Source organism: Kitasatospora sp. CB02891, assembly GCF_002803145.1.
Taxonomy (GTDB): Bacteria; Actinomycetota; Actinomycetes; order Streptomycetales; family Streptomycetaceae; genus Kitasatospora; species Kitasatospora griseola.
Genome location: NZ_NNBO01000009.1, coordinates 226,107 through 282,126, shown reverse-complemented (window position 1 = coordinate 282,126; position 56,020 = coordinate 226,107). Strand labels below are relative to the sequence as shown.

Genomic DNA, 56,020 nt, shown 5'->3' with positions numbered 1-56,020 from the left:
CAACCCGATCACCATGCTGAGCAACCTGGCGGCCTGGTCGAAGGTCCGCCGGCTGCCCGCGCCGCTGCCGGGCGCGCCGGCCACCCCGATGCCGGTGGGCCGTCCGCTGTGGAAGCGGGTGGAGATCCTCGGCCTGCTGCTGCCGGTGCTGCTGATCTCCGCCCTGGTCTGGAACGGCGGCCACTCCTGGAGCGACACGAGCACCGGCCCCACCCCGACCCGGGTGTACCTCAGCCCCTACCCGACCCCCACGTCCAGCGCCGTCGACCCGGCGAACGTGAAGGTCGGCGACTGCCTGCACCAGGTCGGCGGCTCCACCCGCACGTTCATCGTCGTGGTCGACTGCGGCGCCGCGAACGCGGACTCCAAGGTGGTCGGCCGCTCCACCGCGACCACCGACGACGTCTGCGACGCCTACCCCGACAGCGACAGCCGGCTCGTCCGGGAGAGCGGATCCCACCCGGTCACGCTCTGCCTGGTGAAGCTCACCCACGCCAGCACCGGAACCACCTGAACCACCTGAGCCGCCCGCACCGCCCGCTCCCCCTTTCCACTCCCGGGAGCGGGCGGTGCGCTGTTCGCTAACGCTCCTGACGGCGGCTCAGCTTCACCCGGGCCGGACCACGGACCTCCAGGGTGATGCCCTGGCCGAGCGGGACGTCCTGGTCGACGGCGGTGATCTCGAACTCGCGCAGCAGCACGGCCAGTGCGAGCACCGACTCCAGCATCGAGAAGTGCTGGCCGATGCAGGCGCGCGGGCCGCCGCCGAACGGGAACCAGGCGTAGCGGTGCCGGGCGGCCTCCCGCTCGGGGGTGAACCGGTCGGGGTCGAAGCGCTCCGGGTCCTCCCAGTGGTCGGGGTGGCGGTGCGTCACGTACGGAGCGACCAGCACGTCCGCGCCGCCCGGGATCTCGACGCCGCCGACCACGGTGGACTCGACGGCCCGTCGACCGATCGAGGGGGCGGCCGGGAAGAGCCGCATCGCCTCCTTGAGCACCTGGGTCAGGTACGGGAGTTTCGGGTAGTCGGCGGCGGTGGGGCGGCGGCCGTCGGCGAGCAGCTCGACGACCTCCTGGTGGGCCCGGCGCTGCTGCTCGGGGTGCTTGCCGAGCAGGTGCAGGGCGAAGGTCAGCGAGGTGGCGGTGGTCTCGTGGCCGGCCAGCAGGAAGATCAGCACCTGCTCGCGCAGCTCGGTGGCGTCGAGCTGGTTGCCGTCCTCGTCGCGGGCCCTGGCGAGCAGGCCGAGCAGGTCCTCCCCGTCCCGTTCCTCGGTGACGCCCTCGGCGGCGCGCCGCTCGATGATCCCGTCGCACACGGCGTACAGGGTGCGCTCAGCCTCCAGCGCCTTGCGGTGGCCGGGCAGCGGCCACTCCCGCGGCAGCCGGACCGGCGAGAAGCCGCGGGAGCGGACGAACGCACCGAGGACCGGGAAGGCGTCGTGGACGGTCTCCACGGCCTGTTCGACGTCCTGGCCGAACAGGATCCGGGCGACGGTGCGCAGCGCGAACCGGGACATCTCCTCGGCGGCGTCCACCGTCCCGTCGGGGGCGGTGGCCCAGCGCTCCACCAGCGACTCGGCCTCGACCCCGATGGCGTCCGCGTACTGGTCGACCCGGCGGCGGGTGAACAGCGGCTGGACCAGGCGGCGCTGGCGCAGGTAGTCCTCGTCCTGGGCGGTGAGCAGGCCGTTGCCGAAGCTCTCCCTGATCTCGCTGTAGAAGACGTTGTCCTTGCGGAAGTTGGCCGATTCGGTGGCCAGTACCTGCTGGACGCCCTCGGGCGAGGCGACCAGGTAGATCTCGGCGCGCAGCCCGGGCGGGCCGGCCGTGATCCGCAGCACGTCGCCGTGGTCGCGCCGGGCGGCGAGGTAGGTGGCGAGCGAACTGCGTCGGAGATCGAGCAGCGAGCCGATCAGCGGCAGTCCGGCGGGGCCGGGCACGCGGGTGGTCGCGGTCATGGAGTTCCCCCTCCATCGGCGGGCGAACCTCCGGACAGTGGAGGCTCGCTGACAATGCGTCAGTATGTCCTGGCCGATCGGGGTGTGGCGAGGATCTTCGCCCCGGCCTAAAGCGGCGCTTGAGTTGAGGCACATGCGGCGCTTAAGTTCGCCTTAAGGTCGCTGATGCGAGGGGGCTGCCCTGTTGGGCCCCGCAGCTGCGGCACTATGATCGGCTGATCGGCCCCCGACAATGTGCCGCGACCGTTCACCACGACCAGGGGAACCCATCCATGCGCAGCGCCAGAAGCCTCCTCGCCGCCACCGCCGTGCTCGCCCTCGCGGCGGCGCTGACCGCGTGCACCGCCAACAACCCGCCGTCGAACAACGGCGCCCCCAAAGTCGACGGCACGGTGACGGTGTTCGCGGCGGCCTCGCTCAAGGAGTCCTTCACCGAGCTCGGCAAGCGCTTCGAGGCCGCCTACCCGGGCGCCAAGGTGAGCTTCAACTTCGGCGGCTCCTCGGCGCTCGCCCAGAGCATCGTCTCCGGCGCGCCCGTGGACGTGTTCGCCGCGGCCAGCCCCGCCACCATGAAGACCGTCACGGACGCCAAGCTGACCGGCGAGGACCCGAGGGTGTTCGTCCGCAACACGCTGGAGATCGCCGTCGCCAAGGGCAACCCGAAGCACATCGGCGGCCTGAAGGACCTCGGCGGGGTGAAGACCGCGCTGTGCGCCAAGGAGGTGCCGTGCGGCGCCGCCGCCGTCACCGCGCTGAAGGCCGCCGGCGTCGAGGTCACCCCGGCCACCTACGAGCAGGACGTCAAGGGCGCGCTGACCAAGGTCGAACTCGGCGAGGTGGACGCCTCGCTGGTGTACCGGACCGACGTGAAGGCGGACGCCGCGAAGATCGACGGCGTGGAGTTCCCCGAGTCCGCGCAGGCCGTCAACGACTACCCGGTCGTCTCCCTCGGCAAGGCGCCCAACGCCAACGGCGCCGCCGCGTTCCTCGGCTACCTGAACTCCATGGACGCCCGCCGGGTGCTCACCGAGGCCGGCTTCCAGGTGCCGTGAGCACGTCCCGAACCACTCCCGCACCACACCCCCGGGGCCGGCGGCGGCCCCGGGGGGCCACCCGCGTCCCCGGCGCGCTGCTGCTGCCCGCCCTGCTCGGCCTCGCCTTCCTCGTGCTGCCGCTGCTCGGCCTGCTGATCCGCGCCCCGTGGAGCGCGCTGCCCGCGCTGCTCACCGGCCCCGAGGTCTGGCAGGCGCTGCGGCTGTCGCTGATCTCCGCGACCGCGGCCACTGGCGTCTCGCTGCTGCTCGGCGTCCCGCTGGCCTGGCTGCTGGCCCGCACCGACTTCCCCGGCCGCCGGCTGCTGCGCGCCCTGGTCACCCTGCCGCTGGTGCTGCCGCCGGTGGTCGGCGGCGTCGCCCTGCTGCTGGTGCTCGGCCGGGCCGGAATCGTCGGGCGCTGGCTGGACGCGGCGACCGGCATCACCCTCCCGTTCACCACCGCGGGCGTCGTCGTCGCCGAGACCTTCGTCGCCATGCCGTTCCTGGTGATCAGCGTGGAGGGCGCGCTGCGCGCCGCCGATCCGCGCTACGAGGAGGCCGCCGCGACCCTCGGGGCGTCCCGGCTGACCGCGTTCCGCCGGGTCACCCTGCCGCTGGTCGCCCCGGGCATCGGGGCCGGCGCGGTGCTCGCCTGGGCGCGCGCGCTGGGCGAGTTCGGCGCGACCATCACCTTCGCCGGCAACTTCCCCGGCCGCACCCAGACCATGCCGCTGGCCGTGTACCTCGCCATGGAGTCGGACCCGCAGGCGGCCATCGCGCTCAGCCTGATCCTGCTCACGGTCTCCATCGCCGTCCTCGCCGGACTGCGCGACCGCTGGATGTCCGCCCCGTGACCACTCTGGATGCCGAACTGCGCGTCGGCCGCGGCGCGTTCACCCTCGACGTGGCGCTCTCCGCGCAGCCCGGCGAGGTCGTCGCACTGCTCGGCCCGAACGGCGCCGGCAAGTCCACCGCGCTGCGCGCCCTCGCCGGGCTGCTCCCGCTGACGGACGGTCACATCACGCTGTACGGCGAGCGGTTGGACTCTCCCGCCGCCGACGTCTTCCGTCCCGCCGAGCAGCGTCCGATCGGCGTGGTCTTCCAGGACTACCTGCTCTTCCCGCACCTGTCGGCGCTCGACAACGTCGCTTTCGGCCTGCGCTGCAAGGGACTTCGCCGCGCCGCCGCCCGCGCCGAGGCGCTGCCCTGGCTGGAGCGGATGGGCCTCGCCGAGCACGCCGGGCGGCGCCCCGCGAAGCTCTCCGGCGGCCAGGCCCAGCGCGTCGCCCTGGCCCGTGCCCTCGCCGTCCGCCCCCGCCTGCTCCTGCTCGACGAGCCGCTGGCCGCGCTCGACGCCCGCACCCGGCTCGACGTCCGCGCCGAACTCCGGCGTCACCTGGCCGAGTTCGAGGCCGTCGCGGTCCTCGTCACGCACGACCCGCTGGACGCGATGGTGCTCGCCGACCGCCTGGTCGTCATCGAGGCCGGCCGGGTCGTCCAGACCGGCCGCCCCGCCGAGGTGGCCCGCCGCCCGCGCACCGACTACATCGCCCGCCTGGTCGGCCTCAACCTGTACCAGGGCGTCGCGGACGGCCGCCGCGTCACCCTTCCCGAGGGACAGGTCCTCGCCACCGACGAGGAGTTGACCGGCCCCGCGTTCGTCGCCTTCCCGCCCGACGCCGTCACCCTGCACCGCCACCGCCCCGAGACCAGCGCCCGCAACCTGTTCCCCTGCACCGTCGCCGGCCTCGACCTCCACGGCGACCGCTTCCGCGTCGACCTCGCCGGCCCGCTCCCCCTCGCCGCCGACCTCACCCCCACCGCCGCGGCCGACCTCGACCTCACCCCCGGCACTCGGGTCTGGGCCGCCGTCAAGGCCACCCAGACCCACGCCTACCCGGCCTGACCTCCCGAGCCGCCCTGCCCGCCCTGCTCGGACGGTGCAACGGAGGCCGGACCGCCGACGCGTTCGACGGCCGACCGGCCCTCCGGCACCGGCTACCATCGGGGCCGAACCTGCCCGTCCCGCACCGGAGTCCAGCTGATGAGCGCACCACGGATCGGCGTCGTGATCGTCACCATGGGCAACCGCCCGCGTGAACTCGCCGCCCTGCTGGACTCGGTGGACCGGCAGGACCTGCCCGCACAGCGGGTGGTGCTGGTCGGCAGTGCCTGCCCGCTCACCGACGTCGACCGGCCGGGGCTGCAGAAGCTGCCGCTCGCCGACAACCCGGGCTGCCCGGGAGCGCGCAACGTCGGGCTGCAGGCGCTGCTGGACGCCGGGGACGTCGACGTGGTGGTGGAGCTGGACGACGACGGGCTGCTGATCGCCGACGACGTGTTCCGGCGGGTCGCCGAACGGTACGCCGCCGAGCCGCAGTTGGGGATCGTCGCGTTCCGGATCGCGGACGAGCACGGCGAGACCCAGCGCCGCCACGTCCCGCGCCTGCGGGCGTCCGACCCGATGCGGGCCGGCCTGGTCACCGCGTTCCTCGGCGGCGGGCACGCCCTCTCGGTGCCGATGCTGCGCCGAACCGGCCTGTGGGCGGGCGAGTTCCGCTTCGGCCACGAGGAGACCGACCTCGCCTGGCGCGCCCTGGACGACGGCTGGACCATCCAGTACGACCCGCAGGTGGTCCTCCAGCACCCGAAGACCTCCCCGGCGCGGCACGCCGTCTACTTCCGCTACACCGCCCGCAACCGCGTCTGGCTGGCCAAGCGCCGCCTCCCCGCGCCGCTGGTCCCGCTCTACCTCGCCACGTGGCTGCTGCTCACCCTCGTCCGCACCCGCTCCCTCCCCGGCCTCGCCTCCTGGTTCGCCGGCTTCGCCGAGGGCCTGCGCACCTCCTGCCCGCCCCGTCACCCGATGCGCTGGCACACCGTCTGGCGCCTCACCCGCCTCGGCCGCCCGCCCCTGATCTGACGTCCTCCCTCCTGTTCGGCGGCCGGGCGGGCGGGGGTGCGTAGAGTGGTCGGCGTGCATCGTGGTGTGCTGCCTCCTCCCGCCGTCTGAGCGGGCAGGCCGGCCGATCGTCGAACGAGTGCCCGGAGACCGCCGTTGACGGCGGGCGTCCCGGGACGGTGTGGGCTGCCCGCTTCCGTGGCCATTGACCATGACGGCATTTCGGGAGTTCACCCGTGTTCTCGCTTCACTCCGCCCTGCCCGCGCGGCGGGGCCTGCTGTACGTCGCACTCGCCGCGACCGCCTGGGGCACCGCCGGGGCGGCGGCCGCGCTGCTGTTCCGGCAGAGCGGCCTGGGACCGCTCGCGTTGACGTTCTGGCGCTCGCTCGGCGGCGCCGCGGTGCTGCTGGCCGTGCGGGTCGGCCGTGGCGGCGGACGGTCCCGGCCCGGGCCGGTCCGGATCCTGTTCAACGGCCTGGGACTGACGCTGTTCCAGGCCGCGTACTTCCTCGCGGTCCGGCACACGGGCCTGGCCGTGGCCACGGTCGTGACGCTGGGTTCGGCGCCGGTGATGGTGGCGCTCGGCGGACGGCTGCTGATGGGCGAACGGCTGGGCCGGGCCGGGGTGTCGGCGATCGCGGGGGCGCTGCTGGGCCTGGCGGTGCTGGTGCTCGGCGGCGGGGCGGACGCCGGGGTGGAGCCGCGCGGCCTGGCCTGGGCGCTGGCCTCGGCGGCCGGGTACGCGGCCATCACCGTGGCCACCCGCCACTGGGCCCGCACCGGCGCCGCGGACGACCCGGCGGTCACCACGCTCTGGTCGTTCGCGATCTGCGCGGCCTGCCTGGCCCCGTTCGGGTACGCCGAGGGCCTGCTGCCGACGGCGCACGCGCTGCCGTCCACGCTGCTGCTGCTCGGGTACTTGGCGACGGTGCCGACCGCCCTCGCCTACGCGCTGTACTTCGCGGGCGCGGCGGTGATCCGCGCCGCCACCGCATCCGTGGTGGCGCTGATCGAGCCGCTGAGCGCGACGGTGATCGCCGCCGCGGTGCTGGACGAGCCGCTCACGCCGTCCGCACTGCTCGGCACGGCGGTGCTGCTGCTGTCGGTGGTGGCGCTGGCCCGCGCGGAGCTGCGGGCCGCCTGAGCCAACGCCCGTCAGGTCGGGCGGGCCGGATCCGGTCACCCGGCCTTCGGGCCGCCCGGCGCCTGCGCCCCGGCCTGCTGGTAGAGCGTCACCAGCAGGCCGTGCACCGGCTCGCCCTCCGGGTCCTCCTCCGTCTCCTCCACCAGTGCGGCCAACGTCTCCGCGAGCCGCGCCGCTCTGGCGGGGCTGAGCCGGATGTGACGCAGCGTCAGGACGTGTTCGACGGGCGAGCGCTCCAACTCCTGGGCGACGGCGCCGAGCAGCGCGGCCGTGCCCTCGGCGCGCGGTTCGGCGACGAAGAGCCGCTCGGCCGTCCGCCGGTAGTACTTCTCGGTGCCGCCGCGCACCCGTCGCGTCCCCGCCTCCTGGACCAGCCCCGCCTCGCACAGCACCCTGAGGTGGTGGGAGACGCTGCCCTTGTTCACCCCGAGCTGCGCGGCGAGCCGGCTGATCGTCGACGGCCGGGCGCTCAGGGCGAAGAGCAGGCGCTGGCGCACGGGATGGGCCAGCGCGGTGTGCTGCGCGGAGGTGCTGATCTGCTGGACGTCGCCGCTGGGTTGATTGTTCATCAGATCAAGCGTTAAGCATGTTTGACGCTTTGGCAAGCCACTGCTCTACTCCCTGTCATGACCTCCACCACCGCGCGGCCCACGCTGGACACCGACGCCGTCGTCGAGTCGCTCGCCGACCTGGTCGCCGAGCACTACGTCTTCCCCGACACGGCCGGGCAGTTGGCGGCGCTGCTCCTGAGCCGCCTCGCCGAGGGGTGCTACCGGACCGAATCCGCCCAGGAGTTGGCCGAAACGGTCACGACGGATCTGCGGTCGGTCAACGGCGACCTGCACCTTTCCCTCAAGTACCACGCGGTGCCCGCGCCGCCGGAGCGGGGCGCGGCGGCCCTGGCCGCGATGCGCCGGGAGTTCGACGCGACCCTGGGCGGGATTCCGCGGGTCGAACTCCTCGACCACGGCATCGCGGTCCTGGAGATCGCACCGAACATGTTCCCGCTGGACTGGGCGGCGCAGCCGCTGGCGGCGGCGCTCTCCCTGGTGGCACCGGCCCGGGCCCTCGTCCTGGACCTGCGCCGCAACGTCGGCGGCGATCCGGACACGGTCGCCTTCGTCTGCGGCTACCTGCTCGACGGCCGCACCCACCTCAACACCATGCTGTCGCGGCAGGGAGAGGTGGCCGAGCAGTCCTGGACGCCCCCGTTCGTCCCCGGCGCCCGCTTCGGCGGCAGCAAGCCGCTCTACGTACTGACCAGCGGGAACACCTTCTCCGCGGGCGAGGAACTCGCCTACGACCTGCAGCAGCTCGGCCGCGCCGAGATCGTCGGCGAGACCACCCGGGGCGGCGCGCACCCGCGCGAGGGTTGGACGGTGCACCCGAACCTGGAGCTCTCCGTGCCCGTCGCCCGCGCGGTCAACCCGGTCTCGGGCGCCAACTGGGAGGGCACCGGCGTCCGGCCCGACGTGCCGTGCCACGCCGACGCGGCGCTCGACCGCGCGCTGGCCCGGGCCGCGGCACGCCTGGCCTGAACCCTTCCGGCCGCACCTGACCCCGCCCCGCCGGCTGCGCCGCCCTCGTAGGCTGATGCGGCGTCAATCGGAGTGCGGGGCCGGGTGGTCGGCGACGGCGGTGCAGCCGGTGGAAGTCACCGGGCCGGCGGAAGACCGGCGCGACGCCGATTCACAGCTCCGCCTCCGGGGGGAGCCGGTGGACGCCCGGGAGGTGGGGATCCAGCTCGCCGGGCTCGAACCGGCACATGCCGACGGCGTGCCAGAACTCCCCGGCGACATCGCCTTCGCACTTGTACGCGCCGGACGGCAGCAGCGCCGCCCAGCCGTCGGGCGAGCCGAGCAGCGTCGCCAGGGCGGCGGGCCGACCGTCGGGGCGGATCCGCCAGAGCCGTACGGTGCCGTCCTCGCCGCCGCTGGCGAGCAGCGAGCCGTCCGGGCTGAAGGTGACTGCGAGGATCCGGCCGGTGTGGCCGCGCAGGCCGGCCAGCTCCTCGCCGGTGCGCGGGTCCCACAGCCGGACCACCCGGTCGTCCCCCGCGGTGGCGAGCAGCGGCCGGGAGGGGTGGGCGGCCGCGGTCCAGAGCCGCCCGATGTGGCCGGCCAGTCGGTGCCGGACCACGCCGTCGCCCCAGATCAGGGCGGTGCCGTCCCAGGAGGCGCTGGCCAGCCAGGAGCCGTCGGGCGCCAGTGAGACGGCGTACACGCGGTCGGTGTGGCCGTCGAGTTCGGCCTCGACCCGGCCGGTGCCGAGGTCGGCGATCCTGACCCGGTGGTCGTCGCAGCCGGTGAACAGGCGTCGGCCGTCCGGGCTGAACGCGATCGAGCGGACCCGTCCCCGGTGCTCACGCAGGGTGGTGAGGTGGGCCCCGGTGCGGCGGTACCAGACCCGGACGGTGTCGTCGTCGTTGGCGGTGGCGACCAGGACGCCGTCGGGACTGAACGCCTCGGCCCAGACGTGTTCGGTCTCCATGTCCATCTCGCGCAGGTACTCGCCGCTCCGGGCGTTCCAGAGGCAGAGGTCGCCGTCGTTGGTGGCGGTGGCGAGGACCGTCTCCTCCGGGCTGAACTCGGCGGAGACCAGTCGGCTGCTGCGGCCGGAGAGCTCGCGCAGCCGGCGGCCGGTGGCGGGCTCCCAGAGCCGGACCACGCCGTCGTTGCCCCCGGCGGCGAGCAGGGCGCCGTCACCGCTGAAGCTGAGCGAGCCGATCCGGCGGCCGTGGCCGCGCAGGAGCTGGCGGCTGCGGCCGGAGGCCGGGTCCCAGAGCCGGACCAGCCCGTCGTTGCCGCCGGTGACCAGCAGCGCGTCGGTCTCCGCGCTCCCCCGGCCCGCGCCGGGACGGAACCGGCACGCCCAGACCGAGCCCCGGTGCTCGGGCGGCTGGCGGCGCAGCGGCGCCACCTTGTAGCCGCCGCTGCGGGTCGCCGGGGCGCGGCCCGGCCGGCCGGCGCCGTCGGCCCGGATGGCCCGGGAGACCTGCCAGATCCGCACCCCGCCGTCGCTGTCGCTGGCGGCCAGCCGGGTGCCGGCCTCGTCGAACGTGACCTGGTAGATCTTGCCGGCCGAGTCCTCCAGCCGTTCGGCGGGCGTGCCGTCGAGCGGGTTCCAGAGCCGGACCTGGCCTTCGGTGTCGCCGCTGGCCAGCAGGTCGCCGTCGGGGTGGAACGCGAGGGTGTAGATCCGTCCGGCATGGCCGGACAGGGTGTGCAGCAGGCGTCGCCCGGCGGCGTCCCAGATCCGTACGCTGCCGCCGACGCCGTCGTCGTGGCCGCCGTCGGCGGTGGCGACCAGGGCGCCGTCCGGGCTGAACGCGGATCGGTAGACGGTGCCCCGGTGGCCGGGGAGCACAGCGCGCCGACGGCCGGTGGCGGTGGACCACAGCCGGGCTCCGCCGCCGGAGTCCCCGGTGACCAGCAGGGTGCCGTCGGGGCTGAACACCGCCGTGTAGACGGGCGCGGCGTGGCCGCGCAGGCGGTGCAGCGGGCGGCCGGTGGCGGTGTCCCAGAGGGTGACGACGCCGTCCGGGTCGCCGGTGGCGACCAGTCGGCCGTCCGGTCCGAGCGAGACCGGCCAGACGCCGCCGGGGTGGACGTCGAGGCGGTGCCGGCACTCCCCGGAGACCTGGTCCCAGAGCCGGACGGTGCCGTCGGCGCTGCCGGTGGCCAGCACGTCGCCGGCGAACTTGACCGCGTAGACCCGCCCGCTGTGGTCCTTGAGGGTGCGCAGGGCGACTCCGGTGACGGCGTCGCAGACCAGCACGCTGCCGTCCTCGCTGCCGACCGCGAGCAGTCGGCCGTCGGGGCTGAAGGCGACGGGCTCGGGCAGCCGGGTGGAGCGCACGTCGAAGCCGTACGGGACGCCCACCTCCGAAGGGCTGAACCCGGCCTCGACGGGCAGTCCCGGGGCGATCGCGGCGGCCCGCAGCTCCGGCGCGGCCATCACCTCCGGATCGGTGACGGCCGAGATCAGGGCGGCCCGCTGCCAGCGGCTGCCCTGCAGGCGGGCGCCGCGCAGATCGGTGCCGAGCAGCCGGGCGCCGCGCAGGTCGGCCGAGCGCAGGTCGGCGCCGGACAGGTCGGCGGAGTCGAGCCGGGCCCCGGCCAGGGTCGCCCCGCGCAGGTCGGCGCCGGACAGGTCGGCGCCGAGCAGGCGGGCGTCGGTCAGGTCCGCGCCGGACAGGTCGACGCCGGACAGGTCGCGGTGCGAGAGGTCCTCGCCGGCCAGGGGCGCGCCGCGCAGGACGGTGTGCGCGGGGACCCGCAGGCGGTCCAGCACCTTGATGGCGTTGAGCCGGGCCGCCTCGCCGCTGTCCTGGGCGCCGTCCAGGACGGAGCGGGCCCAGTTCTGGCAGGCCTGGCGGTCGGCGAGGTCGCAGAGGAACTCGACGGCGAGTCGGCTGAGCGGGCCGCGGGCGAGCAGTTCCGGATCGCCGCTCGCCAGGGCGGCCGCGGCGGCCCGGGCCACCAGCCACTCCACCACCGAGCCGTGGATGAAGTGGAACATGCCCTCGTCGGAGCGGACCAACAGGCTGCCGGAGCCGACGGCGTGCGCGACCTGCGGGGTGGGCATCGGGCTGTCGGCCAGGCCGCTGAGCACCCCGGCGATGTCGACGATCTCGTCCAGCGAGATGGCGGTGCGGCCGCTCTCCCACAGCCGCACCGCGAGCAGGGTGACGGCCTGCCAGAGCTGTTCCAGGCGCAGGCCGGGGGCGGCGCCCGGCCCACCGTCGCCGCGCCGTTCCTCGAACCGCAGCCAGGAGGTGAAGAGTTCCTGGTAGAGGCCGGCGGCGCTGAGCGCCCGGCCGGCGCCCGCGACGGTGCGCAGCCGGTCGTGGTCGAGGTCCGCGACGAAGCTGAGCAGCCGGGGGTTGCGGCAGAGCGCGAGCAGGTCGGGGATGGCCTCCAGCAGCCGCATCCGGCGGGCGGCGGCATCCGGGTCGCCGTACCGGTTGGCGAGGTAGCTGCGGATCTGGTGCGGGGTGAAGTCCTGGACGGCGACCAGCCTGCGCTGCGGAAGCAGGCCGACCCGTTCGCCGAGCGCGGTCAGCACCTGTTCGTGCGAGCGGAAGTGCTGGGTCCGGCTGGTGACGACGATCTTGGCGTTGTCGACGGCGGCGTCCAGCAGCACCTGGAGGTGGTCGGCGGCGCGCTCGTAGCTGACCCGGTTGACCAGTTCGTCGAAGCCGTCGAAGAGCAGCACGACGCGGCCCTGCCGGAGCATGTAGCGGAACGTCCGCAGGTCGAGGGAGTCGATGCCGTGCTCCGTCAGGTGGGCGGCCACCAGGCCGTCCAGCGAGTGCGCCTTGTCGAGTGCGCTCAGGTCGATGAACAGCGGTGTCAGGTACGGGAGTTCGGTGGGGATGCGGCGGGCCGTCTCGCGCAGGGCGAAGGTCTTGCCGCGGCCGAAGTCGCCGAGCAGCAGGACGAACCGGCCGTGGTCGGAGTCGAGCAGCCGGAGCAGCTCGTCGACCAGGCCGTCGCGTTCCTCGGCGCCGGGCCGTTCGGCGTCGCGGTAGCGCTGCGGCAGGTAGAGGCCGGGCTGGTACTGGCTGTCGGCGGCGAGCCGCTCGCTCTGGGCCGAAACGTAGTCGCGCAGGTCCAGCAGGCCCTGGAACTCCAGGAAGCTGCGCAGCCGCACCCCGCGGCGGCGGGCCCGCTCGCGCAGGGCCAGGGACGGCGGCGGGCCGTCGTGGACGAGTTCGGCGTCCGGGGCGGCGCCGTCGGCGTGCACCTCGTCGATGAAGCGGTCGACGTCCTCCGGCGTCGGGGTCCGCACGCTGACGGCCACCCGCTGCTGGCGGACCAGGCCGGACTCGGCCCAGGTCACGAAGAGCTGCGGCGGGGGGCCCGCCACCTCGCGGATCTGGGCGCCCCGGTGGCGGGTGCGGCACACCTCGGCGACCCGGGCCAGCAGGGTGTCCAGCGGCGAGGCCAGCCTGCGGACCTCGCGCTCCGCCCCGGCGGCAGGGCGGGCCTCGGCCACCTGCGGCGGTTCGACGGTCGGGGCCCGGTCGGCCGGTACGGGCGCCGGGAACACCCGCCCGGCCCGGCGCCAGGGGACGGCCGCCCGCAGGGGCTCGGCGCCCGGGTCGGACCAGCGGGTCAGCCCCTCGCGGGTGAGCCGGAGCAGTTGGTGGCCGCCCGCGGCCGGGGCGGCGAGCACGGTCACCTCGCCGGCCGAGGTCGCCAGCGTCCCGACGCCGCTGCGCGCGGCGGCCGGGCCGTTCAGCAGCAGGTTGAGCCGGGGCGCGGTCAGCCGGGTGAACCGGTCCGCGTCGCGGAGCGGTTCGTCGGCCGGTCCGCCGCGCGTGGGGTGGGCGGCGGCCACCGGGTGGCGCATCGCGCCGATCCGCAGCCAGCCGTCGTTCTCGTACGGGCGCAGCGCCTGGGCGAACCAGGCCGCCTGTTCGGGGCCCAGCCAGCCGTACCGGTCGTCGGGCCGGTGGGACCAGGCCATCGAGGAGTTCAGGCCGGCGACGACGACGCCCAGTTCGGGGACGGGGAAGAGGGTCCACGGCTGGGCGCTGTCGAAGACCACGTCCAGGCCCTGGTAGAACTCCTGGAACAGCCGTGAGTAGTGCCGCCACTTGGGCCAGTACGGCGGGGCCGGCCGCAGTTCGTCGGCCTCGCAGGTGGCGAAGTAGGCGCGCGAGGCGGCCTGGCTGACGTCCTGTCCGCCGGGGACGATCGCCACCCGGTGCGGCTCCAGGCCCAGCAGGGTGCGCATCCCGCTGAGGAAGGAGAGCGCCTGCTCGCACTCGCGGGGGCTGCCCGAGGCGGTGAGGTCGCCGGTGACCACGACCAGTTCGGGCGCGGGGGCGCCGAAGTCGGCGAGCTCCACCAGGTCGCCCCAGACCGCGGCCTGGAGGTCGGCGGGGTCGTTGCCCCGGCCGAACCCGGGGCCGGCCAGGTGCAGCACCGTCACCGCCTCGCCCCCGCCGGCCCGGCCGGCCGCCAGCGGGTACTCGGGCTGGACGGACGGCCTGCGCCGGGCCGTCCGGCCGGCGGCGCCGGCCGCCCCGGGTGCGGCGGCCGGCGTCCGGGCGGCCGGCGAGAGCGTGCCGGGTGCGTCGGCGGGGCCGAGCGCGCCGCCCGGGTAGCCGGGGCGCAGCTCGGGCCGGGAGCGGCCGTCCATGGCCGCCGCGACCCGGGTGAGCAGGAGCTGCCGGGCGTCGGCCGGTTCGTTGACGCCGACCAGGTCGATGTAGGTGAGGGTGGCGAGCAGGCCGTCCACCGGGATGTCCTCGATCCGGACGGTGACCAGGCGGCGTTCCGGGGCGTCCGGGTCCGCGCGCAGGGCGGCCTGCCACTCCATCCGGCCGTAGCGCGAGCGCTCGTAGTGGCGTGAGAGCAGGGCGATGACCGCCGCGGACTCGGTGATGCCGCGGTCCATGAAGTCGACGAAGTTGGTGCCGGGGACGAAGTCCCACGCCTGGAGGAACGCCCGGTAGCCGGCCTCCTCCAGCGTCCACGCGATCCAGGACGCCCAGCGTTCGTCGGCCGGCGAGTAGCTGATGAAGAAGTCGATCGGCCCGGGGCCACCCGGGATCGCGTCAAGAGCCCCCATACGGAGAACATATGACCGCCCCGGACGGGAGTAACCGTCTTTCCCCGCAACGCTTTTGGGCGATTCCGGGGTGCTCTCCGTTGACCGAGGCCCGGTCGACGACCGGCCGGGCGCGCGGGCGGGCCGACGGCGGCCTCGACCCTCGACGGCGGCTGTGCGACCCTGGCGTCCGTGTTTGCGTACTGGCTCGCCGCCCGGCGGCTGCACCCGCTCGACCTCCTGGCCGGCGGTCTGCTCGCCCTCGGCCTCCTCCTCCTCGCCACCGGGCTGCTCCCGGCGGACTCCGCCGGGGCGGCCGTGCAGCGGATCGCGCCGCTGCTCGCCTTCCTGGGCTCGGTGGTCGTGCTGGCCGAACTGACCGGCGCCGCCGAGGTGTTCGACGTGCTCGCGACCCGGGTGGCGCGGGCCGGCCGGGGCAGCTACCCGGTGCTGTTCCTGCTGTGCGTGGGTTTCGCCGCGCTCACCACAGCCGTCCTCAACCTGGACACCACCGCGGTGCTGCTCACCCCCGTGATGCTGGCGCTCGCCACCCGGGTGGGCATCGCGCCGCTCCCGCTGGCGATGACCACGGTCTGGCTGGCCAACACGGCGAGCCTGCTGCTGCCGGTCTCCAACCTGACCAACCTGCTGGCCGCCGACCGGGTCGCGCTCTCCAGCGCCGGGCTGGCGCGGGCGATGTGGGCGCCGCAACTGGCCGCCCTGCTCGCCACCATGGCGTGCCTGTGGGGGTTCTACTGGCGGCGCGGGCGGCGGGGCGCGGACGGGTACCGGCCGCCGGCGGTCCGGCGGCCCAAGGATCCGGTGCTGTTCCGGATCTGCGCGCTGGCCTGCGCCGGGTTCCTGGCGGGCAGTCTGCTGGCCCCCGTACCGCTCTGGGTGGCCTCGGGCGCGGCGGCCGCGGTGGTCGTCGCGGCGTATGCCGTGCGCCGTCCGGAGGGGCTGCGCGCCTCGTTGATTCCGTGGCGGCTGCTGGTCCTGGTGCCCGGGATGTTCCTGGTGGTGCAGGCCGTGGACGCGCACGGACTGCACCGGCTGCTCGCTGCGGCGGTCGGCGACGACGCCGGGCCGCTGGGCCTGTTCCGGGCCTCGGCGGTCGGTGCGGGGCTGTCCAACCTGCTCAACAACCTGCCGGTCTACCTGGCCGGGGAGGCCGCGGTGCCGGCCGGCAACCACCAGCAGCTGCTGGCCCTGCTGATCGGCACCAACATCGGCCCGCTGATCGCCCCCTGGGCCTCGCTGGCCACCCTGCTCTGGTACGAGCGCTGCCGCTCGGCGGGCCTGCGGGTGCCGCTGCGGAGCGTGGCCGGGACCGGGGCCGTGCTCGCCGTCGGTGGCGTGGCACTGGCCACCGCGGCACTCGCGGTGGTGGGCTCCGCCTGAGCCCCCGCACAAGGAATCCTGCGGGGGCCGGCTTCGAGGCGGGGAACCGACGGATCACGGCCCTGCGGCGGCTCCTTCGGGTCCGGCCGGCCGGGCGGCGCGGGCCACCAGGTCGAGCAGGTGCGGCACGACCTCCGCCCGGCCCGCGACGTAGCTGCGGGCCGTGTCCGGCTGCCCGATCCGCGCGTCGAACCCGCTGCCGTCGAGCGCCCGGACCACCAGTCCCGCCTCGGTCGCCAGCAGGATCCCGGCGGGCAGATCGATCTCCTCGGCCCGGTAGCCGACGAAGCCGTCGATCAGCCCGCACGCCAGCAGCGACCAGGTGAGCAGCGGCGCCCAGAGCTGGAGCACCCGGCGGGCGCCGCCCTCCAGACCGTCCTTGAGCGCCCGGGCCACCGGATCGTCGCGCGCCACCCCGTGCCCCTGCGTCCAGCCGAGCACCGGGCGGCCGGACCGCGGCGGGCGGGCGGCGGCCCGCAGTCGCCCGGACGGGCCGTACGCCCCGCCGCCGTGCACGGCCCGCCAGGTCCGGCCGGCGACCGGGTCGTGGACCACGCCGACGACCGGCTCGTCGTCCAGGCAGAGCGCGATGCCGACCACGTAGGCGGGCAGGCCGATCACCACGTTGTTGCTGCCGTCCAGCGGGTCGACCAGCCAGGTGCGGCGGGAGCCCGGCCGGTCGGCCGCGGTACCGCCCTCCTCGGCCAGGATGCGGTCCGCCGGGAACCGCTCGGCCAGTCGGCGGGTGACCAACTCCTCGGCCAGGAGGTCGAGTTCGGTGACGACATCGCCGTCGTCCCCTTTGCTGCGCACGCGGAACGCGTCCAGGAAGCGGGCCCGCAGCAGGGCGCCCGCCTCCTCGGCGGCCCGCACCGCGGTCCGGCACTCGTCCGCGAAGGCGGCCGGCCGGGCTCCCTCACCCGACGCTGTCGCGTCCACTGATCCTCCTGGCCGCCTCGCCGGCGATCCGGGCCGTCCGGGCCGCGTCGCAGCGCCGTCGCACCACCCGGCGGGCGGCGCCGTCCACCGGCCCCAGCACCACGTCCACCGGACCCGGCACCGTCCGGCCGAGGACGACGGTGGCGGCGGGCGCGGCGTCCGGCAGCATCGTGGCGTGGAACTCGCCGGCGCCCAAGGTGTACGTCTCGCCGCGTGCGCTGGTCTGCTCGGCCAGCGGCTCCCAGCGGACCAGCCGCGGGCTCGGGCGGATCTCGTCCGTCCCTCCGGCGCTGTGCACCTCGAACGCCCGGTGGGTCGGCCGGGCGGGCTCGTCGTACACCCCCACCCGCAGGTTGCCGATCCGGCCGTAGAGCACGCTGCTCTTCAACTCCCAGCTGTGGCAGTGGATTTCGTACTCGGCCCCGACCGGGGCCGGGTCGAAGACGTGCACGCACACGCCGTACGCGCCGTCGCGCAGCACCGGCAGGCAGTAGAAGCCCAGCGGGTGCACGACCGCGCGCAACGGCCGCGCGCCGGAGGCCACCTCGGCCAGCAGGCCCCCGACCAGACCGTCCAGGCCGGGCGCGGCGGCGGTGGACCCGGCGGCCCGTTCGAGCGCCGTGTAGAGGTTCGTCATCTCCTCTGCCCTCCCCCAGCGGGCGCGGCGTGCGCGGCTACCGTCGGTACGGGTTCTCCGCGTGCAGCGCCCGGTCGATGATGTCGCTGACGTCCCGGTCCGAGAAGGCGGTCGGCAGCGGGATGCGCAGGTGCTCGAACAGCCGCCGGACCTCGTCCGCCGTCGGGTCGTCGCCCAGCGGTTCGGTGTCCCGGAGGTCGAGTTTCACCGCCTGCTCCCGGTAGTGGTGCAGTTCGGTGACGTAGTAGTCGTACAGCGGGCGGCCGCGTTCGACGCAGATGCTGACCCGCTGCGGGTCGTCCTGGGTGATGATCAGGCAGGAGGCGGAGACGTCGAACCGGAGCGACGGCGCCACCTCCGAGAGGTGGACGTCGATCTCCAGGGTGTCCAGGCGCTGCCGGTACCAGGCGGCGGCCAGCACGGTCGCGTACGACTCCTTCCGGGTGCGCTCCACGCTCCAGCCCGTGTCGTTCCTCCCGAGCGCACCGTCCGCCCGGTTCGCGAAGGTGCCCCGGAACCGCGCGTACGCGGCGCAGACCGCCTCGTTGCCCGGGTGCACGATGTCGATCTTCACGGTGAGCGCGCGGCGGCGACGGCGGGCCTCCTGGACGCACTCGGGCAGCGTGACCGCCCGCAGGTAGGTGCCGGTACCGCCCTTGAACACCCACCGGTCGGTGTCCTGCCGGGCCCGCTCCAGCGCCCGCTCCAGGTCGACGCCGGCCAGTTCGCGCACCGACGCCAGGTTCTCCAGCGCCTGCCGGGCGCCCTCCGTCGCCTCCCGGATGTCCACCACCCGCCGGCGGCGCTCGGCCAGCGAGCCGTACACCACGGCCGCCAGCACCAGCAGCGTGGCACCGGAGACGACGTTGTCGCCCAGATCCCCGCCGAGCAGGTCGAGCAGACCGACGGCCAGCGCCCCGAGCAGGGCCACCACGCCGTCCGAGTTCCTGAGCCCCCAGGCGATCGCGCTCTCCAGCCGCCGGCCGGGACCTGCACCCCCGCGCACCACGCCGACACCTCCTTCGACGGTCAACATGGTAGGCGCGAGGGCGAGTTGGCGACAGCACGCGGCCGGTCGGATCGGGGTCGCGAACCGGCCCGGGTCGGGCTGCGGGCCGCCCCGGGCACCCGCACCGAACTCCTGACGGGCGGTCCGGCGGAGTGCACGGGCGGACTCCGCCGGGCCGACGCCCGGAGCCCGGAGCCCGGGCCGGGCCCCGATCCGCCCGAGGCTCACGGCGCCTTGACGCGCCAAGTCATTAGCTGCCATATTACTTTCATGACGAGGGACGAGGCCGACCGCGAGCAGCCCACACTGGAGCAGGCCGGATGGCAGCTGCGGCACTACGGCCTGGAGACGGATCCGCAGGCGGTACTGGTCGCGGTGCGACTGATCTCCGCGGGTGCGAAGGTCGGCCGGGCGGCCGAGGCCCACTTCGCCAGGTTCGGGCTGTCGACGGGCCGCTACCGACTGCTCGCGGACCTCGAAGGCCACGGCGGGGAGAAGTCCCCCTCGCAACTGGCGGCCGACCTCGACGTCTCCAGGGCCACGGTCACCGGCCTGCTGGACGGCCTGGAACGCGAGGGCCTGATCGCCAGGCGCCCGTCCACCGAGGACGGGCGCGGCACGGTCGCGGTCCTGACCGCGCGCGGTGCGCAGCGCCTGCGCGACATGGCGCCCGAGCATTTCGGGCGACTGGAGGCGATGGTCACGGGGCTCACCGTCGAGGAGCGCACGGTGTTCCTGGACCTGCTCGCCCGCGTGGTGCGCGGCAGTTCGGCCCTGACCGCCGACTGACCCGGCCGACGGCCGGGCCCGGGCTCCCGTCCCGCGGACGGGAGCCCTTTTCGCGAAGCAGTAATTAGCCAACTAATTACCTTGCCGGGAAAGGCCCGTCGCGACCCGGCCACACCCTTTCGCCGTTCGGAACTCCCACGAGATGAAGAGGCCAGGATGCCCGCAACGAACGACAGAACCGGCCCGCGCCGGGCGGCCCCCCGGCCGTTCACGCTCTGGCGCGAGGTGGTGGCCGCCTACGCCGCCCCCGCCCTGATGGCGGGTACCGCGGGAGTCGTCACCGGTCAGGCGGACCTGACCGTGGCGGCCTGCAGCTCCATCGCCGGCACCTCCGCGGTGGTGGCGTTCCTGGTCGGCGCCTGGCTGCGGCACGGCGGGCGGCCGCGGCGCTGGACCACGGCCCTGCCGCGCGTCGTCCTGACCGCGCTGCTCGTCGTCGCGACCGCCGGCCTGGCGGCAGCGCTGGGATGGTTCGCCGCCGAATGGCTGCCGGCCCACGCCTCGATCCACCCCGCCCCCTGGCTGCGGCGACTGCGCATCGACCTGCCCGTCTCCGCCGTCCTCGCCACCACCGTCGTCACCCTGCGCTGGCGCGCCACCGTCCCGCAGGCCCGGCCGTGACCGGCCCCGACACCCGGGCGCCGGCGCCCGAACCCACCTCTGCGGCACCGGCTGCCGAGGACACCACCGAGCACCGAGGAGACACCCGATGATCGTCGTCATGGGAGCGACCGGAACCACCGGAACCGCCCTGCTCCACAGCCTGCGCGCACTCGACGTCCCCGTCCGCGCCCTCACCCGCGCCCCGGACCGACCGCTCCCCGGCACCGCCGGCCCGCACGACCGGCACGTCGAGGTCCGCTACGCCGACGCCGGCGACCCGGACTCGCTGCGCGCCGCCTTCGCGGGCGCCTCCCAGCTCTTCCTCGCCATGGCCAACAGCCCCGCACAGGTCGAACTCGAAACCCGCGTCATCGACATCGCCGCCCACAGCGGAATCGGACACATCGTCAAGCTCTCCGCCCCCGCCGCCGAGCCCGCGTCGCCCGTCGCGATATCCCGCGGACACCACGCCGTCGAGGAGCACCTGCGCGCCGCCGGACCCACCGGCACCGTCCTGCGCCCCTACGCCTTCATGCAGAACCTGCTGCGCCTCGCGCCCACCGTGGCCCAGGGCCTCGTCCTCGGCGCCATGCGGGACGCGCCCTGCAACTACATCGACTGCCGCGACATCGGCGACGTCGCGGCCGCCGTGCTCACCCGCCGCCACCTCGCGGGCGGCACCTACACCCTGACCGGACCGGAGGCCGTCTCCCACCCCGACCTCGCCGCCCGGCTGACCGAACTGACCGGCCGCCGGATCCGGTACGTCGACCTCGCGCCGGACGAGCTGCGCGACAATCTCGTCCACCGCGCCGCCATGCCCGGCTGGCTCGCCGACCACGTCGTGGAGATCCAGCAACTCGCCGTCGCCCGCCCCGAGTCCCCCACCACCACCGTCACCGACATCCTCGGCCGCCGGCCCCGCACCCTCGACGCCTTCCTGAACGAACACCGCGCCTGCTTCCAGTGATTCTCCGGTCGCTCCGGCGACAGGGCCTCCTGGCACCGCGCCGCCGCCCCGCGATGGGCGCCCGGAAGCCCGGTCAGGCGCAGACGAGGGCGACGATGAACGGGTCCTCCTGCCCCGGCAGCTCCGACGCCGGGTTCCGGACGGGGTGCCAGGTCAGGTCGGTGAAACCGGCCCGGCGGGCGGACTGCTCGTAGACGTCCGCGTCCCAGCGGGTGAACGCCAGCACGACCGGCGGCTCGACCGGGAACTCCAGGACCAGGGCGGTGCCCCTCGGCACCGGCCGGGCCGCCGTGACGGACGCCCCGGCGGGTTGCCGGTCCGGGTCGGCCGGGTCGTAACCGGGGTGGACCGTCACCGCGACCAGCCGGCCGCCGGGGGCGAGGTTGGCGCGGATGCCCCGGAACATGTCGGCCATCCGCCCGGGGTCCTCGGCGTAGTTGAACAGCCAGACGGCCACCGCCACGTCGAAGACGCCCAGCACCGGCAGCGCGGCCGCGTCGCACTGGTGGTACACGGCCCCGACCGGACTCCGCGCCTCCTCCCGCCGGGCCAGCGCCACCATCTCCGCGGAGACGTCCACCCCCTCGACGTGCGCGGCGCCGAGTTCCTTGGCGAGCCGGGTGTAGCGCCCGAACCCGCAGGCCACGTCGAGGACCCGGGCTCCCGCGAGCTCCCCGAGCAGGGCGCGCACCGCCGGCTCCTCGGGCGCATTGCCGTGATCGCGCTTGAAGTCGGCGTACCGCTCACCGATGCCGTCGTACTGGGCGGGCTCCTGCTCCCTCGCTGCCACGCAACACACTCCTGACCGCACCGGTTCGGACCTGCCGCGCACCAGACTGCCAGAACACCGGGCGCCGAACCCCCGAACGGCAAACAACTCGCCCCCGACGAAAGGATGTTGGTATCCCTCCACGGCCTCGGCGCCGCGGGCGGATCGGTCCGTTTTCGGTCAGATACCGGACGGCAGGCATGGCACTGTCAGCTACCGGATACACACTCTCAGGCACCTGAGCGTCTCCCGGGCTACATGTGAATGAACACAAGGATGTGTCAGCGCATGGTGAATTTCGGAGCAGTCGATTCGCAGTTACAGCGCTTTCGCGAGCGGGGCTACCTGGTCCTGCCGGGCTGGCTTCCGCTCGACCTCGTCGAACGCCTGACGCACGAGGTGAACTACTGGGTGGACGCGGGCTGGCGGCAGCGGTCGATCGACGCCTGCGCGCGTCCCGCCGACGGCGAGGTGCCCCGGGTCGTGGAACTCGATCTGGCGGCGCACGGTGAACTGGCCGTGCACCCGCCCTTGCTGGAGCTCCTCTCCCGCAACGAACTGCTCGGCCGTTCCTTCGTCTTCCACCACCTTCACAGTGACCGCCGTCCCTGTGCCGGTGGCGGCAAGAGCTGGCACCACGACTACGAGCAGCCGGCCGGCGATCGACGCCGGCACCCGATGGTCCACGCCCTGCACTACATCCGCGGCTTGCGCCCGGGGACGGGCGGGCTGGCGGTGCTGCCCGGTTCCCACCGGGAGCCCCTCGGCAAGGACGCGCGCGGCCACCTGGGCACCGGCCCGCTCCCGGGCGAGGTGCTGATCGACGAGCTGCCGCCGGGATCGACCGTGATCCTGCACTCCGCCCTCTTCCACACCCGTCGGCCTCCTGCCGCACCGGAGACCGGGGCGCGGTACATGATCGACGCTTCCTACTGCCGCACCGGTGTGCGGTGGCCGCCGGTCAAGCCGTACTGGCGGCAGATCCTGGACGTCGCGAACCGCCGCGGCCTGGCCCGCGACCGCTGGCCCGATCTGTTCGCCGAGCGGCACTTCACCGAGTATGTCCGCACGTACGAAAGGACACGGACATGAGGATCCTGGAGGCCGTACCGTTCGACGTGGTCCTGGACCACTTCTCGCGGCAGCACCCGTACGACCCGTTGGACGCGGCCAACTCCAATGACGAGGCCCTGGGTCACATCACCAATGCGCAACGCCTTCTGCGGGGCCGCTGGCACAAGGTGCTCCTGGACGGGCCGGAGATCCTGCGGGTGGTGCTCCCCTGGCACCTGGGCGAGGACGGCGAGGTCGAGCTGATCCCTCGCACGGGCCTGACGGTGACCGCCGCCGCCCGCCGGCTGAGCCGCCTGCACGCCACCTACGCCACCACCAATCCGCTGTGCGCGGACAAGCTCGCCCGGCAGGTCGACGCCCCGCCGCTGCCGCTCTTCCTGAGCACCGCGCCGATGCCCGGCCCGGACTACGAACTGCTGTCGGTGCGCGGCGACTTGATCCATCTGGACGGTCTGCACCGGATGCTCGCCTGGGCCACGGCCGAGCGGCTGGCTCCGGGCCACTGGACGCCCGCGTACGTTGCAGGGCTACCCCCGGCCGACGTACGGCATGGCACTGGGCATGACCAGGACCGACTGGATGTTCACTCCGAGCGGCAGGGCGGCCATGGCCAGGACCGTGTCAACGACGTGGCGCACGTCCATGGTGGGCTCGACCCGCAGTGACCCGTCGGCCTGCCGCACGGCGGGCTGGGGCCGGCCCTCGGGGGTCACGTTGCCGATGTCGATCTGGCCGCAGGAGATGTCGAAGCGACGGCCGTCGAGGGACAGCGACCGGGTCATGCCGGCCACGGCGTGCTTGGCCGCAGTGAACGCGATCGAGTCCGGCCGCGGCACCTGGGAGGAGGGGGCGCCGTTGTTGATGATCCGTCCGCCGCGCGGATCCTGGCGCTTCATCAACCGGAACGCGGCCTGGGAGCAGAGGAAGGTGCCGGTGGCGATGGATCCCATCACCCGGTTCCAGTCCGCCACGCCCACCTCCTCGATCGGGACGTACGGCATGGTGTCGGCGGCGTTGTTGAACAGCAGGTCGAGCCGCCCGAACCGGTGCACCACCGTGTCGAAGAGCGCTGCCACGGCATCGGGATCGGTGATGTCGGCAGCCACGGGCACGGCACGGTCGCGCTGGTCGGCCGGGGCGAGGCCGGCGGTCTGCTCAAGCCGTTCGACCCGGCGTCCGACGAGCACCACCGTCCAGCCGTCGGCCAGCAGGCCCAGCGCGCAGGCCCGTCCGATGCCGGTCCCCGCTCCCGTCACGATCGCGATCCGCCTGACCATCCGCCATCTCCTTCTCCAAGAAGCCCACTTGGGCACGTCCGCACCCGAGCGTGCCCGCCGACCTCACCCTCGAACCGGGAGCGACACATGATTGGCGACATCCAGGCACTGGGCGGCACCGAAGGCAGCCGAGCCTGGTACGAACGGGCGCAGGCGTCCCTCGCCGGCGGCATCAGCTCCTCCGCCCGGCTGACCTCCACCGGCCCGCACCCGTACCCCCTGTACATGGCCTCCGGCCACGGGGCGCGGATCCGCGACATCGACGGCAACGAGTACGTCGACTACCTGGCCGCCTACGGCAGCGCCGTCCTCGGACACGCGCCGTCGGTCCTCACCGACGCCCTGGAACCGGTGCTGCACGGCGGCACGATGTTCGGCACCTGCAACACCGCGGAGGTCGAACTCGCCGAACTCATCACGGAGATGGTCCCCTGCGCCGACCTGGTGCGGTTCGCCAACTCCGGCAGCGAGGCGGTCCAGGGGGCCGTGCGCGCCGCACGCAGCCACACCGGGCGGACGAAGATCCTGAAGTTCGAGGGCCACTACCACGGCTGGACCGATGTGCTGGCCGTGTCCAACCGGCCCGGCGCCGACGAAGCCGGCCCCTACGACCGTCCCCACCCGGTGCCGCACTCCCCGGGCATCCCGGCCGGGGTCGTGGACGATGTGGTGGTCTGCCCGTGGAACGACCCCGACGCCCTGCGCACCGTGCTCGACGCCCACCGGGGCGAACTGGCCGCCGTCATCTGCGAGCCGATCGTCGCCAACAACGCCTGCACGATGCCCGCACCCGGCTTCCTGGAGCTGCTGCGCCAGGAGTGCACGCGGCGCGCCATCGTGCTGATCTTCGACGAGATCTGCACCGGCTTCCGGACCGCACCGGGCGGCGCGCAGGCCCTGTTCGGCGTGGTTCCCGACCTCGCAACCTACTCGAAGGCCCTGGGCGGCGGCCTGCCGATCGCCGCCTTCGCCGGCCGGCGCGAGCTGATGGAACCGCTCGCCACCGGTCACCTCAAGCACGGCGGCACCTACAACTCCTCCCCCTTGTGCGCCACCGCGGGCCTGGCCACCCTGCGAGAGCTGAACCGCCCCGAGGTCGTCGAGCACATCGACACCACCGGTCGCCAGATCATGGAGGCCATCCAACGGGCCGCCCACGACCGCGGCGTGCCCTGCGCGGTCCAGGGCGTCGGCGCGCTCTTCCAGGTGGTGTTCACTCCCGGCGGCACCCCCACGACGCAGTACCGGGACCTCCTCCGTGCCGACACCGCCCGCTACGCGGCCTTCCGCCACGAACTGCTCAAGCAGGGCGTGCACACCAACGCCTACGGCATGGCCTGCTGGTTCGTCTCCGCCGCCGTCACCGCCGACGACCTGGCGACCACCTGCAAGGCCATCGAACGCTCCTTCGACGCCCTGTCCGCCAACTGACCTCCACCCACCCGCAGTTCCGCTACTCGGAGCGCGGGATCAGCACTTCGGCGCGACCCTCGCAGGCTGCCCCGGCGTCAGCGGGCGCGGGGGCAGCGGGCGCGGGGTCAACGGGCGCGCAGGGCCGGGTGGTCGGCGACGACGGTGCAGCTGGCGGGGCGATCCGATGACGGCCCGCTCAGGCACACGCACCCCAGCACGCGCCCGGTACGAGGCCACGAACGAGTCGGCGGGCTCCTGGCAGGCTCCCGCCGACTCGACTGCCGGTGGCGCCGGAGCAACGCGGCTACGGCCCAGTGCAGTCGGAGAACCGACCCCTCGACCGCATGGGCCTCGGCTCACGCCCCGGGCGCACGACGCACGCCGCGCGGCGTTGAACCCCGCATTCCGGGAGTCGCCCAGAGGTTGCGGTCGGTCCCGTGACTGCGCCGGGCCGACCGGCGGCAGTCCGGATTCGACGGCCCCGGCACTCGGTGCTTCCTTCCGGACCGGGAACATCCTGCCCGTCCGACGAAGCCCGTGGATCGGTGCGGACCTGGCTGGTGTCCCGTCCGCCGTCGACACGGAATACGGCCGCTGATTCAAACTCTCGGAGGGGCACACGACGGCGACCGCACGCTTCGGTCTCGAAGCAGCCCCGAACGACGACGAGTTCGTGTTCCGACTCGACGACGAGAAGCTGATCGGGCAGGCCCGGGACATCCTGGCGGGGGTCGAGACGTCGAAGGTTCACGTCCAGGGGCGGGTCGTCCCGGAGAAGTCGGACCACAATCCGGACCGGAACGTCCACCTGGACCCCGGCGGCAGCACGTTCTTCGACCAGGCGGACGAGGACTGCGACGCTTCGGCGCACTACGTCGCGGTGCAGCTGGACCGCGTCGGCGAGCAGGGCTTCCTGCCGGACGGCATCTGGGCTCCCGCCCGTTCGAAGATCACCCGCGAGCTCGACACCTGAGGCCCCGCTGTTCCGGCTGCCCGCCCGTGGGCGTCCATTCCGGCGCGGCAAGGGTCCAGGTCGGCCCGACGTCGAGCACGGACCGGGGCCGCCAATGCCTGCAACTCCGGTCCGGGCTCGGCCGCGTCCGCTCCGGGCGCGCTACGCCGCCGCGGGTCCGCGCAAGGCCTCGGAGGGCGAGTACGCCGAAGGAGTCTTCACTCATCTGTCCGCTTTTGTCACGATCCGCCCCGGGAACGATCGAATGCGCACTCAGCGGCGCGGGGATTCGCACTGAACAGTCGTGACCGGCCGGAGCTCCTTCTCGACTCCGGTCGCGTCGGCCGTGCCTGCCCGCCGCTCCCATCGACCGAACGGGAACCACCGTGACCACTTCCGCCACCAAGCCGGCGCCGATCGCCGAACTCATGAAGATCCCAGCGGTCGATCACGACCTGAAGTGGATCAAGGACAGTCTGCAGTCCGCCATCGCCCTGGAGTTGTCGACCCTGCCGCCCTACCTGTGTGGCATGTGGTCCATCAAGACCGTGGGTTCCGATGCCGAGGCGGTGATCAAGAGCGTCGTCCACGACGAGATGTACCACATGGGGATGGTGTGCAACATGCTGTCGGCGATCGGCGGGACACCGCACATCCTCGCCGCGGCCCCGACGTATCCGGGCAAGCTGCCGGGCAACGTGCGGCCGACGGTCGACGTGTACCTCCAGGGGCTGACCCAGACGTACGTCCGGGAGGTCTTCATGGAGATCGAGATGCCCGAGAACCCGCTCGCGCGCATGCAGGAGGAGTGGGTCACGATCGGCGAGTTCTACGACGCGGTGCGGGACGCCTTCAACAACGTCGAACCGTCCATCGGGTCGGGCCCGCAGATGGAGGCGCAGATCGGCAGGAACGCGCTGGAGAAGTTCGCCTCGGTCGACCAGATCACAAAGGCGATCGAGGTGATCAAGGAGCAGGGAGAGGGCACCAGCCACCTGCCCGACGACCCCACCGCCGGCGGAAAGCTTGCCCACTACTACGGCTTCGGTGAGATCTGGAAGGGACACCGGCTGGTGCCCACGCCCTCCGGCCCCACACCGTACGACTGGGTCGGAGATCCGGTTCCCTTCCCCGAGACGTACCCCATGGGCAGGCTCACGGCGGGGGCCTGGCCCGACCCCTCGGGCGAGGTGTCGGATCTGCTCACCGCGTTCAACGACCAGTACACCAAGATGCTCGACTTCCTGGAGACGGCATGGCGGGACGGGGACTCCTCCGCGCTGAGCCAGTCGGTCGGTGTGATGTTCACGCTGAAAGCGGCCGCGCAGGCGCTGATGGTCAAGCCCCTACCGGGTGACAGCACACACGTGTACGGGCCCGAGTTCCTCATCCACCGCCCCAACCACGGCTGAACCAACCGCCCCCGTCACCGAGACGGCGTTCCAGCACGCCGAGCCGACACCGCACCGATGCCCATGCCGAGGCGCCCGTCTCGGTCCGGTGACCGGACTTCCGGCGGGCCGGCGCTTGCGCCGACCCGCCGGAAGCGCCGAGCGCGATCCCTACCAGCCTGTCGCCGGAGAACGGCGCACCGGGATCAGGGGACACATCGTGCGTGAGAACGCGACTCCGCCGGCCGACGGCTCTCACCCCGGTCCCCGCGCTCGAAGCCATCCGCCCGGCAGTCTCGACCACCGCTCATCGGCGTCCGGTTCGCTCGTCCCCACCGCTCGCCACCTCACGGGCGGCGGCGATGGTTCCACTCGTCATCGCCCCCACATGTGCGCACACGCGTATCTCGGAAAGGGCTCTACGATGAGCGGATGGACAACCGCGCACAGGTCGCAGATGCACTCCACTCGCATCGGCACACCGGTGGCGAGCGGCTCGACGTCGCCGCCTCCGTCCTCGCCCTGCTCGCGGACCGCACCCGCCTGGCCCTCCTGGAACGCCTGGGCCGGGGCGAGGCCGACGTCACCACCCTGGTCGAGGCCACCGGCGCCGCCCGCCCCTCGGTCAGCCAGCACCTGGCCAAACTCCGCCTGGCCGGCCTGGTCGCCACCCGCAAGGACGGCCGCCACGTCGTCTACTCCCTTCGCCACGGCCACCTGCGCCGCCTGGTCGACGAAGCCCTGAACGTCGCCGACCACCAGATCGCCGCCCTCCCCCCGCACGACTGACTCGCCCACGCCGGGGCCCGGGCACATCCTCGAACCAAACGCGTGCATTCATGCGCACATATTGCTTACGATGGCACGGTCGAGGGACCTCGGATCCGGGGACGGGCCATGCTTTCCGTGCTGCGCAACCGCACCTACCGCCACCTGTTCACCGCCCAGGTCGTCGCCCTGGTCGGCACCGGCCTGGCCACCGTCGCCCTCTCGCTGCTCGCCTACGACATCGCCGGGGCGAACGCGGGCGCGGTTCTGGGCACCGCACTGGCGATCAAGATGGTCGCCTACGTCGCCGTCGCCCCGATCGCCGGCGCGCTCGCCGACCGCACACCGCGCAGGGCGCTGATGGTGGCGACGGACCTCACCCGCGCCGGCGTCGCGCTCGGCCTGCCGTTCGTCACCCAGGTCTGGCAGATCTACCTGATGGTGTTCCTGCTCCAGGCCGCCTCCGCCACGTTCACCCCGACCTTCCAGGCCACCGTCCCGCAGGTGCTGCCCGCCGAGCGCGACTACACCGACGCCCTGTCCATGTCCCGCCTCGCCTACGATCTGGAGTCCCTGTTCAGCCCCGCGCTCGCCGCGATTCTGCTCACGGTGGTCTCCTATAACTGGCTGTTCACCGGCACCACGGTCGGCTTCCTCGCCTCCGCCGCCCTCGTCGTCTCCGCCGCCCTGCCCAAGGCGCCCGTCCGGGAGCGCGCCGGCGGGATCCACCGGAACGCGCTGTTCGGCTCCCACCTGTTCCGGGCCACCCCACGCCTCCGGGCCCTGCTCGCCCTCGACCTCGCGGTCGCCGCCGCCGGAGCCATCGTCTTCGTCAACACCGTCATCGTGGTCCGCGAGCACTTCCACCGCCCCGCCGGAGCCGTGTCCCTCGCCCTCGGCGCCTACGGAGCGGGCTCCATGCTCGCCGCCCTCTTCCTGCCCCGCCTCCTGGCCCGGGTCAGCGACCGCGCCGTCATGCTGCCCACCGCCCTCGCCCTGCCCGCCATCCTCGCCGCCACCGCCGCGATCACCGCCGCCGCACCCGGCACCGCGACCTGGATCGCCCTCCTGGCCGCCTGGGCCCTGATCGGCGGCGCCGGCTCCGCCGTCCTCACCCCCGGCGGCCGCGTCATCCGCCGCTCCGCCACCGACGCCGACCTCCCCGCCGCGTTCGCCGCCCAGTTCTCCCTCTCCCACTCCTGCTGGCTGCTCACCTACCCCCTCGCGGGCTGGCTCGCCGCCGGCGCCGGACTCCCCGCCACCGCCCTCGCCCTCGGCGCGATCTCCCTCACCGCCGCCCTCGCAGCCGGCGCGCTGTGGCCCCGCCACGACCCCGGCACCCTCCCCCACACCCACACCGACCTCCCCGCCGACCACCCCCACCTCACCGACGCCCACCCCCTCGACGGCGAGACCGGAGCCTGGGGCCACGACCACCACTACGTCATCGACCACAACCACCACCGCTGGCCCCAACACGCCTGACACACTGGGCGCCGGGCCCGTACCCGGGGGTGGGCCGGACCTGCCTTGATTCCCCACTCGCGGATGGCCGATCGGTCTGAGTGGACGTCAGACCCGGGGTGCGCGACTCGGGGTGCTGTGCCGTCCCACCTGTCAGCGGGTGGCACCGGGGTCGTTGGGATGGGGTTCGAGCGAGGGCGGGCCCAGAGGGTGACGGATCGCGAACGCCGAAGGCGCGGGGTCAGCGTCCGCGCAGGGCCGGGTGGTCGGCGACGACGGTGCAGCTGCCGGGGGCGATCTCGGTGAAGCCGGCGTCGCGGACCACCGGCAGGCGGCCGTCGGTCAGGGCGGGCCAGTCGGCGGCGGAGGCGGTTCTGACGGCCAGTGGGAAGCCGCTTTCCGCCCACTCCTTGCGCTGCGCGTCGTCCAGCTCCCACCAGGCGAGCTGGGCGGCGTGGCCGGTCTGCGCCATGGTCTTGCCGGCGCTCATCTCCAGTTCGGGGTTGAGCCACAGCACGGGGACGCCCTCGGGTGCGGGGCCGGGCTCGGCGGGGTCGTCGAGTTCGGTGCCGGAGACCTGGAGCTTGGCGAGTTCCTTGGGCCAGCCGTCCAGCGGGATCGGCGGGAAGACCCGCACCTCGGCGCTCCCGCCGGTGACGGTGATGCCGGGCAGCTCGCCCGCCTTGCGCCACTCGCCGCCGCGGGCCCGCCGCACCACCTTGCGGATCCGGGCGTCCTCCCAGGCCTTGACCCGCTCCGCCCACTCGCCGTCGCCGGCGGTGACCCGCGGGTCGGACAGCAGGGTGAGCACGGCCCGCGCCGAGGTCTCCAGCGCGTCCGTCCGGCCCGGCGGTTCGGCCTTCTCCAGCCGGACCACCAGCGGCAGCACGTACTGCTCGCGGGAGTCCCGGTCCTCGGCATGCCCGCCGACCGCGGGCAGTGCGGCGGGCGCGGGCGAGGGGAGTTCGGGCACGTCGTTGGGTGAGCTCACCCCTCCAGCATGCCAGTTCAGCGCCGGTAGCCCCGTCCGGGGTCGCGTTCCTCGGCGTCCTGGTAGCCGAGGAACCAGCCCTCGGGGTGGGTGGCGGCGAGGAGTTGGTCGATCCGCTGCCCGGCGTCCAGGTCCTCCTCGGTCTCCTCGGGGCCGTAGACGCCGAAGAGTTCGTCGGTGCAGCCGTCCCAGTCGTAGTCGTACAGGTCGGCGGGCAGGTCGCCCATCATGTCGGCCACCGACTCCGGTTGGGAGCCGAGCAGGGAGCGGGCGTCGGCGAGCGCGAGGCGCAGCGCGACGTCCTCCGCGAGGCTGCGGGGCAGCGGCCATTCGCCGAGTGCGATGTCGTCGGCGAGGTCGTCGAAGGCCCGGGCGAAGGCGCGTCGCCAGCCGCGGTGCAGGTTCCAGGTGCGCTGTTGGAGGCGGCCGAAGACGGTCCAATCGGCTTCGTCGGCGACGGTGACGGGGTCGTTGCCGTGTTCGTCGAGGTCTTCGTAGGCGGCGTCGGAGAGGCTGATCAGCTGGGTGTGCAGCAGGCACGCGGTGCGCGGGGTGAGGGTCCAGTCGCCGGTGTCGCTGTCGTCGTCGAGCGGGAACAGTTCGGCGAAGTCGGGGGCGAAGTCGTCGGTGACGCTGATCTCCAGGGTGCCGCCGAGGGCCTCGATGCCGGGGATGGCGGCGACCAGCCGGTCGGGGTGGAGCAGCGCGCCGAGGGCCGCGTTGGGGTCTTCGGAGACTTCCCGCAGCAGTTGGCCGCGCTGGCCCTCGGGGTCGATCCCGGAGAAGTCGAGGTCTTCGACGGCCGCCTGTGCCGCGGCCCGCAGGGCCGGCCAGTCGGTGATCCGGATGCCCAGCACCACGGTGGCCTCGATCTCCTGCGCGCCGGAGTCCTCCGCCGCGCCAGGCCCGTGTGGATGATCGCTTCGCTCGCCCATGCCCCAAGGTTGACAAACCTGGGGGTCCGGTGTCCATCGGCTCTCCCGATCCGGTGCCGGAGCGGCCGGTCGAGGTGGCTCGGAAAGCGCTTTCCCGGTGTGCCATGCTGGCTTCGGCACCGGAGCGTGACGGAAGGTGGAGTCATGAGTGAACTGAACGATTTCGGCGGCGGGCAGGACCCGTCCGGCGGCGTGCTGGTGGTCACGACGAACGACGTGCCCGGGTACCGGGTGGAGCGGGTGATCGGCGAGGTGTTCGGCCTCACGGTGCGCTCCCGCCACCTCGGCTCGCAGATCGGCGCGGGTCTGAAGTCGCTGATGGGCGGCGAGTTGAAGGGTCTCACCAAGACGCTCGTGGAGACCCGGAACCAGGCGATGGAGCGGCTGGTCGAGCAGACCAAGGCGCGCGGCGGCAACGCCGTTCTGATGATGCGCTTCGATGTCACGGAGGCTGCCGACGTCGGCACCGAGGTGTGCGCGTACGGCACCGCGGCGGTCATCGTCCCGCTCGGCTGACGAACGGCGACGACCCGACGACGACCGACGACGGACGGCAATTACCGGCTTCGGACACAAAGCAGCCATATTGTCGGACAGTCAGTAATGCGGTTGACACTGCTCACGGGTGCGTAAGAGCCTCGCTGCCGGACCGTCCCGCGCACTGCTTGGAGCACCCGTGAGCACCTCCCCGCACCCCGTCCCGCCCACGCCCGGCCCGCGGGTCGCGTACGCCACCTGCCGGGGCATCGAGGACGTCGAGATGCTCCCCGTGCTGGCCGCGTTCGCCCGCGCCGGGGTGCGCGCGGAGGCGGTGCTCTGGGACGACCCGGCCGTCGACTGGAGCGGCTTCGACCTGGTGCTGATCCGCAGCGTCTGGGACTACATCGTGCAGCGCGACGCCTTCCTCGCCTGGGCCCGCCGGACGGCCGCGCTGACCCGGGTGGCCAACCCCGTGCCGGTGCTGGAGCAGAACACCGACAAGACCTACCTGCGCGACCTGGCCGAGGCCGGAGTGCCGATCGTCCCCACCGCCTGGGTCGCCCCGGGCGAGGAACTCACCGGCGCCGACTGGCCGGAGCTGGTGGTGAAGCCCACCGTCTCCTCCGGCGCCCGGGACACCGTGCGCACCACCGACCGCGCCGAGGCGCTCGCGCAGGTCGCCGCGCTCACCGCGGCCGGCCGGACCGCGATGGTGCAGCCGTACCTGCCGATGGTCGAGGACGAGGGCGAGACCTCCCTGCTGTACCTGGGCGGCGGGTTCAGCCACGCGGTGCGCCGCGGCCCGATGCTCGGCGGCGGCTTCGCCGACGTCGCCCGCGAGCCCGCCGACGACCAACTCGCCCTCGCCGAGCAGGTGCTGGCGGCCGTCCCGGAGCGCGCGGAGCTGCTCTACGCCCGGGTCGACCTGGTGCGGCTGCCGGACGGCTCGCCGGTGCTGATCGAGCTGGAGCTCACCGAGCCCCGGCTGTTCCTGGACCTGCGCCCGGACGGCCCGGAGGCGCTGGCCGCCGCCGCGCTCCGCCTGCTGCCCGGCGGCGGGAACGGGAACACCCGCCCGCGGGGAGATGTTTCACGGTCGTGACTGTTCAAGGTGCAACGATCGAGCCCGCCGCCGTCGAACCCCGCGAGGTGGACGCGCTGGTGATCGGCGCGGGCCAGGCCGGTCTGTCCGCCGCCTACCACCTGCACCGTCGCGGCTTCGCCCCGTACACCGGCTTCGTGGTGCTGGACGCGGACGACGCACCGGGCGGGGCCTGGGCGCACCGCTCCCCGTCGCTGACCATGGCCACCGTGCACGGCTTCCACGACCTGCCGGACTTCGAGCTGCCCGCCACCGATCCGGCCACCCCGGCCCGGGTCGCCGTGCCGGGGTACTTCGCCGCGTACGAGGCCCAGCACGCCCTGCCGGTGGTGCGCCCGGTCAAGGTCCTGGCGGTGCGCGACCGGCCGGACGGGCGGCTGCTGGTGGAGACGGACTCCGGCAGTTGGGTCACCCGGGCGCTGCTGAACGCCACCGGCACCTGGACGCGGCCGTTCCTGCCGCGCTACCCGGGGCACTTCACGGGCCGCCAGCTGCACTACGCGGACTACCGCGGCCCGGCGGAGTTCGCCGGCCGGCGCGTGCTGGTGGTCGGCGGCGGGGCCTCGGCGATCCAGGTGCTGTCCGAGGTGGGCGCCGTCGCGGAGACCGTGTGGGTGACGCGCACCCCGCCGGTGGTGCACCAGGGGCCGTTCACCCCGGAGTTCGGCCGCGAGGTGGTCGCCAAGGTGGAGGAGCGGGTGCGGGCCGGCCTGCCGGTGCGCAGCGTGGTCTCGGTCACCGGCCTCGGCCCGAGCGTCGCCTATCGCCGGGCCGAGGAGCTGGGCGTGCTGAACCGCCGCCCGATGTTCGACCGCCTCACCGAGCACGGAGTCGCCTGGGGCGAGCAGGAGTCGCCGGTGGACGCGATCATCTGGGCGACGGGCTTCCGCGCCGAGCTGACCCACCTGGCGCCGCTCGCGCTGCGCGGCCCCGGCGGCGGCATCCGGATGACCGGCACGCGCGTCACCGACGACCCGCGCATCCACCTGCTCGGCTACGGGCCTTCGGCGTCCACGGTGGGCGCCAACCGGGCCGGCCGCGCAGCGGTGAACGAGGTCGTCCGCCTGCTGCGCGACCGGAGGGCCGCCGAACCCGCCGCCGTCTGACGGCAGCTACCGGTCGTAGTCCACGGTGACCTGGTCGGAGACCGGCCGGGCCTGGCAGGTGAGCACGTAGCCGGCGGCCAGTTCGGACTCCTCCAGCGCGAAGTTGCGGCGCATCTCGACCTTGCCCTCGCAGAGCAGCGCCCGGCAGGTGCCGCAGACGCCGCCCTTGCAGGCGAACGGCAGGTCCGGGCGGGCGCGTTGGGCGCCGTCCAGGATGGAGCGGTCGCGCGGCAGGGCGAGGGTGCTGGAGCGGCCGTCGAGGACGAGGGTGACCTCGCTGGCGGCGGCGTCGGGGACGGGTTCCAGGTGCCGCTCCTCGGCCCGCTCGTCCTCGGCGTGGAACAGCTCCTGGTGCACCCGCCCGGCGGGGACGCCGAGTTCGGCCAGCAGGTCCTTGGCGTCCGACACCAGGCCGAACGGCCCGCACAGCCACCAGTGGTCGACCGCGGGGACGTCCACCAGCGCCTCCAGCAGCGCCTTGACCCGGTCGGCGTCGAGGCGGCCGCTGAGCAGTTCGGCGTCCCGGCTCTCCCGGGACAGCACGTGCACCAGCTGGAAGCGGTCCAGGTGACAGTCCTTCAGGTCGGCCAGCTCGTCGGCGAACATCACCGTGTCGCTGCGCCGGTTGCCGTAGAGCAGGGTGACCCGTGAGTCGGGGTGGCCGGCCAGCACGGAGCCCGCGATGGACAGCATCGGGGTGATGCCGGAGCCCGCCGCGATCAGCACGTGCTCGCCGGGCTCGGCCGGGTCGGCGGTGAACGCCCCGCTGGGGGGCAGCACTTCGACCGTCTCGCCGACCGCGGCCTCGTCGACCAGCCAGTGCGAGAACAGCCCGCCGGGCACCTCGCGGACGGCGATCCGCAGCGGCCCGCCGACCGGCGAGCACAGCGAGTACGAGCGGCGCTCGTCCACGCCGTCGACGATCCGGCGCAGCGTCAGCACCTGCCCGGGCTTGAAGGTGAACTCCTCGGCCAGCGCGGGCGGTACGTCGAAGGTCACCGCGACGGCGTCCTCGCAGAGCCGTTCCAGGTTGCCGATCGGCAGCGGGTGGAACTGCGGGCGGCGGGCGGCCATCAGATCTCCTTGATCCGGTCGAAGGGTTCGCGGCAACTGCGGCACCGCCACAGCGACTTGCAGGCAGTGGAGCCGAACCGGGACAGTTCCTCGGTGTCGGTGGAGCCGCACTGCGGGCAGGTCACGGCCAGCCGGGTCGGGCCGAGCGTCAGCAGGCCCGCCGCGGGCCGGGCCCCGAGGACCGGCGGGGCGATGCCCGCCTCTGCCAGCTTCCGGCGGCCCTCCGCGCTGATCCGGTCGCTGGACCACGGCGGGTCGATCCGCAGCCGGACCTCGACCCGGTCGAAGCCGGCCGCGCGCAGCCGCCGGGCCACGTCGCCGGCCATCTCGGCGACCGCGGGGCAGCCGGAGTAGGTGGGCGTGATCCAGGCGGTGACGGCGCCGTCGTGCTCCTCGACGTCGGCGAGGATGCCGAGGTCGGCCAGCGTGAGCATGGGCAGTTCGGGGTCGGGCACCGCGGCCGCGACCTCCCGGGCCCGTTCGACGGTGGTCACCATGTCGCCCCCGGGTGCGCCCTGGCCACCACCTGGAGCTCCGCCAGCAGCGGGCCGAGCGCCTCGGTGTGCACGCCGTGCCGCCCGGCCCGGCCGTTCACGTAGGCCCGCGGCGCGGCCTCCGGCAGGCTCAGCGTGGCCTCGTCCAACACCTTTGCCAGGCTTGCCAGTACGGGTTCGCGCAGGTCCGACGGGTCGACGCCGAGCCGCAGTTCGACCTCGTGCGGGGTGAACAGCTCGTCCAGCCAGGGCCACAGCGCGTCCAGCGCGGCCTGCATCCGCTCCCGCGAGTGGGCGGTGCCGTCGCCGAGCCGCAGCGTCCAGGACTGCGCGTACTCCCGGTGGTACGCCAACTCCTTGACGCCGAGCGCCGCGACGGCGGCCAGCACCGGGTCGGCGTGGTCGGCCAGGCGGCGGTACAGCTCCTCGCGGGCGGTGGCGAACAGCAGCAGCCGGGCCACGCACTGCGCGAAGTCGCCGTTCTCCAGCTCCACCAGGCGCACGTTGCGGTACTCGAAGTCCTCGCGCCAATAGGCGAGTTCGTCCTCGTTGCGGCCGGTGCCGTCGAGCTGGCCGGCCCGGGTGAGCAGCCGGCGGGCCTGCCCGAGCAGGTCGAGGCCGAGGTTGGCGAGCGCCACCTCCTCCTCCAACTCCGGTGCCCGGGTGACCCATTGGATCAGCCGCTGGGACAGCACCAGCGCGTCGTCGCCCAGCATCAGGCAGTACGCCGCGAGGTCCGCCGGGTCGATGCCCGGCGGCGGCGCGGCGTCCACGCCCAGCAGCGGATCGGCGAACCCCGTGCCGTAGGCCCAGCGCGCCTCGCCGTCCGGCTCACCCGCGGCGTCGGCCAGTGAGAGGTACACGTGGTCGTCGGTCATGTCGCCTTCCCTGCTCAATGATTGACGGAACGTCAGATGTGCGGGACGTCCTCGGGGATCGGATAGAACGTGGGGTGCCGGTACACCTTGTCCCCGCTCGGCGCGAAGAACGGGTCCTGCTCGTCCGGGCTGGACGCGGTGATCGCGTCCGAGCGGACCACCCACAGGCTCACCCCCTCGTTGCGCCGGGTGTACAGGTCCCGCGCCGCGAGCAGCGCCATCCGGTCGTCGGCCGCGTGCAGCGACCCCACGTGCACGTGGTTCAGACCGCGCCGGGGCCGCACGAACACCTCGTACAGCGGCCAGGACGCCCGTTCCCCGCTCATTCCGCACTCCCCTTTCCTCGGCCGTGCTTGGCCGCGTACGCCGACGCCGCCTCGCGCACCCAGGCGCCGTCCTCGTGGGCGGCGCGCCGCCGGTCGACCCGCTGCGCGTTGCACGGGCCCTGGCCCTTGATCACCTGCATCAGCTCCGACCAGTCCGGCTCGCCGAAGTCCCAGCTGCCGCGCTCCTCGTTCCACGCGAGCGCCGGGTCCGGCAGCGTGACCCCGAGGTGCTCGGCCTGCGGGACGGTCATGTCCACAAAACGCTGGCGCAGTTCGTCGTTGCTGTGCCGCTTGATCCGCCACGCCATCGACCGCTCGCTGTTCGGCGAGGCCCCGTCCGGCGGACCGAACATCATCAGCGACGGCCACCACCAGCGGTCCACCGCGTCCTGCACCATCCGGCGCTGCGCGTCCGTGCCGGCCATCAGCGTCATCAGCAGTTCGTAGCCCTGCCGCTGGTGGAACGACTCCTCCTTGCAGATCCGCACCATCGCCCGTGCGTACGGCCCGTAGCTGCACCGGCACAGCGGCACCTGGTTGCAGATCGCGGCGCCGTCCACCAGCCACCCGATCACGCCGACGTCGGCGAACGTCAGCGTCGGATAGTTGAAGATCGACGAGTACTTCTGCCGCCCGTCGATCAGCTTCTCGGTCAGCTCGGCCCGGTCCACCCCGAGGGTCTCCGCCGCCGCATACAGATACAGCCCGTGACCGGCCTCGTCCTGCGCCTTGGCCAGCAGGATCGCCTTCCGCCGCAACGACGGCGCCCGGGTCAGCCAGTTGCCCTCCGGCTGCATCCCGATGATCTCCGAGTGGGCATGCTGCGCGATCTGCCGCACCAGCGTCGCCCGGTACGCCTCGGGCATCCAGTCCCGGGGCTCCACCCGCTGCTCGTTGGCGATCACCGCCTCGAACCGCGACTGCGCTTCCGCGCTCGCCTCCACCACCCACCTCCCGACTGACCGTTCGGTCGGTTCCATTCTGTACACACGGGGGACCCTCTGACAAGCATGGAGGAGAGAGCACGACCGCGGGCGCGAGACCAGGGAAAGCACAACCAGGGGCGCGTGGGGGCTCGCCCGACTGCTAGCGCAGATCTCCCCCCGCCCCCGCTCCCTCCAGCGGCAGCCGGACCGTGAACACCGCCCCCGCCCCCGGCGTGCTCGCCACCTCGACGCCCCCGTCGTGGAGCTCGGCGAGCTTGCGGACGATGGCGAGGCCGAGGCCGCTGCCACCACTGCGCCGACTGCGCGACCTCTCGGCCCGCCAGAAGCGTTCGAACACCAGCGGCAGGTCCGCCGCGGCGATGCCGCTGCCCGTGTCGGCGACGTCGATGAGCACGGAGTGGTTCTCGGCCCGGGCCCGCAGGGTGACGGCGCCGCCGGACGGGGTGTGGCGGACGGCGTTGGAGACCAGGTTCCCGAGGGCCTGCCGGAGCCGCACCGGGTCCGCGAAGACCTCCGGGGCGGTGGCCGGCCCGACGGCCAGCGTCACCCCGGAGGCCTGCGCCTGTGCCCCGTGCGCGTTGGCGACCTGCGTCAGCAGCTCCTCGACGTCGACGGGTTCGCGGTACAGCGACAGTTCACCGGCGTCGGCGGCGGCGAGGTCCCGCAGGTCGTCGACGAGGTGCTGGAGCAGCATGGCCTCTTCGAGCAGGGAGCCGGTCAGGGCCCGGTCGGCGGTGGCCACCCCGTCCTCGACGGCCTCCAGCCAGCCGCGGATGTTGCTCAGCGGGGTGCGCAGTTCGTGCGCGATGTCGCCGACCATGGCCTTGCGCAGTTCCTCCAGTTCCCCGCGTCGCTCCGCCATGGCGTTGAAGGCGACGGCCAGCCCGGAGATCTCGTTGCGGCCGGTCACCCGCACCCGCGCCGAGAGGTCCCCGTCGGCCATCCGCCGGGCCGCGTGGGTGAGCGCGTGCAGCGGCCTGGAGAGGCGCAGTCCGACCGCCACCGTGACGGCCACGGTCACCACCAGCACCGCGGCGGACACTTCGGTGATCCGTCCGGGGTGGGCGGCGGTCAGCACGGGTGTCGGGCCGACGGCGTCGGTGTCGGCCGGGGCGCCGACGAACAGCAGCATCGGCGGCGCCACGTACTGGACGAGCTGCTGCCTGCGGGCGTTGGTGAGGCAGGCGGAGGTCGGCGGGTCCTGGCGGGCGTCGCCGACCGGGACCCCGTCCGGCCCGAGCGACAGGGTGACGGGCCCGCGTTCCTGGCGGGCCAGGCAGGCGTTGACCAGGGCGGTGAGGTCGGCCAGGGCCGCCGTGTCGGTGCGGGTGGGGGCGCTCGCCACCATGGGCGTCGCGCAGCGCCGGCCGAGGACGGAGCCGTCGGCGGTGTGCAGCTGCGGCCGTCCGGCGGGGTCGTCGGTGACGGTCGCCTCGATGCCGAGCACCGAGCGCAGGCAGTCGGCCTGCGCCTCCATTCCGTTCCGCAGGGCCTCGTGCTCCTCCGGGGTGAGCCGGAACGGGCCGACCGCGCGGGCGTCGATCCGGTCGCCGGGGGCGTCGGGCAGCATGGCGAGGTCGACGGACAGCGGGTCGACGGTGGTGGTGGGCGTGCGGGGCAGCGCCGTGCGTTCGGCCCCGGGGCTCCGGGGCGGCGCCGTACCGGGTCCGGCGGGGCCGGGCGCCGGGGCCGCGGAGTCGATGACCGGTTCGAAGCGCGGGGTGGCGAGGACGATGCGCTGCCCGGTGGCGGCCGCGAGCCGCCGCACGGTGTCCTCGGCGTCGTTCCAGTCGGGGTGGGTCGCGGCGTAGCCGAGCAGTTGCCGGTAGATCCGGGTCTGGTCCGCGATGGCCTGGGTCTGCTCCTGTTTGATCGCGCCGGTGGTGGTGCGGGCGGCCAGCCAGGCCGTCGCCGCGATGGAGCAGAGCGACACCAGCGCGGAGAGCGCGAGCAGTCGGGCCGTCAGGCTGCGGCGCAGCGGGGTGTCACGGGGCAACGCGCGGCACCTCCGCGAGCTTGTAGCCGATGCCGTAGACCGTCAGGAGGACGGCGGGGCGGCGCGGGTGCGGCTCGATCTTGCGGCGCAGGTTCATCACGTGGGTGTCGACGGTGCGGGCGGTGGTGTACCGGTCGATGCCGTGCAGGTGCTCCAGCAGTTGGGCCCGGGTGAAGACCCGGCCCGGCTGGGCGGCCAGCACCTCCAGCAGCCGGAACTCGCCGGGCGTGCAGTTGACGGGCTGTCCGTGGGCGGTGACTTCGTGGCGCAGCGGGTCGACGGTCAGCGGCCCGGCGCTCAGGGCGCCCGGCGGCGTCGCGGTGTCCCGGGGCGGGGCCGCGGGCGCGCCGCGGCGCAGCAGGGCGCGGACCCGGGCGACGAGTTCTCTGGGGCTGTAGGGCTTGGTGAGGTAGTCGTCGGCGCCGAGGTCGAGGCCGAGCAGCAGGTCGTCCTCCGCGCCGCGGGCGGTCAGCATCAGCACCGGCAGGGCGGACTCGGCGCGCAGGGCCCGGCAGACGTCGAGGCCGTCCAGCACGGGCATCATCACGTCCAGGACGAGGAGTTGGGCCCGGCCGAGGCGGGCCTCGCGCAGTGCGGCCCGGCCGTCGTGGACGACGACGACCTGGTGCCCCTCGCGTTCCAGGTACAGGCGGACGAGGTCGGCCTGTTTGGGATCGTCCTCGGCGACGACGACATGTGCACACATGCCGATGATCGTAAAACGCGCCGAAAGGCCCGGCCCCTGACGACCTGTCAATCCCGGCCTCGACCCGGGGTGGTTCGCCACCACATCCCAACCGGTTCCTGACAACTTCCTGACACCGACCGGCCAGTGTGGCGGAGTCCGCCGGGACGCGTCCCGGTACTGCTCCGAAAGGCCTCCGCGTGAAGTCCTCCCTCCGCCCGTCGCCCCTCTCCGTCCGGCTGCTCGGCGTGGCCGTGGCCCTGTCCGCGGTCGCCGCGGCCGCGCCCGCCGAGGCGGTGCGCGCCACGGCCGCCCCGACCGTCTCGGAGCAGGACGTGATGCCGCACCTGAGCGCCCTGCAGCGGATCGCCGACCGCAACGGCGGCAACCGCGCGCACGGCACCCGGGGGTACACGGAGTCGGTGGCGTACGTGCGGAGCGCGCTGGACCGGGCCGGCTTCCGCACCCGGCTCCACCGCTTCGAGCACGACGGCCGGGCCGGCTACAACCTGATCGCCGACTGGCCGGGCGGCGACCCGAACCACGTGCTGCTCACCGGCGCCCACCTGGACAGCGTCGAACAGGGCCCGGGCATCAACGACAACGGCTCCGGCTCGGCCGCCGTCCTGACCACCGCGCTCCAGGTCGCCAAGGCCCGGCTCAAGCCCGCGCGGCACCTGCGGTTCGCCTGGTGGGGGGCGGAGGAGGCCGGGCTGTTCGGCTCCGCCGGCTACGTCAAGGACCTGTCCGCCGGCGACCGCAAGGCGATCGACCTCTACCTCAACTTCGACCAGGCGGGCAGCAGGAACACCCGGCAGTGGCTGGTGGTCGAGGACGGGCCGGGGGCCGACGCGGCCGCCGGGCGCGCCTTCGACTCGTGGTTCGCCGCCCGCGGGCTCGCCACCTTCGACATCGGCGTCGGCGGGTCGGACAACGAATCGTTCGGCAACGCCGGCATCCCGTCCTCCGGCTTCAGCACCGGCATCTCGGACTGCATCCACGAGGCGTGCGACGACCTCGCCAACGTCGATCCGGCCACGGAGGCCACCAGCACCAACGCCCTGATCGGGGTGCTGTGGCAGCTCGCCGCCACCCGTCCCTGACCGACCCGACACCCGAGGAGACCCAGATGCGCACCCGACCGACGACCCGCCGCCGCACCGCCACCGCCCTCGCGACCGCCACCGCCATCGGCGTCGCCCTGACCGCCCTGCCCGCCTCGGCGGCGACCGGCGGCATCGACCCGTACTTCCCCGACGACGGCAACTCCGGCTACGACGTGGCACATTACGACGTCCGGATCGGCTACGACCCGGCCCGCACGGACCACCTGGACGGCGACACCACCGTCACCGCCCGGGCCACCCGCCCGCTGGACCGCCTCAGCCTCGACCTGAAGGGCTTCACGGTCGCCTCGGTCACCGTGAACGGGGCACCGGCGCGTTCGTTCTCGCGCTCCGGCGAGCACAAGCTGGACATCGTCCCGGCCCGACGGCTCGCCGGGGGCGCCACCTTCACCGTCCGGGTGAAGTACGCGGGGAAGCCCGACGCCGAGGGCTGGCACACCCTGGCCGACGGCGGCGCGAACGTCGCGGGCGAACCGCACTCCGCGACCTCCTGGTACCCGTCCAACGACCACCCGTCCGACAAGGCCACCTTCGCCCTCACCGCGACCGTCCCCGACGGCTGGACCGCGATCGGCAACGGCCGGCCCGGGCCGACCACCACCGCCCGCGGCACCACGACCTTCCGCTGGAACGAGGACCGCCCGATGGCGACGTACCTCAGCACCGTCGCCATCGACCGCTTCACCGTCCACCGCGCCCAACTGCCCGACGGCACACCGGTCATCACGGCCTACAGCCCGGACGCCACGATCGACCCGGCCGCCGAGGCCGAACAGCAGGACATCCTGACCTTCCTGGCCTCGAAGTTCGGCCCCTACCCGTTCTCCTCCGCGGGCGCGATCGTGGTCGGCATGCCCAAGAACCCCGGCCCCGGCGGCCCGGTCGCCCTGGAGACGCAGAGCCGGCCCACCTACAGCGGGGCCATCTTCGACATGTCGGTCGTCCACGAGAACGCCCACCAGTGGTTCGGCGACAGCGTCTCGTTCACCGACTGGCGCGACGGCTGCCTCGCCGAGTGCTTCGCCCAGTACGCCAACCAGCTGTGGGAGGAGCACAAGGGCAGCGACCTCGACACCGGCTTCTACGCCTTCGAACTCGCCGCCAACAAGGACAACCCCGCCTACTGGTCCACCAAGCTCTACGACCCGGGCGCGGGCAAGGAGCTCGACTCCGCCCTCTACTTCAAGGGCTCCCTGATGCTCCACGCCCTGCGCCGCACCGTCGGCGACGACGCCTTCTTCACCACCCTGCGCCGCTGGACCGCCGACCACGCCTACGGCAACGCCTCCTTCCCGCAGTTCGAGGCCCTGGCCGCACAGGTGTCCGGCCAGAACCTCACGGGCTTCTTCGACGCCTGGGCCCACGGCACGACGATCCCCGCGCACCAGTACCTCTACCCGGGCGCCTTGGCCCCGCTGGCCAAGTAAGCACCGCCAGGGCGGGGCAGGTGGCGGACCAGGGGCGCGTGGGGCAGGCCGGGAGGTGCCCCCACGCGCCCCTGTTCGTGTGCTCGCTCAGCGAAGTCGCGGAAGCGGCACCGCCAGCAACGCCGCCAACAACGCCATCCGCGGCCCCAGTTGGTCGATCCGCAGGTGCTCGTGGCGGGCGTGCGGCCCCGCGCCGACCGCGCCGAGGCCGTCCAGGGTCGGCAGCCCCCTCGCGCCGGCGAGGTTCGTGTCCCCCGCCCCGCCGGCGGGTGCGCCGTCGAGGTGGTCGCCGAGGGCGGCGGCGAGCGAGCGGACGTGGCGCAGCAGGGGGTTGGCGGAGCGTTCGGGCCAGGCGGGGCGGGAGGAGAGGACTTCGGTGCGGACGTTCGCGCCGGGCCGGTTCGCGGTCAGGTGGGCGAGCGTGTCGAGGGTGCGGCGCTGGGCCTCGGTGGTGACGAAGCGCAGTCCGATCTCGGCTTCGGCGCGGCCGGCGACGACGTTGGCGCGGGTGCCGCCGCCGATGCGTCCGGTGTTGAGTTCGGTGCCGGGCTGCCGGGTGAGGCCGCGGACGGCGACGAGTTGGTCGACGAGCTCGTCGATCGCGGAGATGCCGTCGGCGGCGTCGTTGCCGGAGTGCGCCTCGCGTCCGGTGACGGTGAGCCGGACTCTCGCGGTGCCGCGGCGGGCGGTCTTGAGTCGGCCGTCGGGGTGGGCGGGTTCGAGCCCGAGGACGGCGGCCGCGCCGCGCAGGTGCTGTTCGAACAGGCGGCGGCCGTCGGGGCTGCCGACCTCCTCGTCGGAGACCACGATCATCCGCACCGGTCGGTGCGGGCGTTGGCCGAGGTCGGCGAGGAGCGCGAACGCGCCTTCCAGCAGGGCGAGTCCGCCCTTCATGTCGAGGATGCCGGGGCCGGTGAGGCGCCCGTCCTGTTCCTCGACGGGCCAGTCGGCGAGGGTCCCGACGGGCCAGACGGTGTCGTGGTGGCCGACCACCAGCAGGTGCGGCAGCTCTTCGTGCCGGCCGGGCCAGTTGAGGACCAGGTGGTCGCCGTGGGCGCAGCTGTCGCGGGTGGCGGTGGCGCCGGTGGCGGTGTAGCCGGCGGCGAGTTCTTCGGCGAGGGTGTTCAGCCGGGGCGCGTCGCCGGACGGGGTTTCGATCCGGGCGAGGTCCGCGCAGCGCTTGCGGACGGCGGCGGTGAGGGTGCGGGCCCTGCTGGTCAGGGTGCGGGGCAGGCCCGGCAGTGCGGCGGTGGCCAACGCCGGTGCGGTGGTCGGCGGTTCGTCGGCCGAGGCGGGTGTCGCGGGTGCGGCGGGATGTGGCTCGGGGGCCACGGTATGGCGGCTCACTGTTCACCCCCGGTGGGGCGCGGGGCACTGGGAGGTATGGCCGGGACGGGTGTCGGCGGGATCTGTTGCGGCTTGGGGCTCGGTCGTGGTGTCCGGTGCGATGTGGGGCTGGGCAGCACTGTGTCCTCCTCGCTCGGTCCGTGACCCCGGCTCGGCCCGGGGTCCGGGAAGGTCGGTCTCTGTTCCGCGGTGCGGACGAGCAGCCGTGGCAGGGACCGGGAAGCGAGCCTAGAAGATTCGATCAGTTCCCTGCGAGGTGTCCGCCGTCCGCGTTCTCGCCGCTCGACCCGTCGTCGAGGCCGGGGAGCGGCCACGGGCCCTGGCCGGGTGCGGCGAGCGGGGCGCGATCTTTCGAGTGCGCCCGTCTCCCACCTTGAACCCGCGAGGGCGAATCAGCAGCACGAATCGCTCACGATCGAGCGAATCCCGTCCGATGGATGAGACCGGATCACCCTTCGGCACCAGTGGGGAATCGGCTCGACGGGAGGCGGGGCGAGCGGCCAGAATCGGCGGGCCCGCCGTTCCGAGGAGTCGTCATGTTTCCCGTCCCGCCGCCCGCCCTCGACAGCCTGCACGGTCTGGCGCTGGGCGATGCCTTCGGCGACCGGTGGTTCCATCCGCCGGTGGACGAGGCGTCGGCGGAGGTCGCGGGGCGGCTGGTGCGGCCGGGGCCGTGGCACTGGACGGACGACACCGCGATGGCGCTCGTCCTGGCGCGTCACCTGCACTGCCGGGGCGAGGTCGAACCGGCCGCGCTGGCCCGGGAGTTCGCGGCGGAGTACCTGGCGGTGCCGCACCGCAAGTACGGGCCGTCGATGCATCAGGTGCTGCGCGCGGTGCACGCGGGCGAGGACCATCTCGCCGTCACCGGCGCGCTGTTCGGCGGGCAGGGCTCGCACGGCAACGGCGCGGCGATGCGGGTGGCGCCGCTGGGCGCGTGGTTCGCGGACGACCTCGGGGTGGTCGCCGAGCAGGCCGAGCGCTCGGCCCGGGCCACCCATGCGCACCCGGAGGCGGTGGCAGGGGCGCAGGCGGTCGCGTTGGCGGCGGCGCTGGCGGTCCGCTCGCGCGGCGGTGCGGCGGCGTCCCGGGCGGAGTTCCTGCGGGAGGTGGCGGCGCTGCTGCCGGAGTCCGAGGTGCGGTCCGGCCTGCGGATCGCCGCGCGGCTGCCGGCCGGGGCCAGTGTCCGGCACGCCGCGGTGGTGCTCGGCTCCGGCCACCTGGTCTCGGCGCAGGACACCGTGCCGTTCGCGCTGTGGTCCGCCGCCGGCCACCTCGACGACCTGGTCGAGGCGCTCTGGCACACCGTCTCCGGCTGGGGCGACATGGACACCACCTGCGCCGTCGCCGCGGGGGTGGTCGCCGCCCGTACCGGCGTCGTGGGCGTTCCGGCCGCCTGGCGGGCCGCGCAGGAGCCGCTGCCTGCGCTCTGAGGCGCACAACGCAGGGCGCCCGGGCCGAATTCCTCGGCCGGGGCGCCCTGATGGCGGTCCGTCAGGCGTTCGGTCAGTCGCGGGACTTGCCGAAGAGCAGTCGGTAGACGATGAGCAGGACGAGCGCTCCGGCGATCGCGGAGATCCAGGTCGGCAGGTCGAAGAAGTGCACGTTGACCGACTTGTGCAGGATCTTCGAGGACAGCCAGCCGCCGATGAACGAGCCGGCGATGCCGATCAGCGTGGTGATGATGATGCCGCCCGGGTCCTTGCCGGGAAGCAGCAGCTTGGCGACGGCTCCGGCGAGGAGCCCGAGGATGATCCAACTGACGATGCCCATGCCGTTCTCCTGCCCTGCGTCACGAGGGCCAATCCCGTCGTGCCTGTCCCTGACAAGGACGAACGGCACAACCGTTCGGTTCCGGCCGCGGCGGGCGCCGGCTGCGGTAGCGTCCGGGGGACGAAAGGGGTGGCGGGGTGCGGTGGAAGGTGTACGGGGAACGTCCGGTGTACCAGGATCCGTGGCTGAACGTGTGGGTCGCGGACGTCGAACTGCCGGACGGGCAGCGCTTCGAGCACCACGTGGTGAAGCTGCGCCACCTCGCGGTGGCGGCGGTGGTGAACGACCGCCGCGAGGTGCTGATGCTGTGGCGGCACCGGTTCATCACCGACACCTGGGCGTGGGAGCTGCCAATGGGCCTGGTCGAGGCGGGTGAGGACCCGGCGGCCGCGGCGGCCCGCGAGTCGCTGGAGGAGACCGGCTGGCGGGTGTCGGACGTCCGCCCGCTGATCTACGCGCAGCCCGCCGCGGGCATCACCGACTCCGAGCACTTCGTGTTCCGCGCCGACCCGGTGGAGTTCACCGGGCCGCCGACCGAGCGGAACGAGTCCGACCGAATCGCCTGGGTGCCGCTGGCGGAGCTGCGCGACCTGGTGGCCCGCCGCGAGATCGTCAGCAGCGCCACGCTGGTGGGCGTCCTGGCGCTGCTGCTCGACGAGGCCGCCTGACGCACCGTCAGGTTGCGGCCCGCCTGCCGTCAGCGCCCGCCGTCCAGTGGATCAGGGCGTGCACGTGGCGCACCAACCCCTGGGCGTGGCGACGGACCCGGGTGGGCCAGTGGGAGCCGCGGGCGATGCCGTCGGCGAGGAATTCCAGCGTGGCGAGTTCGGCGGCGCACAGGTCGGCGACCTTCGCGGCCGCGAGGTGCGGCGGCAGTCCGCGGTGGACCTCCAGGGCGCGCAAAAGGCTCCGGCCGGTGGCCGGGCCGGCGGGGCCGAGGTCGCCGATCCAGCGGACCAGGTGCTGAAAGCGCGTCAGCAGATCGGTGAGCTGCGGGTGGCGGTGGAGGTGGTCCGGCAGGTCGAGGCCGTGGGCGAGTTCCACCCAGCCGGCCGCGCAGCGGCTCGCGCCGTCGCGGCCGCCGTGGGTGAGGTACTGCGGGACGGTCGGAGCGGTGTCGGCGGCCTCCAGCCGGTCGAGCGAACTGTCCAGGTGGGAGCGGAAGTCGGCGGCGCAGCGGGCCTGCCAGTCGGACCCGGCGAGCGTCGCGCTGTCCCGCCGGAGCTCCTCGAAGGCCCGGACCAGCGGCGGCTCCGCACCGTCCGGCGTGGTCCGCGCGCCCGGGACGTGGCCGGTGGCGGTCAGCGTCTGCAGGGCGCCGACCGTCCGCCGGGCCGTGTCGTCGTGGCCGTCGAGGTGCTCGTCGAGGATCCGGGTGAGCACCAGCCACTTGGTTGCGGCCCGCAGTCCGGGGCCGGCGGGGACGTCGCCCCAGCTGCGGGCGGCGAGGTCCAGGTGGCCCCGGTCGAGGAAGGCGGTGGCGGCAGCCGCCTCCAGGACGCCGGTGGCGGTGAGCCAGTGGGCGAGTTCGGAGCGCAGCGCCCCGGTGTGCGGGTGCGGCGCCGGGGCGGGTGTCCGGGCGAGCAGGTCGGCCAGTGGCCCGGTCGAGGCGCGGTGCGCGGTGGCTGGGCTCATGACGGTGGCTCCTCCGCCGTTCGGGGGCGATCGACGTGACGAAGTCTGGTCGACCGTCCCCGGCGGAGGGCGCAGAACCGGCGGCCGTTCCCCCGCCCGGCCGACTCGTCCGACGATCGGCCCGGCGACCCTCATGCGCGGCCGCTCACACCCGCGTGAGCGTGCACTGCCCGTCCCGGCACTGCCGTTGCAGCCTCCCCCGGGAGAGCGCCTGGGCCAGGCCGATCGCCCAGCACATCGGGCAGCCGCGCAGCGCGACCAGCCCGAGGGGGGCCAGCAGCAGGGCTGCGGGTCCGGCCGGGGGCAGCAGGGCGAACGCGGCGGCGATCGCGCCGAAGCCGAGCCCGCCGCGCAGCAGATGACGCGTCAGGGTCGGGGCGGCGAAGTCGGGTTGTCCGGGTCGTCCGCTCATCGCGGGCCCCCGAGTTCGGCCCGGACGGCCGCTCGGGCCCGGTGCAGCCGGGACTTCATCGCGGCGGTGCTCAGGCCGAGCGCCTCCGCGACCGCCCGGCCGCCGTGGCCCTGCAGGTCGCGCATGATCAGCACCCGCCGCTGGTCGTCGGGCAGCGCGGCGATCGCCGCGGCGACCCGTTCGCCGTCCAGCCGCCGCAGCGCCTCCTGCTCGGCGGAGTCCGCCGGTTCGGCCGGCGCCCCGGGGGCGGCGGCCAGCACGCGGATCCGCCGCAGGCACTCGTTGCGGACGATCCGGAACAGCCAGGAGGCGAGGGCGCCGGTGGCCCGCAGCATGCCGATCCGCCGGTACAGGATGATCAGCGCCTCCTGCGCGGCGTCCTCCGCGTCCTCGGGGCTGGCGCACAGCGAGTGGGCGAACCGCCGCACCTTCGGGTGGGCGCCCGCCACCAGCGCGTCGATCGAGGCCGGGTCGCCGCAGCGGGCCGCGGCGATCACCTCCTCGGCGGGCCAGGCCGTCTCAACCACGCTTGCCCCGCTTCGACTTGAGCACGAACGCGCAGGTGCAGACCAGCACCGCGCCGGCGCCGATGACCAGGGCCACCATCATGGGATTCCTCCGAGCTGTCGCCGCCGGCGGCCGTCCGCCGGTGGGTGTGCCCGTAAGAGGGGGCGACCGCCGAAAAGGATTCGGCCCGGATCGGCGGGGCGCCGCGGCCCCGCCGCCGTCGCGTCAGACCTCGCGCTCCGCCTTGCTCCGCTCCACGCAGAACTCGTTGCCCTCGATGTCGGCCAGCACGGCCCAGCCGGTGCCGTCGGCGTTGCGCCGGTCGTCGACCAGCTTCGCGCCCAGGCCGAGCAGCCGGGCGACCTCCTCGTCCCGGGTGCGGTCCTGCGGCTGGAGGTCGAAGTGCAGCCGGTTCTTGCCGGCCTTCAGCTCCGGCACGGCCACGAACAGCAGGCCCGCGCCCTCGATCAGGGCCTGCGGGTCACCGGGGAAGTCCTCGGCGTGCAGCGGCTGGCCGAGCACCTCCGCCCAGAAGGACCCGAGGGTGTAGGCGTCGAGGCAGTCAATGGTCACGTGGCGAATCACAGAGCTCATGCAGCGGATTCTCGCCCCGCCCCGACGGCCCTGCAATCGTATTTTTCTTTCACCGACATGCCCTCATTCGGCTCTTATGTCGCCTACTTGACGATTCGTCATCCTAAGATCCCCGCAATTCCCGAGGAGTTTGAGACAGCCGTGGAGGCCGCCACCTGTTGGTGGCGGCCTCCACGGCGCAGGACGGATCTACCACTTGCCGACGACGGGGACGTCGCCGTTGACGCCGAAGCGGGCGCTGTAGATGACGGTGCCGGAGTCCTTGGCCGCGCCGTAGAAGTCGGAGTACTGCGGGCGATACACACCGACCTTGTCGGTGCCGGTGCCGTCCCAGTCGCCGACGATCGGGACGTCACCGGTGTTGCCGAAGGAGACGGTGTGCTGGACCGGGGTCGAGGTCGTCGAGTCGGTCATGGCGAACGCCCCGGTCGAGGGCCGGTAAATTCCAACAGTGGTGGTGCCGTTGCCGTCCCAATCACCGACCACCGGAATGTCGCCCGGGTCGCCCATCTTCAGGCCGACCGACACGGACGAGTTGTCATTGCTGAGGTAGAACGTCTGGTCCGAGGGCCGGTAGATGCCGATCGTCGTGGTGCCGTTGCCGTCCCAGTCACCAACCACCGGAATGTCGCCCGGGTTGCCGAACTTCCGGGCGACAGCGACGGACGAGTTGTCATTGCTGAGGTAGAACGTCTGGTCCGAGGCCCGGTACACACCGAAGGTCGCCTTGCCGTCACCGTTCCAGTCACCCACCAGCGGAGTGTCCCCACCCGCACCGAAGCTCGCGTAACCTCCCACCCCACCACTGGCATCGCTCACGTAGAACGTCGCATTCGAAGGCCGGAACACCCCCGCCCTGGACGGCGTGGTGCTGCCGTCGACGATCTTGTTGTAGCGGTAGGGGAGGAAGCCGCCACTGGTCATCTCGGAGCGGGTCATGACGCGGGAACGGGCGGTGGAGCTGGAGTTGGGCTCCTCGTAGATGGTGGCGGCGGTGTGGTTGGAGTCGGTCCAGCCGACGAACAGCACCATGTGGGTACTGATGTTGTTGAGGGTGTCGCCGGGCTTGAGGCTGTCCAGGCCGGCGAGCTGGGTGGAGTAGTTGACCGCCGTGTTGGTGGTGAAGCCGTTGTTGGTGCCGGAGTTGTTGATGTGCCAGGCCATGGAGACGAAGCCGGAGCAGTCCTGCCGGTACAGGGTGCCGCTGCCGTCGGTGTGGTAGCTGCTCTGCGAGTACGGGACGGCGTCGTCGACCCAGACCTTGGCGCGGGCCAGGACCTCGGAGCGGGTGATCTGGCCGCCGACGGAGGACGCGGCCTGCGCGGTGGTCGCGGTGGCGACCGTGACGGCGGTGGTGGCGATCGCACCGGAGGCGGCGATGGCGGCGGCCAGGGCGAGGCGGACGAGCTTGGAGCTACGGGAAGAAGGCATGACAAGGTCCCTTCGTGGCGGGTTCGGATGGTGGAGCGGTGCGGCCGGGCATGCGAGGCGACTCTGCGAATACCGGTGGACGGCTGTCCTGCAGGAACAGCGGTCAGCACGCGGAGCGCCGGGGTCGGAATTTCGCGGGCCGACGACGGAAGTTCAGGTGCCGATTCGGAGTCGGCCGGCGGTGCTCAACAGCAGTGACAGGTGGCGGAGTTCCGGCTCGGTGTCCCGCGGTTGACACTCGCTCCGGTTGGCCGCCCGGTGCGCTTCCCTGGCGGCGATCAATAGCTTCGCCTGCCGCGGGACCCTCCGGAAGATGCTTCGGGTGTCGCCAATCGGCCTGTCCGAGACCGGACACCATGTCATGCACTCATCACACATCCGGCCGGTCGCCTGCGCTGCACCATGATCGTCACTGACTTGGCCCGACCGATCTACCCGCCGGTCGGGTGATCCTCCGAGGTCAGGGCGGTGGGAGCGACAGGAGATCATGTCGCGGCCGGTTGCACGGTCGCCCACCAGGGTTTCGCACGGCAGGGCACAGAGACGAGGCAGGGACATGAAGGTCACGTTCGGGTGGAAGCTGCACGGGGACGGCCGTGCCCCGCAGCCCGGGGCGGTGGTCAAGCCGGACGAGCGGCTGTCGTGGGGGCGCACGATCGGGCTGGGGGCGCAGCACGTCGTGGCAATGTTCGGCGCCACGTTCGTCGCGCCGGCCAAAGAATGATGAGACCGAAGTCCGAACAGTGAGCCCTTTCAGGGCGGCCACCGATCGGGTGACGGCCACGTGCTCGGGACGGGGGCAGAACGAACGAGGCTCCCGGGCGGTTGAGCGAGATGTCTCACGTCTCAAGCAGCCGGCCAGGAAGCCTCGTTGGTCACCTGTCCTGCCGCACTGGACCTGCCGCACGCGCCCGTCGAGTGGGTCACCATGCTCATCGTCACCCGCGAGGGGGACCGCCGCTGCAAACTCCCGCCATCCCCACGGGCCCTGGTCGCGCTGGTGTACCTGCGCAAGCACGACACCCTCGCCCGGATCGCGGCCGGCTTCCGGATCAGCGTCGGCACCGGCCACGCCTACGTCCACCAGGTCACCGACCTCATCGCCCGTCGCGCTCCCGGCCTCACACAGGCACTGCGCGAAGCCGACGTCGAGTACGTCCCGGTCGACGGCACCCTCGCCGAGTGCGACCGCGTCGGCGACGGCCGATCCGACCACTCCGGCAAGCACCGCCGCCACGGCGTCAACCACCAGGTCATCATCGGCCCGACGGGCAAACTCGTGTGGACCTCCCGCGCCCTGCCCGGCCGCACCCACGACCTCACCGCCGCCCGCACCCACCACGCATCGTGAAGACCTGCATCCGACCCCGCAATCCCCGCCCTGGCCGACATGGCGTACACCGGCGCCGGCGGCACCTTCGCCGTGCCGACCGGACGCCCCGCCCGCAAGGAACTCCGCCCCGGGCAGCGGTCGTTGAACCGGGCCCACGCCCGGCTCCGCCACCCGGTCGAGCGCGGCGCCGCCACGCTCAAGCACTGGAGAACCTTCCAGCACGCCCGTCCAGGAGTTCACCGTCGCCAAGACGGTGTCCACGGACACGGCGGCCCCCGGTGACCGGGTCACCTACAGCGTGACCGTCCACAACACCGGCGGCGCGGACTTCACCGACGCCAACCCGGCCTCGTTCACCGACGACCTCGCCGACGTCCTGAACAACGCCGCCCACAACAACGACGCCACCGACGGCGCGACCGTCAGCAGCACCACCCTGACCTGGTCCGGCCCGCTGGCCGCCGGTGCCTCCGTCACCGTCACCGTCACCGTCAGCGTCACCGTGCACGAGGACGCCGCCGACGGCGCCAGGCTGCAGAACCTCGCCACCCCGGGCGAGCCCGGCACCTGCGCGGGCAGCTGCGCCACCGGGACGACGATCAGCAGCATCCCGCCGAGCCCGAGCCCGAGCCCAAGCCCGAAGCCCGAGCCCACCAAGCCCGGTCACGAGCACGAGCGTCTGCCCGCGACCGGTTCGGACCTCGCCGTCCCGGCCGCGGCCGGCGCGGGCGTGCTGCTGCTCCTCGGCGGCGGCCTGATCCGGTGGCGCCGGAAGGTGCAGCGCCACTGACCCCGAGCGCTGACCGGTCGTCCGGGCGGGCCCGTCACTTCGACGGGCCCGTCCGCCGTTCTCCACCCGCGGACAGGCAGTGCAATGTTACTGTTCCGATCATGTCGCTTCTGCTTCCGCTTCCCGAGGTCAAGGCCGAACTCGACCGCCTGACCGCCGAGTTCTTCGACGCCTTCGACAACCGCGACGGCCGCCCCGCCGACGTCGCCCGCCTGCGCCGCCTGATGCTCCCCGGCTCCGTCATCACGGTCGCCGAGCCGAAGTACCTCACCTACAGCCTCGAAGAGTTCATCGGCCCGCGCGAACAGCTGCTCTCCGACGGCCGGTTGACCGAGTTCCACGAGTGGGAGACCAGCGAGCACACCGACGTCGCCGGCAGCGTCGCCTGCCGCATCGGCGGGTACCGCAAGTCCGGCCTGCTGAACGGCGAACCCTACGAAGGCGGCGGCACCAAGACCTTCCAGTTCGTCCGCACCCCCGACGGCTGGCGGATATCCGCGTTCTCCTGGCACGACGAGTCGTAACCCCCGACCGCCTGCTCCTCGTCCGGCTGTGCGAAAGTCGGTGCCCTTGCAGGGTGCGGCTGGACCGGAGGTGGCCGGGTGGGCGGGCGGGTCTTGGTGGTCGACGACGACGCGGCGATCCGGCGGAGCCTGGAGCGGGGGCTGCGGCTGAGCGGGTTCGCCGTGTCCCTCGCCGAGGACGGGACCGCCGCGCTCGCCCGGCTCGCGGACGGGCCGCCGGACGTCGTGGTCCTCGATGTCGGGCTGCCCGGGCTGTCCGGCACGGAGGTGTGCCGGACGCTGCGGGCCCGGGGGGACGACACCCCGGTGCTGATGCTGTCCGCGCTGGACGAACTCGCCGACCGGGTCGCCGGGTTGCAGGCCGGCGCGGACGACTACCTGGTCAAGCCGTTCGCGTTGGAGGAGCTGGTGCTCCGCCTGCACGCGCTGCTGCGCCGCCGCCCGCCCCAGCCGTCCGACCTGCTCCGGGCGGGCCCGCTGCGGATCGACCCCGGAACCCGCGAGGCATTCTGGGAGGACGAGGAACTCCGGCTCACCCGGCGCGAGTTCGAGCTGCTCACCCAGTTCGCCCGCAACCCGGGCATCGTGCTCTCCCGCGAACTGCTGCTGGACCGGGTCTGGGGCTACGACTTCGAGGTGCGCAGCGACGCCGTGGACACCTTCGTCTCCTACCTGCGCCGCAAGTTGGAGGCGTCCGGCCGCCGGCCCCGGCTGATCCACACCGTGCGCGGGGTGGGCTTCGTCCTGCGCGCGCCCGAGCCCGGCGAGGGCGGCGACCGGTGAAGCTCTCCACCCGGATCGCCCTGGGCGCCGCCCTGCTGGTGCCGCTGCTGGTGGCGGCCGCCGCGGCCCTGCTGCTGCCGCTGGTCAACGCGGATCTGCACCGCCGTCAGGACGCCCAACTGAACGACCGGGCAGCCGCGTTGCTCCCGAACGCGCGGGCCCTGCTGACGGCCGACACCAAGGGCCGCCCGAAGGCCGAGCAGAACCAGCAGCGCAAGGTGCTGGACGCCGCCCTGGACGCGGGCGTCCGGGTCGCCGCCGCCGACGGCACCGTCCTGCTCTCGGCCGGATCGCAGCCCGCCGACCCGCAGCTCCTGCCCTCCGGCGGCACCGTGACGGTCCGCCAGGGCGGCGCGTCCTGGCGCGTCCTGACCGTGAAGGTGAACAGCGGATCCACCGCCGGCACGCTCTGGGTGCTCGCCCCGGCCGGCGCACCGGCGGAGGAGCTGCGGGCGGTGCGGCGGCGGGTGCTGCTGGTGGCGCTGCTGGCCGCGCCGCTCTCGGGGCTGATCGCCTTCGGGCTGGCCGAGCGGGCGACGCTGCCGCTGCGCCGCCTGGGCCGCCGGGCGGCCGTGCTGGACCCGCGGACCGGCCACGCGGTGTTCGCGCACACCCGCACGGGCACCGCCGAGGTGGACGAACTCTCGGGCGCGATCGCCCTGTTGCTGTCCCGCTACGACGAGCAGGCGGCCCGCACCGCGCACGCCCTGGACACCGCGCGGTCGTTCTCCTCCGCCGCCTCGCACGAGCTGCGCACCCCGTTGATGAGCCTGCGCACCAATCTGGACGTGCTGTCCGCGCACCCGGACCTGCCGGAGGCCGAACGCGCCGAGATCATGGCCGAGTTGCAGCAGGACCACGCCCGCACCGTGGACCTGCTGAGCGCACTGTCGACGCTGGCCCGGGGTGACCTGGTGGAGGTCTCGGCGTTCGGTCCGGTGGATCTCGCCGAGCTGGTGGACGCCGCCGTCGCGGAGGCCGGACGCCGTCACCCGCAGACCGTCTTCCGCACCGAACTCCCACCGGAGGCACGGGTGTTCGGCTGGGACGCGGGCCTGCGCATCCTGCTCGACAACCTGCTCGGCAACGCGGCCGTGCACGGGCGCAGCGGCGACGCTCCCGCCGAGGTGGACGTCCGGCTGCGGATCGAGGGCGCCACCGCGCGGCTCACCGTCGACGACCGGGGCCCGGGCATCCCGCCCGCCGACCGCGCCGCCGTCTTCCGGCGCTTCCACCGCCGCCCGGACAGCCCGGGCTCCGGCCTC

Annotated in this window: 52 protein-coding genes and 3 pseudogenes (2 of these 55 only partly in view); 31 read left to right on the top strand and 24 right to left on the bottom strand. The window is 73.6% G+C overall.

The genetic code is table 11. The features are described 5' to 3' along the window. Window positions 1–514: the 3' portion of a toxin-antitoxin system, toxin component gene (locus tag CG736_RS21645; protein ID WP_100587839.1), read on the top strand. It extends 362 nt beyond the left edge of the window; the window shows 514 of its 876 coding nt (coding positions 363–876); its start codon lies beyond the left edge, outside the window; the stop codon is at window positions 512–514. Window positions 515–581: 67 nt separating this feature from the next. Here the strand turns inward: CG736_RS21645 and CG736_RS21640 are convergent, their stop codons facing one another. Next, entirely contained in the window at window positions 582–1,958 is a 1,377-nt protein-coding gene (locus tag CG736_RS21640; protein WP_100587838.1) for a cytochrome P450, read from the bottom strand. 272 nt (window positions 1,959–2,230) lie between these two features. On the opposite strand from CG736_RS21640, the gene modA reads away from it, so the two are divergent. The 5 genes from modA (at window position 2,231) to CG736_RS21615 (ending at window position 7,039) form a co-directional block, all read left to right on the top strand. Then, on the top strand, window positions 2,231–3,010 hold the full coding sequence (modA, locus tag CG736_RS21635) for a molybdate ABC transporter substrate-binding protein (protein ID WP_100587837.1): 780 nt from the start codon (window positions 2,231–2,233) through the stop codon (window positions 3,008–3,010). Further along, entirely contained in the window at window positions 3,007–3,846 is an 840-nt protein-coding gene (locus CG736_RS21630) for an ABC transporter permease (RefSeq protein ID WP_100587836.1), read from the top strand. Before modA ends, CG736_RS21630 begins: the two co-directional genes overlap by 4 nt. Continuing rightward, the gene (locus CG736_RS21625; RefSeq protein WP_100587910.1) at window positions 3,828–4,898 is read left to right on the top strand and encodes an ABC transporter ATP-binding protein; all 1,071 of its coding nucleotides are present in this window, start codon (window positions 3,828–3,830) and stop codon (window positions 4,896–4,898) included. Before CG736_RS21630 ends, CG736_RS21625 begins: the two co-directional genes overlap by 19 nt. Window positions 4,899–5,036: 138 nt before the next feature. Next, entirely contained in the window at window positions 5,037–5,915 is an 879-nt protein-coding gene (locus tag CG736_RS21620) for a glycosyltransferase family 2 protein (protein WP_100587835.1), read from the top strand. A gap of 215 nt (window positions 5,916–6,130) precedes the next feature. Then, window positions 6,131–7,039, top strand: coding sequence for a DMT family transporter (locus tag CG736_RS21615; protein ID WP_100587834.1), 909 nt, complete (start codon window positions 6,131–6,133; stop codon window positions 7,037–7,039). Between the two features lie 35 nt (window positions 7,040–7,074). Here the strand turns inward: CG736_RS21615 and CG736_RS21610 are convergent, their stop codons facing one another. Continuing rightward, complete coding sequence (locus CG736_RS21610; protein WP_100587833.1) at window positions 7,075–7,608, bottom strand: winged helix-turn-helix domain-containing protein; 534 nt, start codon at window positions 7,606–7,608, stop codon at window positions 7,075–7,077. Between the two features lie 57 nt (window positions 7,609–7,665). On the opposite strand from CG736_RS21610, the gene CG736_RS21605 reads away from it, so the two are divergent. Continuing rightward, a complete protein-coding gene (locus tag CG736_RS21605; protein ID WP_100587832.1) occupies window positions 7,666–8,577 on the top strand; it encodes a S41 family peptidase in 912 nt (303 codons plus the stop codon). Between the two features lie 151 nt (window positions 8,578–8,728). Here CG736_RS21605 and CG736_RS21600 read toward each other — a convergent pair whose 3' ends face one another. Beyond that, window positions 8,729–14,623 (bottom strand): TIR domain-containing protein, encoded by a 5,895-nt coding sequence (locus tag CG736_RS21600; protein ID WP_100587831.1) that lies wholly within the window; start codon window positions 14,621–14,623, stop codon window positions 8,729–8,731. A 171-nt stretch (window positions 14,624–14,794) separates the two neighbouring features. Here CG736_RS21600 and CG736_RS21595 point away from each other — a divergent pair, with 171 nt between their 5' ends. Beyond that, on the top strand, window positions 14,795–16,003 hold the full coding sequence (locus CG736_RS21595; RefSeq protein WP_100587830.1) for an SLC13 family permease: 1,209 nt from the start codon (window positions 14,795–14,797) through the stop codon (window positions 16,001–16,003). A 54-nt stretch (window positions 16,004–16,057) separates the two neighbouring features. Here CG736_RS21595 and CG736_RS21590 read toward each other — a convergent pair whose 3' ends face one another. From CG736_RS21590 to CG736_RS21580, 3 genes are read right to left on the bottom strand one after another with little or no spacing between them, the layout of a single operon-like run. After that, window positions 16,058–16,942, bottom strand: coding sequence for an inositol monophosphatase (locus CG736_RS21590; protein WP_100587829.1), 885 nt, complete (start codon window positions 16,940–16,942; stop codon window positions 16,058–16,060). Beyond that, window positions 16,920–17,579, bottom strand: a complete 660-nt coding sequence (locus tag CG736_RS21585; RefSeq protein WP_100587828.1) for a hypothetical protein — start codon at window positions 17,577–17,579, stop codon at window positions 16,920–16,922. The genes CG736_RS21590 and CG736_RS21585 overlap by 23 nt, the downstream gene beginning before the upstream one ends. Window positions 17,580–17,616: 37 nt before the next feature. Continuing rightward, complete coding sequence (locus CG736_RS21580) at window positions 17,617–18,588, bottom strand: hypothetical protein (RefSeq protein WP_232734103.1); 972 nt, start codon at window positions 18,586–18,588, stop codon at window positions 17,617–17,619. Between the two features lie 270 nt (window positions 18,589–18,858). Here CG736_RS21580 and CG736_RS21575 point away from each other — a divergent pair, with 270 nt between their 5' ends. The 3 genes from CG736_RS21575 to CG736_RS21565 all read left to right on the top strand — a co-directional run bounded on the left by CG736_RS21575 (window position 18,859) and on the right by CG736_RS21565 (window position 20,950). Beyond that, the gene (locus CG736_RS21575; protein ID WP_100587827.1) at window positions 18,859–19,377 is read left to right on the top strand and encodes a MarR family winged helix-turn-helix transcriptional regulator; all 519 of its coding nucleotides are present in this window, start codon (window positions 18,859–18,861) and stop codon (window positions 19,375–19,377) included. Window positions 19,378–19,533: 156 nt separating this feature from the next. Further along, window positions 19,534–19,998, top strand: a complete 465-nt coding sequence (locus CG736_RS21570) for a hypothetical protein (RefSeq protein WP_100587826.1) — start codon at window positions 19,534–19,536, stop codon at window positions 19,996–19,998. 88 nt (window positions 19,999–20,086) lie between these two features. Then, window positions 20,087–20,950, top strand: a complete 864-nt coding sequence (locus CG736_RS21565) for an NmrA family NAD(P)-binding protein (RefSeq protein WP_100587825.1) — start codon at window positions 20,087–20,089, stop codon at window positions 20,948–20,950. A gap of 73 nt (window positions 20,951–21,023) precedes the next feature. Here CG736_RS21565 and CG736_RS21560 read toward each other — a convergent pair whose 3' ends face one another. Then, window positions 21,024–21,740, bottom strand: coding sequence for a class I SAM-dependent methyltransferase (locus tag CG736_RS21560; protein WP_157815687.1), 717 nt, complete (start codon window positions 21,738–21,740; stop codon window positions 21,024–21,026). A gap of 267 nt (window positions 21,741–22,007) precedes the next feature. On the opposite strand from CG736_RS21560, the gene CG736_RS21555 reads away from it, so the two are divergent. Both CG736_RS21555 and CG736_RS21550 read left to right on the top strand, forming a co-directional pair. Continuing rightward, on the top strand, window positions 22,008–22,811 hold the full coding sequence (locus CG736_RS21555; protein WP_100587823.1) for a phytanoyl-CoA dioxygenase family protein: 804 nt from the start codon (window positions 22,008–22,010) through the stop codon (window positions 22,809–22,811). After that, window positions 22,808–23,284: pseudogene (locus CG736_RS21550) on the top strand (DUF6309 family protein); the annotation flags it as partial. The gene CG736_RS21555 and the pseudogene CG736_RS21550, both read left to right, overlap by 4 nt. 36 nt (window positions 23,285–23,320) lie before the next feature. Here CG736_RS21550 and CG736_RS21545 read toward each other — a convergent pair. Then, on the bottom strand, window positions 23,321–24,070 hold the full coding sequence (locus CG736_RS21545) for an SDR family oxidoreductase (protein WP_100587822.1): 750 nt from the start codon (window positions 24,068–24,070) through the stop codon (window positions 23,321–23,323). Window positions 24,071–24,157: 87 nt separating this feature from the next. Here CG736_RS21545 and CG736_RS21540 point away from each other — a divergent pair, with 87 nt between their 5' ends. The 5 genes from CG736_RS21540 to CG736_RS21520 all read left to right on the top strand — a co-directional run bounded on the left by CG736_RS21540 (window position 24,158) and on the right by CG736_RS21520 (window position 30,079). After that, the gene (locus tag CG736_RS21540) at window positions 24,158–25,501 is read left to right on the top strand and encodes an aspartate aminotransferase family protein (protein WP_100587821.1); all 1,344 of its coding nucleotides are present in this window, start codon (window positions 24,158–24,160) and stop codon (window positions 25,499–25,501) included. Window positions 25,502–26,156: 655 nt separating this feature from the next. Then, window positions 26,157–26,456 carry a calmodulin gene (locus tag CG736_RS21535; protein ID WP_100587820.1) on the top strand — a complete coding sequence of 100 codons (300 nt, stop codon included), beginning with the start codon at window positions 26,157–26,159 and terminating at the stop codon, window positions 26,454–26,456. Window positions 26,457–26,821: 365 nt separating this feature from the next. Beyond that, on the top strand, window positions 26,822–27,847 hold the full coding sequence (locus tag CG736_RS21530) for a ferritin-like protein (protein WP_100587819.1): 1,026 nt from the start codon (window positions 26,822–26,824) through the stop codon (window positions 27,845–27,847). A 411-nt stretch (window positions 27,848–28,258) separates the two neighbouring features. Next, entirely contained in the window at window positions 28,259–28,615 is a 357-nt protein-coding gene (locus CG736_RS21525; protein WP_043911048.1) for a helix-turn-helix transcriptional regulator, read from the top strand. Window positions 28,616–28,723: 108 nt separating this feature from the next. Then, complete coding sequence (locus CG736_RS21520; protein ID WP_100587818.1) at window positions 28,724–30,079, top strand: MFS transporter; 1,356 nt, start codon at window positions 28,724–28,726, stop codon at window positions 30,077–30,079. A gap of 220 nt (window positions 30,080–30,299) precedes the next feature. Here CG736_RS21520 and CG736_RS21515 read toward each other — a convergent pair whose 3' ends face one another. Both CG736_RS21515 and CG736_RS21510 read right to left on the bottom strand, forming a co-directional pair. Next, window positions 30,300–31,049, bottom strand: a complete 750-nt coding sequence (locus CG736_RS21515) for an aminoacyl-tRNA hydrolase (protein WP_369880235.1) — start codon at window positions 31,047–31,049, stop codon at window positions 30,300–30,302. Between the two features lie 17 nt (window positions 31,050–31,066). Beyond that, entirely contained in the window at window positions 31,067–31,984 is a 918-nt protein-coding gene (locus CG736_RS21510; RefSeq protein WP_100587816.1) for a hypothetical protein, read from the bottom strand. A gap of 144 nt (window positions 31,985–32,128) precedes the next feature. Between CG736_RS21510 and CG736_RS21505 the strand changes: the two genes are divergently transcribed. The 3 genes from CG736_RS21505 to CG736_RS21495 all read left to right on the top strand — a co-directional run bounded on the left by CG736_RS21505 (window position 32,129) and on the right by CG736_RS21495 (window position 34,672). Beyond that, window positions 32,129–32,500, top strand: a complete 372-nt coding sequence (locus tag CG736_RS21505) for a YbjQ family protein (protein ID WP_043911043.1) — start codon at window positions 32,129–32,131, stop codon at window positions 32,498–32,500. A gap of 160 nt (window positions 32,501–32,660) precedes the next feature. Continuing rightward, complete coding sequence (locus CG736_RS21500; protein ID WP_100587815.1) at window positions 32,661–33,566, top strand: RimK family alpha-L-glutamate ligase; 906 nt, start codon at window positions 32,661–32,663, stop codon at window positions 33,564–33,566. Then, window positions 33,563–34,672 (top strand): NAD(P)-binding domain-containing protein, encoded by a 1,110-nt coding sequence (locus tag CG736_RS21495; protein ID WP_232734102.1) that lies wholly within the window; start codon window positions 33,563–33,565, stop codon window positions 34,670–34,672. The genes CG736_RS21500 and CG736_RS21495 overlap by 4 nt, the downstream gene beginning before the upstream one ends. Window positions 34,673–34,678: 6 nt before the next feature. Here CG736_RS21495 and paaE read toward each other — a convergent pair whose 3' ends face one another. The 7 genes from paaE to CG736_RS21460 all read right to left on the bottom strand — a co-directional run bounded on the left by paaE (window position 34,679) and on the right by CG736_RS21460 (window position 41,093). Beyond that, window positions 34,679–35,746 (bottom strand): 1,2-phenylacetyl-CoA epoxidase subunit PaaE, encoded by a 1,068-nt coding sequence (paaE, locus tag CG736_RS21490; protein ID WP_100587814.1) that lies wholly within the window; start codon window positions 35,744–35,746, stop codon window positions 34,679–34,681. After that, the gene (gene paaD / locus CG736_RS21485) at window positions 35,746–36,243 is read right to left on the bottom strand and encodes a 1,2-phenylacetyl-CoA epoxidase subunit PaaD (RefSeq protein ID WP_100587813.1); all 498 of its coding nucleotides are present in this window, start codon (window positions 36,241–36,243) and stop codon (window positions 35,746–35,748) included. Before paaD ends, paaE begins: the two co-directional genes overlap by 1 nt. Further along, window positions 36,237–37,118 (bottom strand): 1,2-phenylacetyl-CoA epoxidase subunit PaaC, encoded by an 882-nt coding sequence (gene paaC, locus CG736_RS21480; protein ID WP_100587812.1) that lies wholly within the window; start codon window positions 37,116–37,118, stop codon window positions 36,237–36,239. Before paaC ends, paaD begins: the two co-directional genes overlap by 7 nt. Before the next feature lie 32 nt (window positions 37,119–37,150). Continuing rightward, complete coding sequence (gene paaB / locus CG736_RS21475; protein WP_033257582.1) at window positions 37,151–37,444, bottom strand: 1,2-phenylacetyl-CoA epoxidase subunit PaaB; 294 nt, start codon at window positions 37,442–37,444, stop codon at window positions 37,151–37,153. Further along, window positions 37,441–38,424, bottom strand: coding sequence for a 1,2-phenylacetyl-CoA epoxidase subunit PaaA (paaA, locus tag CG736_RS21470; RefSeq protein WP_043911038.1), 984 nt, complete (start codon window positions 38,422–38,424; stop codon window positions 37,441–37,443). Before paaA ends, paaB begins: the two co-directional genes overlap by 4 nt. Before the next feature lie 106 nt (window positions 38,425–38,530). Next, on the bottom strand, window positions 38,531–40,387 hold the full coding sequence (locus CG736_RS21465) for a cell wall metabolism sensor histidine kinase WalK (protein WP_100587810.1): 1,857 nt from the start codon (window positions 40,385–40,387) through the stop codon (window positions 38,531–38,533). Further along, a complete protein-coding gene (locus CG736_RS21460) occupies window positions 40,377–41,093 on the bottom strand; it encodes a response regulator transcription factor (protein ID WP_100587809.1) in 717 nt (238 codons plus the stop codon). The genes CG736_RS21465 and CG736_RS21460 overlap by 11 nt, the downstream gene beginning before the upstream one ends. A 179-nt stretch (window positions 41,094–41,272) precedes the next feature. On the opposite strand from CG736_RS21460, the gene CG736_RS21455 reads away from it, so the two are divergent. Both CG736_RS21455 and CG736_RS21450 read left to right on the top strand, forming a co-directional pair. Further along, on the top strand, window positions 41,273–42,175 hold the full coding sequence (locus tag CG736_RS21455) for a M28 family peptidase (protein WP_100587808.1): 903 nt from the start codon (window positions 41,273–41,275) through the stop codon (window positions 42,173–42,175). A 26-nt stretch (window positions 42,176–42,201) separates the two neighbouring features. Continuing rightward, a complete protein-coding gene (locus CG736_RS21450; protein ID WP_100587807.1) occupies window positions 42,202–43,626 on the top strand; it encodes a M1 family metallopeptidase in 1,425 nt (474 codons plus the stop codon). Window positions 43,627–43,713: 87 nt separating this feature from the next. Here CG736_RS21450 and CG736_RS21445 read toward each other — a convergent pair whose 3' ends face one another. Further along, the gene (locus CG736_RS21445) at window positions 43,714–44,958 is read right to left on the bottom strand and encodes a M20 family metallopeptidase (RefSeq protein WP_198520569.1); all 1,245 of its coding nucleotides are present in this window, start codon (window positions 44,956–44,958) and stop codon (window positions 43,714–43,716) included. Between the two features lie 551 nt (window positions 44,959–45,509). Here CG736_RS21445 and CG736_RS21440 point away from each other — a divergent pair. Then, window positions 45,510–46,406, top strand: coding sequence for an ADP-ribosylglycohydrolase family protein (locus tag CG736_RS21440; protein ID WP_100587806.1), 897 nt, complete (start codon window positions 45,510–45,512; stop codon window positions 46,404–46,406). 73 nt (window positions 46,407–46,479) lie between these two features. Here CG736_RS21440 and CG736_RS21435 read toward each other — a convergent pair whose 3' ends face one another. Continuing rightward, window positions 46,480–46,746, bottom strand: coding sequence for a GlsB/YeaQ/YmgE family stress response membrane protein (locus CG736_RS21435; RefSeq protein ID WP_100587805.1), 267 nt, complete (start codon window positions 46,744–46,746; stop codon window positions 46,480–46,482). Window positions 46,747–46,883: 137 nt separating this feature from the next. Between CG736_RS21435 and CG736_RS21430 the strand changes: the two genes are divergently transcribed. Further along, window positions 46,884–47,414: an NUDIX hydrolase gene (locus CG736_RS21430; RefSeq protein WP_100587804.1), complete on the top strand. Its 531-nt coding sequence runs from the start codon at window positions 46,884–46,886 to the stop codon at window positions 47,412–47,414. Between the two features lie 7 nt (window positions 47,415–47,421). Here CG736_RS21430 and CG736_RS21425 read toward each other — a convergent pair whose 3' ends face one another. The 5 genes from CG736_RS21425 to CG736_RS21405 all read right to left on the bottom strand — a co-directional run bounded on the left by CG736_RS21425 (window position 47,422) and on the right by CG736_RS21405 (window position 51,325). Beyond that, on the bottom strand, window positions 47,422–48,381 hold the full coding sequence (locus CG736_RS21425) for a terpene synthase family protein (RefSeq protein WP_100587803.1): 960 nt from the start codon (window positions 48,379–48,381) through the stop codon (window positions 47,422–47,424). A gap of 145 nt (window positions 48,382–48,526) precedes the next feature. Continuing rightward, window positions 48,527–48,793, bottom strand: a complete 267-nt coding sequence (locus CG736_RS21420) for a hypothetical protein (protein WP_100587802.1) — start codon at window positions 48,791–48,793, stop codon at window positions 48,527–48,529. Next, window positions 48,790–49,320: an RNA polymerase sigma factor gene (locus CG736_RS21415; protein ID WP_100587801.1), complete on the bottom strand. Its 531-nt coding sequence runs from the start codon at window positions 49,318–49,320 to the stop codon at window positions 48,790–48,792. Before CG736_RS21415 ends, CG736_RS21420 begins: the two co-directional genes overlap by 4 nt. Window positions 49,321–49,525: 205 nt before the next feature. Then, the gene (locus tag CG736_RS21410) at window positions 49,526–49,894 is read right to left on the bottom strand and encodes a VOC family protein (RefSeq protein WP_100587800.1); all 369 of its coding nucleotides are present in this window, start codon (window positions 49,892–49,894) and stop codon (window positions 49,526–49,528) included. A 189-nt stretch (window positions 49,895–50,083) separates the two neighbouring features. After that, complete coding sequence (locus CG736_RS21405) at window positions 50,084–51,325, bottom strand: hypothetical protein (protein WP_100587799.1); 1,242 nt, start codon at window positions 51,323–51,325, stop codon at window positions 50,084–50,086. A gap of 556 nt (window positions 51,326–51,881) precedes the next feature. Here CG736_RS21405 and CG736_RS21400 point away from each other — a divergent pair. The 6 genes and pseudogenes from CG736_RS21400 to CG736_RS21375 form a co-directional block, all read left to right on the top strand. Beyond that, window positions 51,882–52,037, top strand: a pseudogene (locus CG736_RS21400) (nitrate reductase); the annotation flags it as partial. 216 nt (window positions 52,038–52,253) lie between these two features. Then, a pseudogene (locus CG736_RS21395) lies at window positions 52,254–52,940 on the top strand (transposase family protein). Continuing rightward, on the top strand, window positions 52,912–53,448 hold the full coding sequence (locus tag CG736_RS21390; RefSeq protein ID WP_100587906.1) for an LPXTG cell wall anchor domain-containing protein: 537 nt from the start codon (window positions 52,912–52,914) through the stop codon (window positions 53,446–53,448). The pseudogene CG736_RS21395 and the gene CG736_RS21390 overlap by 29 nt, the downstream one beginning before the upstream one ends. A gap of 101 nt (window positions 53,449–53,549) precedes the next feature. Further along, window positions 53,550–53,972, top strand: a complete 423-nt coding sequence (locus CG736_RS21385) for a DUF4440 domain-containing protein (RefSeq protein ID WP_100587798.1) — start codon at window positions 53,550–53,552, stop codon at window positions 53,970–53,972. A gap of 78 nt (window positions 53,973–54,050) precedes the next feature. Continuing rightward, window positions 54,051–54,755, top strand: coding sequence for a response regulator transcription factor (locus CG736_RS21380; RefSeq protein ID WP_100587797.1), 705 nt, complete (start codon window positions 54,051–54,053; stop codon window positions 54,753–54,755). Continuing rightward, window positions 54,752–56,020: the 5' portion of a sensor histidine kinase KdpD gene (locus tag CG736_RS21375; RefSeq protein WP_100587796.1), read on the top strand. 183 nt of this gene lie beyond the right edge of the window; only the first 1,269 of its 1,452 coding nucleotides appear in the window; its start codon is at window positions 54,752–54,754; the stop codon falls past the right edge of the window. Before CG736_RS21380 ends, CG736_RS21375 begins: the two co-directional genes overlap by 4 nt.

What these genes read in the sequence shown, in the direction of transcription:
- CG736_RS21610 (WP_100587833.1), bottom strand. Translation starts at nt 7,608, where the DNA reads ATGAACAATCAACCCAGCGGCGACGTCCAGCAGATCAGCACCTCCGCG.
- CG736_RS21575 (WP_100587827.1), top strand. Translation starts at nt 18,859, where the DNA reads ATGACGAGGGACGAGGCCGACCGCGAGCAGCCCACACTGGAGCAGGCC.
- CG736_RS21420 (WP_100587802.1), bottom strand. Translation starts at nt 48,793, where the DNA reads ATGAGCGGACGACCCGGACAACCCGACTTCGCCGCCCCGACCCTGACG.
- CG736_RS21555 (WP_100587823.1), top strand. Translation starts at nt 22,008, where the DNA reads ATGGTGAATTTCGGAGCAGTCGATTCGCAGTTACAGCGCTTTCGCGAG.
- CG736_RS21640 (WP_100587838.1), bottom strand. Translation starts at nt 1,958, where the DNA reads ATGACCGCGACCACCCGCGTGCCCGGCCCCGCCGGACTGCCGCTGATC.
- modA (WP_100587837.1), top strand. Translation starts at nt 2,231, where the DNA reads ATGCGCAGCGCCAGAAGCCTCCTCGCCGCCACCGCCGTGCTCGCCCTC.
- CG736_RS21435 (WP_100587805.1), bottom strand. Translation starts at nt 46,746, where the DNA reads ATGGGCATCGTCAGTTGGATCATCCTCGGGCTCCTCGCCGGAGCCGTC.
- CG736_RS21385 (WP_100587798.1), top strand. Translation starts at nt 53,550, where the DNA reads ATGTCGCTTCTGCTTCCGCTTCCCGAGGTCAAGGCCGAACTCGACCGC.
- CG736_RS21600 (WP_100587831.1), bottom strand. Translation starts at nt 14,623, where the DNA reads ATGGGGGCTCTTGACGCGATCCCGGGTGGCCCCGGGCCGATCGACTTC.
- CG736_RS21540 (WP_100587821.1), top strand. Translation starts at nt 24,158, where the DNA reads ATGATTGGCGACATCCAGGCACTGGGCGGCACCGAAGGCAGCCGAGCC.
- CG736_RS21510 (WP_100587816.1), bottom strand. Translation starts at nt 31,984, where the DNA reads ATGGGCGAGCGAAGCGATCATCCACACGGGCCTGGCGCGGCGGAGGAC.
- CG736_RS21565 (WP_100587825.1), top strand. Translation starts at nt 20,087, where the DNA reads ATGATCGTCGTCATGGGAGCGACCGGAACCACCGGAACCGCCCTGCTC.
- paaA (WP_043911038.1), bottom strand. Translation starts at nt 38,424, where the DNA reads ATGGAACCGACCGAACGGTCAGTCGGGAGGTGGGTGGTGGAGGCGAGC.
- CG736_RS21425 (WP_100587803.1), bottom strand. Translation starts at nt 48,381, where the DNA reads ATGAGCCCAGCCACCGCGCACCGCGCCTCGACCGGGCCACTGGCCGAC.
- CG736_RS21620 (WP_100587835.1), top strand. Translation starts at nt 5,037, where the DNA reads ATGAGCGCACCACGGATCGGCGTCGTGATCGTCACCATGGGCAACCGC.
- paaD (WP_100587813.1), bottom strand. Translation starts at nt 36,243, where the DNA reads ATGGTGACCACCGTCGAACGGGCCCGGGAGGTCGCGGCCGCGGTGCCC.
- CG736_RS21545 (WP_100587822.1), bottom strand. Translation starts at nt 24,070, where the DNA reads ATGGTCAGGCGGATCGCGATCGTGACGGGAGCGGGGACCGGCATCGGA.
- CG736_RS21410 (WP_100587800.1), bottom strand. Translation starts at nt 49,894, where the DNA reads ATGAGCTCTGTGATTCGCCACGTGACCATTGACTGCCTCGACGCCTAC.
- CG736_RS21585 (WP_100587828.1), bottom strand. Translation starts at nt 17,579, where the DNA reads ATGACGAACCTCTACACGGCGCTCGAACGGGCCGCCGGGTCCACCGCC.
- paaB (WP_033257582.1), bottom strand. Translation starts at nt 37,444, where the DNA reads ATGAGCGGGGAACGGGCGTCCTGGCCGCTGTACGAGGTGTTCGTGCGG.
- CG736_RS21440 (WP_100587806.1), top strand. Translation starts at nt 45,510, where the DNA reads ATGTTTCCCGTCCCGCCGCCCGCCCTCGACAGCCTGCACGGTCTGGCG.
- CG736_RS21505 (WP_043911043.1), top strand. Translation starts at nt 32,129, where the DNA reads ATGAGTGAACTGAACGATTTCGGCGGCGGGCAGGACCCGTCCGGCGGC.
- paaE (WP_100587814.1), bottom strand. Translation starts at nt 35,746, where the DNA reads ATGGCCGCCCGCCGCCCGCAGTTCCACCCGCTGCCGATCGGCAACCTG.
- CG736_RS21405 (WP_100587799.1), bottom strand. Translation starts at nt 51,325, where the DNA reads ATGCCTTCTTCCCGTAGCTCCAAGCTCGTCCGCCTCGCCCTGGCCGCC.
- CG736_RS21460 (WP_100587809.1), bottom strand. Translation starts at nt 41,093, where the DNA reads ATGTGTGCACATGTCGTCGTCGCCGAGGACGATCCCAAACAGGCCGAC.
- CG736_RS21520 (WP_100587818.1), top strand. Translation starts at nt 28,724, where the DNA reads ATGCTTTCCGTGCTGCGCAACCGCACCTACCGCCACCTGTTCACCGCC.
- CG736_RS21450 (WP_100587807.1), top strand. Translation starts at nt 42,202, where the DNA reads ATGCGCACCCGACCGACGACCCGCCGCCGCACCGCCACCGCCCTCGCG.
- CG736_RS21605 (WP_100587832.1), top strand. Translation starts at nt 7,666, where the DNA reads ATGACCTCCACCACCGCGCGGCCCACGCTGGACACCGACGCCGTCGTC.
- CG736_RS21525 (WP_043911048.1), top strand. Translation starts at nt 28,259, where the DNA reads ATGGACAACCGCGCACAGGTCGCAGATGCACTCCACTCGCATCGGCAC.
- paaC (WP_100587812.1), bottom strand. Translation starts at nt 37,118, where the DNA reads ATGACCGACGACCACGTGTACCTCTCACTGGCCGACGCCGCGGGTGAG.
- CG736_RS21570 (WP_100587826.1), top strand. Translation starts at nt 19,534, where the DNA reads ATGCCCGCAACGAACGACAGAACCGGCCCGCGCCGGGCGGCCCCCCGG.